The organism is Aeromonas sp. A04 (genome assembly GCF_047780465.1).
GTDB lineage: Bacteria > Pseudomonadota > Gammaproteobacteria > Enterobacterales > Aeromonadaceae > Aeromonas > Aeromonas bestiarum.
Genome location: NZ_JBLNHP010000001.1, coordinates 1,590,184 through 1,645,669, shown reverse-complemented (window position 1 = coordinate 1,645,669; position 55,486 = coordinate 1,590,184). Strand labels below are relative to the sequence as shown.

Below are 55,486 nucleotides of genomic sequence, written 5' to 3'. Positions count from 1 at the left end.
TCCAGCGGGAACGCGATATTGGCGAACACGGTACGGGAGGAGAGCAGGTTGAAGTGCTGAAAAATCATGCCGATCTGGCGGCGGGCCTGGGTCAGCTCCCGCTCCGGCAGGGCGACCAGATCCTGGCCATCGACTATGACCTGGCCCTCTGTCGGGCGCTCCAGCAGGTTGACGCAACGAATGAGGGTACTCTTGCCGGCCCCCGAGGCGCCGATCACCCCGAAAATCTTGCCTTGTGGCACATGCAGGCTCACGTCACGCAGGGCGTGCACGGCATCACTGCCTTTACCGTAGACTTTGTTGAGACCGTTCAACTTAATCATGGATTCTTCCGTGCTAACAGCCTTAAAGCACAGGGCGCTACAGGCGGGTGAATTGGGCAGAGGTTCCACTGGGTTGCTCTGTCATCATGGAGGATGATGCTAAGATGTCTGGATGGCTGTGTCAACGCGTGTTTATACTTCTAGACGTCTAAAAAAGTGCTAAGGATTCCCGTCTGCCGACTAACGCGGACGGTGATCTCGCTCACATCAATATTGTATTTGGCAGTGTAGCCATATCTCCGAATATCACATGGTAAATGTGGTCTTATCTCCTTCTTTATTAGTCGCGAGTCGGGTTTGCCTGGTCATGCTGCTATCGCACCCGGATTGGCACAAATCATTCCACTTTGTTCTGATCGCTGCTTTCTTGGCCTGCGTCTTGATGCAGCGCAACAAGCGCCACGCTTGGACTTGGATTGCAATTGCCTGTTTTTTATACTGAAAGGACATGGTATGCGGGAGGGCAGGGCAATGCGATTTCAACAGATCAAGGACTTGCTGCTGTATCTGGAACTGGTTCATCACCAGCTCGGGCTCTGTTACGGGCGGCTGATGGCCGAGGTGGATGGCGAGCGTAGCCGCATGCTGCTGGCCTATCTGCAAGAACGGGAGGAAACGGCCAGGGCCCATCTGCACGACTACCTGTGCCAGCTGGGGGGCGGGATCAGGGAGACCTGGCTTGAGCGAGGGTTCAGCGAGGATCTGCTGCCTGACATCCAGCGGCTGTCACTGCCTGCCACGGCCCAGACTCAGGACATAGTGCAGCAAGTGTGCCGTCAGGAAGAGAAACTCATCGGCGAGCTGGGCCACCTGGCCCGCGAATGCCCGACGGAAGAGACGGCCGCACTGCTGAGTGCGCTGTCATCGCTGGAGCAGACCCGCCTGACCCGGCTGGTGCACGGGGTGCATAGACTCGACGATATCTAGCACAGGGGGGCAATAAGAGAGGCCCGGCATCTGCCGGGCCTCTCTTATTCTCTGCCAGGCGTCCGGCTCAGCGGGGGGCCTGTTCCCGGCTGAGCTCGGCGGCATGGAGGGCGGCGCCTATGATGCCGGCCTGATTGAGGTTGGCGGCCGCCACCAGGGGGGCCCGGGTCTCAATCTTGTCGATGAACTTGTCGAGCTTGGAGGAGCTGCCGCCCCCCAGAATGAAGAGGTCGGGAGAGAACAGAAACTCGAGGCGAGCCAGGTATTTGTTGAAGCGTTTGCCCCAGCGGCTCCAGGAGAGATCCTCGCGTTTGCGCACCGCATCCGAGCAGTAGTGCTCGGCAACCATGCCTTCCAGCATCAGATGGCCCAGTTCGGTGTTGGGCAGCAGCTGGCCGTTGACGAACACGGCTGTGCCTATGCCGGTGCCGACCGTGATGAGGATGATGACACCCTTGCTGCGATCCTTGCCGGTCCCGAAGCGCATCTCGGCCAGGCCAGCCGCATCGGCATCGTTGATCACGTGGCAGGGCAGGCCGGTCACATCGGCAAACAGGTGGGCGGCATCGGTCTCAATCCAGCTCTTGTCGATGTTGGCCGCGCTCTTGGCGATGCCGTTGTGGATGGTGGCGGGAAAGCCGCAGCCCACCGGGCCCTTCCATTGGAAATGTTCCACCAGTGCCTTGAGTGTATGTGCAACGGCGGCCGGGGTGGCCGGTTGCGGCGTCACCAGACGATGGCGCTCGCCAATCAGCTCGCCCGTTTCGGTATCGACCAGGCATCCCTTGATCCCTGAGCCACCGATATCCACTCCCAACATCTGCATCAGATTGTTCCTTTTATAGTGCCGACGGTTAACCGTCGGCAGAGCATGAAAAAATGACGTGTATCCAGCAAGGGGCAGATCACTTATGCGTGATCCGGCAGACCTTTTTCGATGCAACGGATCAACAAGCGGGTTTTTTTGCTGTCATCCTGCTGGCGCCGGGCCAGGGTCGCCAGCGCCCACGCTATGTGCTCGGCCACCATGGGCTCTGCCTCGTCCTGCGCCAGCTGCAACGCGGCTATGACGTCCGGGGTGGCCGGGCCGTTGCCGAGTGCCACCGCCAGGTTGCGGCGCCAGCGCTGATAGCCGATACGCCGGATCGGGCTCCCCTCAGTGTGCTTGAGAAACTCGCTCTCGCTCCAGCGCCACAATTCGAGCAGCGGCGGGCGGTGCAGGTTGGGGCGCGGGCTGAAGTCGGGCTCGGGGCTCACGTTCGCATAGCGATTCCAGGGGCAGATGAGCTGACAGTCGTCACAACCATAGATGCGATTGCCCATCAGCGGCCTGAACTCTTCCGGAATGGGGCCGTCGTTCTCTATGGTGAGGTAGGAGATGCAGCGGCGCCCATCCACCACATAGGGCGCGACTATGGCGCCGGTCGGGCAGATATTGATGCAGGCCACGCACTTGCCGCACTGCTCTTTTTCCACCGGGGCATCCAGCGGCAGCGGCAGGCTGATCAGCAGCTCTCCCAGAAAGAAGAAGGAACCCGCCGACTCGTTGAGCAGCAGCGAATGCTTGCCGATCCAGCCCAGCCCCGCCTTGGCGGCCAGCGGCCGCTCCAGTATGGGGGCCGAATCGACAAAGGGGCGCCACTCTCCCGTGGCCTGACAGAGTTCCCGGCAGCGTTGTTCTATGCGATCGCCCAACTGCTTGAGGCGGTTGCGCAGCACCTTGTGGTAGTCGCGGCCGAGGGCATAGCGGCTGATGTAGCCGAGGGTCGGGTCGCGCAGGGTGGCGGCGAAACCGGCTTCGAAGGGGAGGTAGTTCATCCGCACCGACAGCACCCGCAGGGTGCCGGGTAACAGCTCATGGGGACGTGCGCGCATCATGCCGTGGCGGGCCATGTAGTCCATGCTGCCGTGATGACCGGCATCCAGCCAGGCCTGCAACCTGGGCTCTTCGAGGCTGAGATCCGTGTCCGTGATGCCGATCTGGTCAAATCCTAGCTCGCTCGCCCATAGCTTGATATCGTGGGCCAACTGCTGCAAATCAGGCGTGCTCATGCTGCATCCGGCCCCAAAGGCTGGATGTCCTGGGTCAACCTGCGGTGAAACTCAGGCGTGCTCATGCTGCATCCGGTCCCAAAGGCGGGATGTCCTGGGTCAACCGGCAGTGAAAATCAGCTGTGGTCATGTCGCATCGGGTGCCCGGCGCGTGTCAGCCAGGGCCAATGGATGAAAGTCAGGAGCCATCATGGTACAGGTCATCGGGGATGCTATCAGCGGGAAAGAGGTGCGCAGTTTACCACAATCACTGTGGCGGACTGAACAGATCCGCGCGCTGGAGCAGCGCTGGGCCGAGCGCGAAGGGCAGGAGCTCTACGCCCTGATGGAGCGGGCCGGTGCGGCGCTGCGCACCTATGCCACCCACCATTGGCCGCAGAGCCGCAACTGGTGGATCTTCGTCGGTCCCGGCAACAACGGCGGTGACGGCTATGTGCTGGCCCGCCTCGCCAGGCAGATCGGTCTCGAGCCCCAGGTGATCGCCGCGAGGGAGCCCGCCGGGCTGAAGGGGGATGCCAGACGGGCCGCCGATGAGTGGCTGGCGCAGGGCGGGACTGTGCTGATGGCCGGCGCGAGCGAGCTTGATTCACTGCCGCCGCCGGATCTGGTGATAGATGCACTGCTCGGCACAGGTGTCCATACCCCCCTCTCGCCGCTTCTGACAAAGATCGTCGCAACAATCAATAGCTTGGGAGCACCGGTGTTGGCGGTGGATCTGCCCTCCGGCCTCGATGCCGACACGGGCCGTGCCATGGGGGCCCTGGTCCGAGCCAGCCGCACCCTCACCTTCATCGGCATCAAGCAGGGCATGCTCACCGGCGAGGGGGTGGATGGTGTCGGCCGGCTCGATTGCGATCCCCTCGGCGTCACGCCGGAGGCTGGCCTGCAAGCGGCTGCCGAACGGATCGATTACCCCGGCATCAAGCAGTGGCTGACACCGCGCCAGCGCTCGGCCCACAAGGGTTCCCACGGCAAGGTGCTGCTGGTGGGGGGCAATGTGGGCATGCAGGGCGCCATAGTGCTGGCGGGTCTTGCCTGCCTGCGGGCAGGAGCCGGTCTGGTGCGGGTATGTCAGCACCCGAGTCATGGTTCCGTCAGCCTTTATCAAGCCGAGTTGATGAATACGCAGGCCGATGCGGATGAGTGCTGGGCCTCGGTGCGGCTGGTGGGGCCGGGACTCGGTCAGGACGAATGGGGTCGCCGCCATTTTGAGTCCTTGGTCAATGAGGGGACACGGCTGGTATTGGACGCCGATGGATTGAATTGGCTGGCGCTATGTCCCCGTCATCAGGATAATTGGGTGCTTACGCCTCACCCGGGTGAGGCGGCCCGCCTGCTGGGCTGCTCCATTGCCGAGATTGCAGCAGATCGTTTTGCCGCCGTGCGGCGCTTGCAGCAAGTTTTTGGCGGTGTCGTGCTGCTCAAGGGGGCGGGAACGCTCATCTGTGACGGCAAGGGAATTGCGCTCTGTGACGAGGGCAATCCCGGCATGGCCAGTGGCGGCATGGGCGATCTGTTATCTGGTATAATCGCCGCCCTTTTGGCCCAGGGCTGGTCTGCCGTCGAGGCAACCCGGCTGGGCGCAGTGATCCACGGGGAAGCGGCCGATCTGGCCGCCGCAGACGGAGAGCGGGGCATGCTGGCATCGGACCTGCTGCCTTTTATCCGTCGACTGGTTAATCCCGACACCATAACAAGTTAAAGAAGAACATGGCAAAACAGTTGATGATGACACTGCCGGACGAGGCAGCAACAGTGGCACTGGGTGGCCGTTTGGCACACGCCTGCCAGCAGGCGACCACGGTGTTCTTGCACGGCTCCCTCGGGGCCGGAAAAACCACCCTGACCCGTGGCTGGGTGCAGGGGCTGGGCCATCAGGGCAAGGTCAAGAGCCCGACCTACACTCTGGTCGAGCCCTATGAACTGGCCGAGTGGCAGGTTTACCACTTCGATCTCTACCGCCTGGCCGATCCGGAAGAGCTGGAGTTCATGGGCATTCGGGACTACTTTGCCGCCAATACCCTCTGCCTGGTGGAGTGGCCAGAAAAGGGTGAAGGCTGGCTGCCGGCGCCCGATCTGGACATCACCCTGACTTATGTAAACGAGCAGCGTGAGGCTCTGATAGAGGCTCGCACTGCGATTGGCGAAGCCATTCTGGAACGGTTGTCATCTACGTGCGCTTGATCCTTGTTATTGCCCTCTCTCTGATGGCCTTACCCTCCTGGGCGAATCAGCTCAAGAGTGTGCGGGTGTGGCCATCGCCGGATAACACCCGGGTGGTGCTCGACATGAGCAGCGCCCCCAATTACAACTACTTCACCCTGACAGGCCCGGATCGGCTGGTGATCGACCTGAAAGGGGCGAACAACGTCACCAATCTGGCTCGCATCGAGAACAACAGCGAGCTGGTGCGCAAGATCCGCGAGAGTTCTCCGCTGGAGAAGGGCGGCCTGCGATTGGTGCTGGACTTGAGCTCCACCATCAAGCCGGTGGTGTTCCCGCTGGCGCCGGCTGGCCCCTATGGTCACCGGCTGGTGATCGACCTGCCCTATGAAGAGAAAGCCTCCGCCGCCGTGCAGGCCGCGCCTGTTGGCGGCAAGGGCCGGGGGGTGGTGATCGCCATAGACCCGGGCCATGGCGGGGAAGATCCGGGCTCCATAGGTCCGCGCCGTACCTATGAGAAGCGGGTCACCCTGGCTGTCTCCCAGAAGCTGGCGGCACTCATCGACAGGGAACCCGGCATGCGCGCCGTGCTGACCCGTCGTGGCGACTACTTCGTCGATCTGAACAAGCGCTCCGAGATAGCCCGCAAGGCCAAGGCCGACCTGCTGGTGTCGGTGCACGCGGACAGTTTCCACAATTCCACCCCGCGCGGTGCCTCTGTCTGGGTGTTGTCGACCAACCGTGCCAATCGCGAGATGGGCAGCTGGCTGGAGAAGCAGGAGAAACAGGGCGAACTGCTGGGCGGGGTGGGCAAGGTATTGGCCGAATCCGATCCCAACCCCTATCTGGCGCAGACCTTCCTCGATCTCTCCATGGACAAGTCCCGCGCCGAGGGCTACGACGTCAGCCGCCAGATCCTGCGCTCCATGGGCAAGGTGGCCAGGTTGCACAAGAAGGCGCCGGAGCACGCCAGTCTGGCGGTGCTGAAAGCGCCTGACATCCCCTCTGTGCTGGTGGAGACGGGCTTCATCTCCAACCACGCCGAAGAGAAGCTGCTGGCGACCCCTGCCTATCAGGATCAGCTGGCTCGCGCCATCTTCGAAGGCATCCGCAACTACTACCGTGCCCACCCGACCAAGGGCGCCATGTTGACCGGCAAGGGGCAGGCCAGCAAGCCTGCGGCGGTCAGCAGACCCGTGGCGGCGAGCAAGCCTGCCGCCGTGAGCAAACTGGCGCAGGTGCAGTCGCAGCCCGTGGTGACCAACCGGATGCCGGCCACCGAGCCAAACCGCAGCAGCGATGGCGGCGCTCCGGTCAGCAGCGTCAGCAGCTCGTCCGGCGCCGGTGTGATCAAGCCCTATGTGGTGGCCGCCAAGGAGCCGAGCGTGCCTGTCAGCAGCGTGCAGAGCAACGACAAGGCCAGGATGATCCGCCACGTGGTCACCCGCGGCCAGAGTCTCTCTCGCCTCGCCGAGAAGTTCGGGGTGAGCCAGGCGCGCCTGGTGGAGATCAACAAACTCAAATCACGGGATATCCAGATAGGGCAGGTGCTCTATATCCCCCAAGAATAGAGACAGTGGGCAGCCATGCCGCTTCCTGTTTTATCGCCTTTCCTGGCCAACCAGATTGTCGCAGGAGAGGGGGGGGGCGGCCCTACTCAGTGGTGACTGGGTCTGGATCCCGCAAGACTAAAGGTCAGGAGCAAGCCATGCCGATCCGTATTTTACCGCCCATTCTGGCCAACCAGATTGCCGCAGGCGAGGTGGTGGAGCGGCCCTCTTCGGTCGTCAAGGAGCTGGTGGAAAACAGCCTGGACGCGGGGGCCGACCGGGTCGAGATCGACATCGACAAGGGCGGCGCCAAACTGATCCGCATCCGTGACAACGGCTGCGGCGTCGCCAAAGACGAGCTGGTGCTGGCGTTGTCGCGCCATGCCACCTCCAAGGTGGCGACTCTGGATGATCTGGAAGGGATCTGCAGCCTGGGCTTTCGCGGCGAGGCGCTCGCCTCCATCAGCTCTGTCTCCCGTCTCACCTTCACCTCCCGCACCCAGGATCAGTCCGAGGCCTGGCAAGCCCAGGCGGAAGGGCGCGAGATGCAGGTCACCGTCAAGCCGGCGGCCCATCCGGTGGGCACTACGGTGGAGGTGGTGGATCTCTTCTTCAATACCCCCGCGCGGCGCAAGTTCATGCGCAGCGAAAAGACCGAGTTTGCCCATATCGACGAGCTGGTGCGCCGCATCGCGCTCTCCCGTTTCGATGTCACCCTGATCCTGCGCCACAACGGCAAGGTGATGCGCCAGTACAAGGCCGCCAATACGGTGCCCGAACAGGAGCGCCGCCTGGCCGCCGTCTGTGGTACCCCCTTCATGCACCACGCGCTGGCGGTGGAAAGCGAGCACAGCGACGTGCGCCTGTGGGGCTGGCTGGCGACCCCGCAGGGGGCCAGACCGCAGAACGATCTGCAATACACCTATGTGAACGGCCGCATGATGCGCGACAAGCTCATCAATCACGCCATCCGCCAGGCCTATGACGAGCTGCTGCCCGCCGACCGCTTTGCCGCCTATGTGCTCTATATCGAGCTGGATCCCCATCAGGTGGATGTGAACGTCCATCCGGCCAAGCACGAGGTGCGCTTCCATCAGGCGCGCCTCATCCACGACTTCATCTTCCAGGCGCTGTTCACCGCCCTGCACCGGGAGGCGGCCGCCAGAGCCGAACAGGGCGAGCCGCTGGCCGAGACTCTGGTCGAGCTGCCGGTCAGCGGGCAGATTGAATACCCGGGCCAGGCGCCCCGTCCCGAGTGGTACGGCGCCGAGCACAACTATCGGGCGCCGGCCCAGGAAGTGCGGGAAGGGGGTGGTGCAGGGCGGGCCGGCAATTATCAGCCGCCCGAGCCCCCCAGCCGGGAGGCGATGCGTGGCATGGGCGCGCTGCTCACCACCTTGCCCGGTGCGGGTCCCGCGTCTGTTGTACCCGCTACCTCGGCGGTGGCGGTCAACGCAGCCGTTCAGGCCGCGCCAGGCGTCTGGCGGGCGCTAACCCTGGTGGAGCAGGCCTATCTGCTGCTGGCGCGAGACGGCCAGCTGGCACTGCTCTCGCTGGTGCGGGCCGAGCGCCTGCTGCTGCGCAACTGGCTGCTGGAGGCCTGGGGACAGGGACTGGCGGCGCAACCGCTGCTGCTGCCGGTTTCCTTCAAGTTGCCAAAGAACCTGATAGCGCTGGTTGAAGAGCAGGAACGTTTGCTCAAACGCATGGGACTGGAGTTGAAAAACGGGGGGCGCGACACCATGATCCTGACTCGGGTGCCAGCCTTGCTGCGCCAGACAGATCTGGTGCGGTTATTACCCGAATTGTTGCAAATTATCGAGAGCGGATCTGACAGTGATGCGAGCCAGCTGGCTGAAGTATTATGCCAATGGCTGGTGGAGCAGGGGATAAGCCGCGAAAAAGTATATGATTTTTCAACTGCCAGTCGTTTGCTGACGGAACTTGTGACCGATTACGGTGACCAACTGGCAGACACGCGCATGGTGCGCCCCGTGTCGTTGGCGAGCGTGCTGGCCGAGTTTGCCGATGGCAACTGAGGGGCGGGATGGCCGCCTCTTCGACCAATAGATAAGTTTTTGCAGGTGCGCCCGCTCCGGTGGCGACCATGCAAGGGGAGTTTTTCACGTGGCTGACTTGCCGACTGCAATTTTTCTGATGGGGCCGACGGCCTCCGGCAAGACGGATCTCGCCATCAATCTGTGTCAGGCTCTGCCCTGCGACATCATCAGCGTGGATTCTGCGCTCATCTATCGCGGCATGGATATCGGCACCGCCAAGCCGACGGCCGACGAGCTGGCCCTGGCACCCCACAAGCTGATCGACATGCTCGATCCTGCCTTGAGCTATTCGGCGGCGGATTTTTGCCGCGATGCCTTGCGGGAGATGGACGACATAGTCGCCCGTGGCCGCATTCCGCTGCTAGTGGGGGGCACAATGCTCTATTTCAAGGCGCTGCTGGAGGGACTCTCGCCGCTGCCATCCGCCGACCCTGTCGTTCGTGCCGGGATTGAGGAAGAGGCGGCTCGCCTCGGCTGGCAGGCGTTGCACGAGGAGCTGGTGCGCATAGACCCGGTTGCCGGGGCGCGCATCCATCCCAATGACCCGCAGCGTCTGAGTCGGGCACTCGAGGTCTATCGCATCAGTGGCAAGACGCTCACCGAGCTGACCCAGGTACAGGGGGAAGGATTACCCTATCGCGTGCATCAATTTGCCATCGCCCCGAGCGATCGCGCCCTGTTGCACCAGCGCATCGAACAGCGCTTTGACAAGATGTTGCAAAGCGGGTTCGAACAAGAGGTCAGGGCGCTCTATGAGCGGGGCGATCTCACCCCCGACCTGCCCGCTATTCGCTGCGTTGGCTACCGCCAAATGTGGGACTACCTGGCAGGGGAAGTGGAGTATGATGAGATGCGCTATCGCGGAATTGTTGCCACCCGCCAGTTGGCCAAGCGTCAAATGACCTGGTTGCGCGGTTGGCCTGAAGTCACCTGGTTGGAATCTGGTGAGTCTGGCAATCTGGCAAGGGTCGTTGCCCGTGCCGGAGTGGCTTGACACTCCTGTATAATCAGGTTGTTATATTGATATCCGGTGTTTAAAAACAACAAACTATAAGGAAAAGAAGATGGCTAAGGGGCAATCTCTCCAAGACCCGTTTTTGAATGCGCTGCGCCGTGAGCGGATTCCTGTTTCTATCTATTTGGTGAACGGCATCAAACTGCAGGGTCAGATCGAATCGTTTGACCAGTTTGTCATTTTGCTGAAGAACACCGTGAGCCAGATGGTCTACAAGCACGCCATTTCCACCGTGGTGCCGGCCCGTGCCGTCAACCATCACCAGCACGTCCCTGGCGCAGCTGGCGAAGAACAGGGTGAAGCCGAGGCGTGATATCCCGAGGCGAGACGACTCGCCAACCCAGATTCATCATGATTCCTGTCAAGGAGCAAGCGCTTGTTTGACCGTTATGAAGCCGGCGAACAGGCCGTTCTGGTACATGTCAACTTCAGCGATGAGGGTGAGCGGGAGGATCTGGAAGAGCTCAAGATGTTGGTGAGCTCGGCCGGGGTCAATGCGTTGGGGGTGGTCACCACCAACCGCAGTGCACCCAGCGCCAAATTTTTTGTCGGCAGCGGCAAGGCTGAAGAGATCGCGTCCCAGGTGCAGATGCTGGGCGCAGACGTGGTGATCTTCAACCATGCCCTAACTCCTGCCCAGGAGCGCAACCTGGAACGCCTGTTCCAGTGTCGGGTTGTGGACAGAACCGGCCTGATCCTGGATATCTTCGCCCAGCGCGCCCGTACCCACGAAGGCAAGTTGCAGGTCGAACTGGCCCAGTTACGCCATCTTTCTACTCGCCTGGTGCGAGGCTGGACCCACCTTGAGCGTCAGAAGGGCGGGATCGGTCTGCGCGGTCCGGGCGAAACCCAGCTGGAAACCGACCGCCGCCTGTTGCGTGAACGCATCAAGGCGATTTTGCGTCGGCTCGACAAAGTGGCCAAACAGCGGGAACAGGGCCGTCGTGCCCGCAACCGCAATGAGGTGCCGACCGTTTCACTGGTGGGTTACACCAACGCCGGAAAGTCCACTTTGTTCAACCAACTTACAGCTGCCAGCGTGTATGCTGCCGACCAATTGTTCGCAACACTGGATCCCACCCTGCGTAAATTGGTGATCCGGGATGTGGGTGATGTGATCTTGGCGGATACAGTTGGATTTATTCGACACTTGCCCCATGATCTGGTCGCGGCCTTCAAGGCGACGCTGCAAGAGACCCGTGAAGCGGACTTGCTGCTGCACCTGGTGGACTGTGCCGATGAGCAGATGCAGGAAAATATCGATTCGGTGCAGCAGGTATTGGCCGAGATTGAGGCCGACGACCGACCCCAGCTGATGATCTGCAACAAGATCGACAAGCTGGGCGATCGTCCGGCGGGTCTGGAGCGGGATGATGAGGGACGCCCGGTGCGGCTCTGGTTGTCTGCCCAGACGGGTGAAGGCTGTGAATACCTGTTTACGGCCCTGACCGAGTTGCTGGCCGGCTCCATGGTGCATCACACCCTGCAGTTGCCCCCTTCGGCCGCCAGATTGCGCAGTGCGCTCTATCGTCTGAAGGGCATTGAACAGGAAGGTTTCAGCGAGGAGGGGGATTTTGTCCTGGAGGTACGCTTGCAGCTTGCCGACTGGAACCGCCTCGTGAAACAGGAAGGCGAGAATTTACAACGCTTTATCAGGCATTGATTCGTCGATGAAGATGAATGCTTACAGGCTTCATCAACGATTGATGGCCAGATAGAGTTGATATCCATCCGCTTGTATTAATGGAGATGCTGATGGCTTGGAATGAGCCTGGAAACAACGGCAAAGACCGTGACCCTTGGGGGAACAACGGCAAGAATCAGGGACCCCCTGATCTGGACGAGATGTTGCGCAAGGTAAGCCGCCGTTTTGGTGGTTTGCTGGGTGGTGGCAAGTCAGGTGGCGAGATGGGCCGTTTTGGTCTCTCTATCGCACTGGTCGTGGCCGTGGTGGTGTGGGTCGTCAGCGGCTTCTACACCATTCGCGAAGCCGAGCGGGGCGTGGTGCTGCGTTTTGGGGAGTATTCCCATAACGTGGATCCGGGCCTGCGCTGGAAACCGACCTTCATCGACCGGGTGATCCCGGTGGACGTCGAGTCTGTACGCTCCCTGCCGGCCTCCGGCTTCATGTTGACCCAGGACGAGAACGTGGTGCGGGTCGAGATGGACGTGCAGTATCGCGTGGTCGATCCCGAGCAGTACCTGTTCAGCGTCACCAATGCTGACGAGAGTCTGGGTCAGGCCACCGACAGCGCCCTGCGCTATGTGGTGGGTCACACCCGGATGGACGATGTGCTGACCACGGGTCGGGAAAAGGTCCGTCAGGAAACCTGGCAGGTGATCGACAGTATCGTGGAGCCATATCACATGGGTCTGCAGATCGTCGACGTCAACTTCCTGCCGGCGCGTCCGCCGGAAGAGGTGAAAGACGCCTTCGATGACGCCATCTCCGCCCAGGAAGATGAGCAGCGCTTCATTCGTGAAGCGGAAGCCTATGCCCGTGAAGTGGAGCCAAAGGCTCGCGGTTCGGTCAAGCGTCTGGAACAGGAAGCCGAAGGTTACAAGTCCCAGATAGTGCTGAAGGCCAAGGGTGAAGTGGCTCGCTTCAACGAGTTGCTGCCCCAGTATCAGGCCGCGCCCGAGTTGACTCGCGAGCGTATCTACCTGGAAACCATGGAAGAGCTTTATCAACAGGCCAACAAGGTGCTGGTGGACATGCCGGCGGGTAACAACAGCATGATCTATCTGCCGCTCGACAAATTGTCTGGCAAGGCGAATGCGGTACAACCGGCTCGTCCGGCTGGCACGCCGGTAGTTGAATCGACCACGCCGTCCAACGAAGGGGCCAATTCCACACCGACCCCGCTGCGCAGCGGTGACCGTTTCAGCTCAGGGAGAAACTAATAGATGAAAAAAATAGCTATTGGTGTCATCGCTGTGGCCGCCATGGTCTGCTTCTCTTCCATCTTCATCATTGATGAAGGCCAGAAGGGCATAGTGGTGCAGTTTGGCAAGGTGAAGCGGGTTGAATCCGGCGAGCCGCGGCTCTATGAGCCTGGTTTGCACTTCAAGGTGCCGCTCATCGATCAGGTTCGCAAGATGGATGCCCGCATCCAGACCCTGGAAGGCCAGGCGGATCGCTTCGTCACCTCGGAGAAGAAAGACCTCATCATCGACTCCTACGTGAAGTGGAAGATCGAGGACTTCTCCAAGTACTACCTGGCAACCGGTGGTGGCAACAAGATCCAGGCCGAAGACCTGCTCAAGCGCAAGATCAACAACGGTCTGCGTTCCGAGATCGGTAACCGCACCATCAAGGACATAGTCTCTGGTGAGCGCAGTACCGTGATGGAAGATGCCCTGATGAAGATGGCGCGCTCCTCCGAGCTCGGCATCAAGGTGGTCGATGTGCGGATCAAGCAGATCAACCTGCCGGTGGAAGTCTCCAGCTCCATCTATCAGCGGATGCGTGCCGAGCGGACTGCAGTAGCCCGTGAGCATCGCTCCCAGGGCCGCGAGCAGGCCGAAATCCTGCGCGCCGACATCGACCGCAAGGTCACCGTCATGATCGCCGACGCCGAGAGTAATGCGCGTCAGTTGCGTGGTGAAGGGGATGCCGAAGCCGCCAAGATCTATGCCGACAGCTACAAGAAAGACCCCGAGTTTTTCAGCTTCGTGCGTAGCATGGAGGCCTATCGCAAGAGTTTTGCCGGTGGCAACGACCTGATGGTGCTCAAACCAGACAGCGAGTTCTTCCGCTACCTCAAGTCTCCTCACGGCACCAAGCAGTAAGGGACAAGCAATAAGACCAAAGGGCCTGATGATTCAGGCCCTTTTGCTTTATGGCGCCAGACCCCGCCGATACGGGCGGTTTTTTTGTGCAAGGAGCGGGAATGCTGACATCCATCATGATGGGATTGGGGCTGCTATTGCTGTTTGAAGGGCTTGGCCCCCTGTTGATGCCGAAGGCCTGGCAGCAGATGCTGCGGCTGCTCAGTGATCAGCCACCCGAGCAGCTGCGCCGCATCGGTGGCTCGCTGGTGGTGGCGGGCGCCGTGATCCTCTGGATGCTGAGTCATTGAGCCATCTGGCTGGCTCAGGCTACCAGCAAAGTGCAGACAATAAAAAAGAGGCCCCAAGGCCTCTTTTTTCATCCAGCAGGAGTCGTTGACTCAGGCGCTGCGCTGTACCGCCATCTGGGCCAGGGTTTCCAGCGCCTGCTTGTGCTGGGAGTCCGGCAGGACGGCGAGCGCTGCGATGGCCTTGTCAGCCTCTTGCCGGGCACGCATGCGGGAGTACTCCAGCGCCCCTGTGCGATCCAGAATGGCCAGGATCCGGTCGAGATGCTCCATGCCGTTGCGGTGCTCTATGGCATCGCGCACCAGCTGACGCTCCTCGGGCGAGCCCACTTCCATGGCTCGCAGCAGCGGCAGGGTTGGCTTGCCTTCGGCCAGATCGTCGCCGACGTTCTTGCCCATCTCGTCGCTCTGGGAGCAGTAGTCCATCACGTCGTCGATGATCTGGAAGGCGGTACCCAGATACTTGCCGTAGTCGGTCATGGCCTGCTCGACGGGCTCGGGCTGATGGGTCAGCACGGCAGCGAGGCGGGTGGCGGCCTCGAACAGCTTGGCGGTCTTGCAGTAGATGACCGTCATGTAGCTCTGTTCCGTGGTATCCGGATCGTTGCAGTTCATCAGCTGCAACACTTCGCCCTCGGCTATGGTGTTGGTGGCATCCGACAGTATCTCCATCACCTTGAGGTTGGAGAGTTCGCTCATCATCTGGAAGGAGCGGCTGTAGAGATAGTCACCCACCAGCACGCTGGCAGCATTGCCAAACAGGGCGTTGGCGGTCTCCCGGCCGCGGCGCAGGTCGGATTCGTCGACCACGTCGTCGTGCAGCAGGGTAGAGGTGTGAATGAATTCTATGATGGCGGCGAGCTTGAGATGATCCTGCCCTTCGTATCCCAGTGCGCGGGCGGCCATCACTGTCAGCATGGGGCGCATCCGTTTCCCGCCTGCACTGACAATATAGAAACCCAGCTGGTTGATCAGGCTGACATCGGACTGGAGTCTCGCCAGGATCAGTTCATTCACCGCCGTCATGTCGGCGGCACAGAGCGCACGGATAGTCTGTTGGTCCATAAGTCTCGTAACGTGACGGCAGCAATAACTGCGGTTTTAGTAATGGCGGGGATTCTACACGATTTCACAATGGGTTACAGTTAAGCGTTTATTCACGGCGGCAGATATGCGCACAAAATAAACTTTTTGCTAAATTGGCCTTGCCTGAGCAAATCGATTTGCGTAGAATGCCGGCCCATTGTTATAGGTTTTTGCGCGTGTCTGGCCTTGAGCAAAAGACACGCCTTTACGGAGTTAATCAAATGTACGCGGTATTCCAAAGCGGCGGAAAACAACACCGTGTGGCCGAAGGTCAAATCGTTCGTCTGGAAAAGCTGAACGTTGAGACTGGCGCTACCATCGACTTCAACGAAGTTCTGATGGTTGCTGCAGGCGACACTTTTAAAGTAGGTGCTCCTTTCGTTGAAGGTGGCAAGGTTGTAGCTGAAGTTGTGGCTCACGGCCGTGGCGAGAAAGTGACTATCGTCAAGTTCCGTCGTCGTAAGCACCATCGTAAGCAAGCGGGCCACCGTCAGTGGTTCACTGAAGTCAAAATCACTGGCATCAGCGCTTAATTAGAGGAGTCCGATAGATGGCACACAAAAAAGCTGGCGGTTCATCCCGCAACGGTCGCGATTCTGAAGCTAAACGCCTTGGCGTTAAGCGTTTCGGCGGCGAAACAGTTCTGGCAGGCAGCATCATCGTTCGTCAACGTGGTACCAAGTTCCACGCTGGCACCAACGTTGGTCTGGGCACCGATCACACCCTGTACGCGAAAGCGACTGGCAAGATCCTGTTCGAAGTTAAAGGTCCGCTGAATCGTAAGTACGTTAGCATAGTTGCTGAGTAATTACGGACCGCAAGGATCCGAAGCCCCGCCAACAGGCGGGGCTTTTGTTTTTCTGACGCAGTTTACGAAAAAACGGAACGCAGATGTGCCTGGTGTTGCACGAGGCATTCATCGCTAAGATGCGTATCGCCCGCAGGGGCCTGTACCACTATAATTGCGTATCGGTTTTTCGAATTAAGGTGACGGTTACCTATGAAGTTTGTTGATGAAGTCCAGATTCGAGTCGATGCCGGTGACGGTGGTAACGGTTGTGTCAGTTTTCGCCGGGAGTTGTATATTCCCAACGGTGGTCCGGATGGCGGAGACGGTGGCGATGGCGGCGATGTCTATCTGATTGCCGATGAAAACCTGAACACCCTGATCGATTACCGTTTCGAACGCTTCCATGCGGCCGAGCGCGGTGAGAACGGCCGCAGTGCCAACTGTACCGGTCATCGTGGCAAAGACAAGGTGCTGCGCGTTCCTGTCGGAACCCGCGCCAGTGATGAAGATACCGGTGAGCGACTGGGCGACCTGACCACTCATGGTCAGAAGTTGATGGTTGCCAAGGGTGGTTTCCACGGTCTGGGCAACACCCGCTTCAAGAGCTCCGTCAACCGGGCGCCGCGCCAGAAGAGCAGCGGTACGCCGGGTGAAGTACGTACCCTGAAGCTGGAACTGTTGCTGCTGGCCGACGTCGGTATGCTGGGTCTGCCCAACGCGGGCAAGTCCACTTTTATCCGCGCCGTCTCTGCGGCCCGTCCGAAAGTGGCTGACTACCCCTTCACCACCCTGGTACCTAACCTGGGCGTGGTGCGTGGCGAGAACTCCCGCTCCTTCGTGATTGCTGACATTCCGGGTCTGATCGAGGGTGCCGCCGAAGGCGCAGGTCTGGGGATCCGCTTCCTCAAGCACCTGGAGCGTTGCCGCGTGCTGCTTCACCTGGTGGATATCTGCCCGGTAGATGGCTCCGATCCGGCCGTGAATGCCGTGACTATCGTCAAGGAGCTGGAAAAATACAGCCCCGAGCTGGCGGGCAAGCCGCGCTGGCTGGTGTTCAACAAGATGGATCTGATCCTGGAAGAGGAAGCGGTCGAGGTGATGGAGCGCGTCAAGGCTGCGCTGGCATACGAAGGCCCTGTCTACCAGATCACGGCCATCAGCAAGGAAGGCACCAAGAAGGTGTGCTACGACATCCTGGATCTGCTGGATACCATGCCGCGCACGCTGGTCGAAGATGCCAAGGACGCCATCGAGAAGGTGGAGTTCAAGTGGGACGATTACCACAAGAACCAGCTGGCCCAGGCCGAAGCTGAGGCCGCAGCGGCTTCCCTGGCCTTCGATGCGACCCTCGACGATGACGACGACTGGGATGATGACGAAGATGATGGCGTTGAAGTCATCTATGTTCGTGACTGATCACCTTGTCCTGCCTGATCGGTGTGGCATCCTGGTCCATCGATGAGAAAAACCGGAGTCTGGCAACAGACTCCGGTTTTTTTATGGGGCCCATCCGGCTGGCCCCATCATCATATAGATATATTTCTTATGTCACTTATTGCCTGCCAACCGCAACTGATTATACTGCGCACCTGAATGTAACCTTGCTGAAACAATATGCTAACCAATTGCAATGAATTGATATGCATATCTGTTTGAGGTCATTCTTATGGAAGGTTTGCCTGTGAAAATATTTATGCTTGGAATGATCCGTTAAAAGCTTGTTTGTGCATTTTATTGGGGTATTCTTGCGCCCGTTTTGCTGGGTGAGAGCATGAATATGCAGGTTTGCCTGGCTAAGGAAAAGTAACATTAAGGCTGTAGACCATGCTGGAAAAGACTCTGCAAGCACCTGCGCTCAATACCCGCCGCAATGTGCTGATGTTCCTGGTCCCGTCACTCATCGGGATCCTGCTGTTCATGACCCCCGTCATCTATGACGGAAACGTCACCATACCCGTCGCCGTGCTGGCGAAGCTGGTACAGACGGTGTTCGCCGATTATCTGGTGGCCATGGTCAGTGCCATCATCACCACCACCATGTTGATGACGCTGGTTGCCTGGCTGTTCAAGCCGGCGATCCTGGTCAGGCGCCCCTTCCTCAACAGCCTGTTCAACGTCTCCCCCTTCTGGGCCTGCGTGCGGGTGCTGGGCGGCGTGTTCGTGCTGCTGACCTTCTTCGAGACCGGGCCCGAGGCGCTGCGCTCCGGTGCCACCGGTGGCCTGGTGCTGCACGATCTGCTGCCTGTGCTGTTCTCGGTGTTCATTTTCGCCGGTCTGCTGTTGCCCTTGCTGCTGGACTTCGGTCTGCTGGAGTTCGTCGGCACCATGATGACCCGCATCATGCGCCCCGTGTTCCGCCTGCCGGGCCGTTCCGCCGTGGATTGCTTCGCTTCCTGGCTGGGGGATGGCAGCGTCGGCATTCTGCTGACCAGCAAGCAGTACGAAGGCAAGTTCTACACCCAGCGTGAGGCTGCCGTCATAGGTACCACCTTCTCGGCGGTTTCCATTACTTTCTGTCTGGTGGTGATCTCCCAGGTCCGGCTGGAACACATGTTCGTGCCCTTCTACCTGACCGTCTGCCTGGCCGGCGTGGTGGCTGCCATAGTCGTGCCGCGCCTGCCGCCGCTCTCCTGGAAGAAGGACGTCTATGCCGATGGCACCCCCCTGTGCCGTCAGCAGGAGTCAGTACCTCATGAGCACAGCGTGCTGAGCTACGGCTATGAGCGGGCGCTGACCAAGGCCGAAAGCATGACGGACATGGGCGCGGTGGTGCGAGAAGGTGTAAAGAATGCACTCGACATGGTGTTCGGCGTGTTGCCTGTGGTGATGGCCATAGGGACATGTGCCCTGATGTTGGCCGAGCACACCTCCATCTTCAACTGGTTGGGGGCGCCCTTTGTGCCCTTGCTGGAGCTGCTGCAACTGCCGGATGCGGAAGCCGCCTCCAAGACCATCATGGTGGGCTTCGCTGACATGTTCATTCCGGCCGTGCTGGCATCGACCATAGAGAGCGACATCACCCGTTTCGTAATCGCCGCCATGTCGGTCACCCAGCTCATCTACATGTCGGAAGTGGGTGCCCTGCTGCTGGGCAGCAAGATCCCGGTCAAGCTGTGGGAGCTGTTTGTCATCTTCCTGCTGCGCACCCTGGTCACGCTGCCGGTCATCGCCGGTGTGGCGCATCTGTTGTTCTAGGGCACTTGTTCTGGATGCAAAACGGTCAACCTGGGTTGGCCGTTTTTTGTGGTAGGCATTAGACCAAAGTGAGTCTTTTTAATAGTGGGGTTTTACATTAATGTAACAAGCTGAGAAAAGCGTGCCAGCCGAGCAGTAGGCAATTCAAATTGAACGTGGCCAGGAGTCACCCCATGACCTCACTGCTCAGCTACAGGGCCGGTCCCTGCGATCAGCCCCTGCTTCATCAGACCATAGGCGAATACCTGCAAGAGATAGCCGACCGCTTTCCCGAACGGCCCGCCGTTGTGGTGCGCCACCAGCAGATCCGCTGGAACTACCGCGAATACCTGACCCAGATAGACAGGCTGGCGCTGGGCTTGCTGGCGCTCGGCATCCAGCCGGGGGACAGGGTCGGCATCTGGTCACCAAACAACATAGAGTGGTGTCTGGTGCAGTTCGCCACCGCCCGCATCGGCGCCATCATGGTCTGCATCAATCCCGCCTACCGCAGCTACGAGCTGGAGTTTGCCATCAACAACGTGGGCTGCCGTGCCCTCATCTGTGCCAGTGCCTTCAAGGGCAGCGACTACCTCGCCATGCTCAATGAGCTGGCCCCGGAGCTGGCCAGTTCGCCGCCCGGGCAGCTGGTCAGCGCCCGCTTGCCGAGCCTGGCAATGGTGATCCGGCTCGGGGAGGAGGCCAGCGCCGGCATGCTCAACTTCGGTGCCGTGCTGGCGCTGGGGGACGAGCAGGATCCGGCCCGGCTTGCCCGGGTGGCGGCCGGCCTCAAGCCGGACGATGCCATCAACATCCAGTTCACCTCGGGCACCACGGGCAACCCCAAGGGCGCGACCTTGAGCCACGGCAACATACTCAACAACGGCCGTCAGGTGGCGCGGGGCATGGCGTTCAGCGAGCAGGACAGGCTCTGCATACCTGTGCCGCTCTATCACTGTTTCGGCATGGTGCTCGGCAACCTGGTCTGCATTAGCGTGGGGGCCTGCGCCCTGTTTCCATCGGAGGCGTTCGACCCTGTAGCGGCCCTGCAGATGGTGAGCGAGGAGCGTTGCACCGCCCTGCACGGTGTGCCGACCATGTTTATCGCCGAGCTGGAGCTGCCCGGCTTTGCTGAGTTTGATCTCTCCTCCCTGCGCACCGGCATCATGGCCGGGGCCATCTGCCCCGAGCCCTTGATGCGCAAGGTGCAGACCCTGATGCACATGACCGAGGTGACCATAGCCTACGGCCAGACAGAGTGCAGTCCCATCAACCACATGACCGCCATCGATGCGCCGCTGGACAAGCGGGTCACCACGGTCGGCCGTGCCCTCGATCACACCGAGATCAAGCTGGTTGACCCGAGCGGCGAGACGGTGGCCATCGGCGAGCGGGGGGAGATCTGCTGTCGCAGCAAGGGGGTGATGCAGGGTTACTGGCAGGATCCTGCCAAGACGGCGGAGACCATAGACGAGGAGGGTTGGCTGCACTCGGGGGACATAGGCATCATGGACGAAGAGGGCTATGTGCAGATCGTTGGGCGCAGCAAGGAGCTGATCATCCGTGGTGGCGAGAACATCTATCCGCGCGAGATAGAGGAGCGGCTCTACGACCATCCGGCGGTGCAGGATGCCGCCGTGTTCGGGGTCGACAGCGAGCGCTATGGCGAGGAGGTGTGCGCCTGGGTCAAGCTCAGGCCCGGGCAGGAGGTCAGCGAGGAGGAGCTCAAGCACTTCCTGTCGGCCCGCATCGCCTACTTCAAGGTACCCAGGCATATCCGCTTCGTGGAGGAGTACCCCATGACGGTGACCGGCAAGCTGCAGAAGTTCAAGATGCGGGAGGCAATGAGCGATGAGCTGGCCCGCCAGCATGCCGAGGCGACGCGCTGAGGCTGTTCTGGTGCGATAAAAAAAGGGCCCGCGGGCCCTTTTTCGTTGCCGGCTGCTTGCTAGCGCGGCGTGATGCTCAAGTCCGTGGGGCACTGAATGGTCAGCGAATGGACTGTACTGGCCACGCGATAAGGCTTGCCCGCTTTGTAGAGCTTCTTCTCCTCGTCATAGCTGCCCGTCGTGTACTGGGTGGAGTAGAGCGTCTGCTGACGGCGATCCGTCTCCTTGTAACCCTGGGGGCAAGTCTGGTTGGCCTGATTGAAACAGGCCGCCATGCTGCTGCACTCGATATAGAAGCCATGCTGGCTGGCATCGGCCAGGTGCACCGGGGTGACTGTGGGCGGGGGAGGCGACAACAGGGAGCAGCCGGACAGCGCCAGTGCGCCCAGCATGATGAGATGTTTTGACATGGATAACCTGAACAGTGTGGTGTGACAAAGAGTGAGGGGGAGTCTTTTGCTCCCCCTTCGCTATAGGGACACAGTTATAACCAAGCCGGTGCGCTCAGACCAGCGCACAAATGTAAGAAAATATGATCCCGTCCTACGTCAGCGCGGCCAGCAGGGCATCGCTATCCACCTGGTCCAGCTGCTCCGGCGCCAGAAAACGTTCGGCATAGTCGCGCCAGATGCCGCTGCCGACGAACAGGGCAAACAGCGCCGGGTCTATGTGCTGCTCGCGTACCATGCTCTGCATGATGGCCAGCGACTGGGCCACCGTCTTGCCCGACTTGTAGGGGCGATCGCTGGCGGTCAGCGCCTCGAAGATGTCGGCGATGGCCATGATGCGGGCCGGAATGCTCATCTGCTGCCCCAGCAACTGACGGGGATAACCCTTGCCGTCCATACGCTCATGGTGACCGCCGGCGATCTCGGGCACGCTGCGCAGGTGGCGCGGGAAGGGGAGCCGCTCCAGCATGCGGATGGTCTGGATGATGTGTTCGTTGATCTTGTAGCGCTCCTCCTCGGTGAGGGTGCCGCGGCCTATGGCCAGGTTATAGCGCTCCCCCCGGTTGTAGAGATGGCTGGGCACCTTGACCTTGAAACCCCAGGGGTTGTGCTCATCCAGGCGGTCGTGGACGGGGCGGGGAATGAGGTGGGCCGCCTTGTCGGCCAGCAGCGGCTCGACGCAGGGCAGCGGCGCGGCGGGCTCGCTCTGGCGCAGCTTGAGTTCCTCCCGGCTGATGCCGAGTCTGTCATCCAGGGTGCGCAGCCAGGTGCGGCTGGCGATGGCATCCAGCCGTGTCAGCTTCTCCGGCGCCATCCACTCCCCCCCCAGGTTGCACTCGGCGACGAAGGCAAACTCCTCGTCCAGGGTGCTCCAGAGCGGCGCCACCTCCGCTCTGGCCGCTTCCCGTTCTGACGCCGGCAGGCGGGCCGCCAGCGCCTCTATGTAACCGTCGCGCTTGAGTACCTCGAAGCGGGTGCGGATCTCGTGGATCCGGTCGTAGAGGGTCTCCAGCTTGGTGGCCTTGTCGACCACGAACTCCGGCGTGGTGACCTTGCCGCAGTCGTGCAGCCAGCTCGCGATATGGATGGCCTCCCACTCCTCCTCATTGAGCCGAAAGTCGGCGAACGGGCCCTGTTGCTGGGCACAGGCCGCCTCGGTCAGCATCCGGGTCAGCTCGGGCACGCGCTGGCAGTGACCCCCTGTGTAGGGGCTCTTGGCATCGATCGCGCCGGCCATCAGCTCGATGAAGGACTCCAGCAGCTGTTTCTGCTCCTCCAGCAGGCGCTGGTTCTCGATGGCGGAGGCCGAGGTGCCCGCCAGCGCCTCGATCAGGCTGATGCGCGAGGCCAGCTCGCGGGCGGAGCAGTCGGGCAGGATCAGCAGCAGGCAGCCGATCAGCTCCTGTCTATGGTTGCGCAGGGGCTCGGCCACCAGCTGGCAGGGGCCGGGGAAGGGACCCCAGCTCGCCAGATGCTGCTGCCAGCCGCGCTCGTCGACGGCCAGGGTGAGCCGCTCTGTCTGGGCCAGCTTGCCGAGCAGCGCCTCCTGCCAGGGGACTTGCCCGGCGGGCAGGGCTTGCTGTCGCCAACTCGCCTGGACCGCCACCATGCTCTGCTCCTGGGCCAGGTAGAGGCAGCCCCCTTGGGCCTGCACCGCGGCTATGGTCTCCTGCAGTATGCGGCTGAGCAGGGAGTCGAAGCGGTGTTCGGCCGCCAGCGCCCGGCCCATGTTCATGAAGTTGCCCAGGGTCAGCCGCATGCCGGACATGGTACGGGCCAGATCGTCGATCTCGCGGATCGCCGACTCAGGCACCCGGCTCTCGCCGAAGTCGAAGTGCTGGATCCGCTCCGCCTCCTGGGTCAGGGCCAGCAGCGGGGTGGCGGTACGGCGGGAGACCAGCCAGATCACCGGCAGCAGCAACAGCAAGCCCGCCAGCGCCCAGCCGAGATTGACCAGTGCCTCGTCGCGGGCCTGCTGATAGAGCAGATCGGCCGACACCAGCAGGGCGATATGGAAGGGGGAACCCTCGCCGAGGGGGGATAGGTTGACCAGCCAGTCGCTGTCATCGGCGGCGGTCAGGTTCAGCTCCACCGGACTGCTCAGCAGGGCGGGTTGGCGGCTGATCTGCTGTTGCAGCCGGGTCAGCACGGGATGGGACAGCGCCGACAGCGTGGGCAGCTGGCTCAGCTGCTCGAAGCTGGGCAGATGCCTGGGATCGGCGGCCAGCAGGGTGGCGTATTCGTCGAACAGGATCACCTGGCTCTGCGCTGGCAAGCGCAGCTTGCCGATCAGGGCCGACAGCCCCTCTACGCTGGTATCCAGCCCGATCACCGCCCGTCTGTCATCGCTCTCCACCGCCAGCGTCATGCCTGGCTCCTTGGTGGTAAAGAAGAGATAGGGGCTGGTCGTGGCGATCCCCGTGCGCCAGCGAGCCTGCTTGTACCAGTCGCGGCTGCGGGGATCAAACTGGTACAGGGGCATGGCCCGGCGCTCGAGCAGGGTCAGCCGCTGATCGAAGTAGAGAAACTCCCCCTTGCCCTGATGCAAGCTCTGCACCAGCAGGGTGCTGGCGGCGGGCACCTTGTCCAGCTGGGCTCTGGCCCGTCCGGTCAGCTTGCGCACCAGGAAGAAGTCACCATCCTCATAGCCGGCGTAGACGGCCCCATAGCTGGGGCTGTTGGCCAGCACCTCCGCCAGTTGCGGCAGGTAGCCCAGGCGAGCATCCAGGCTGGTCATGGCCGCCAGCTGACCGCTGCGCAAGAGGCTCAGCGACATGCGGGCCGGTCGCTCGTTCAGCTGGAGCGCAAGGGACAACTGTTCCCGGTATTGCAGAAAGTTCTGTCGCTCATGCTCCAGCCCCTGGCGTGCCCCTTGCTGGAACTGCAACGCTATGAGGGCGCTGCCCAGCAGGGTAAACAGCAGGATGAAGAGGGTGGCGATATGCACATAGAAGGGTTTACGACCTGGCCTGGCACTTGTCATGGACGCATCCTTGTCACACGGGCGATTGCAGAGACGATCAACTACCAGTGTGCCAACAGGATGACAGAAAACACAATAAATGATTGAGCGGTATCAGGATATGGCGTCGGATGTGACGGCCCCTGGCGGGGCCGTCTAGGGGATCACGCCAGTACGGCGGCGGGGACCAGGTTGACGGGGGCGTCTTTCACCTCGTGCCACACCTGGTGGCTGTCCTGGTACTTGTAGTTGGCCGTGCCTGACTTCCAGTCTTCGCTGAGCACCATGCGCAGCTCGAAGTTGGGCTGGATCACGGGGCCGATCCCGCCACCCTGCGGCCACTTGATGATGGGATAACCCTGGGCGGTTACCAGGATATGGCACAGCTTGGGCATGACACACATATAGGTGTACTGGCCCTTCAGTTCGGAGGCCATGTCCAGCGGTGGATTGGTTGCCTGGGTCAGGTGAGCGACGCCGTTCACCGTCTCCCCCGGGGTATAGACGGCCAGGTTCAGGTGCAGCAGTTGTGCCCCCTGCATGGCTTTGCCAATCTCGAAAGAGGCGAGGAAGAGGCCGGTCTTGGTGTCTGTGATTGCATTCATGCCTGTATTCTCCTGCAAGAAGAGGGGGGGTGTAGCTCACAACCAGACGACGAGCCACAGCATGCTAGCGCCTGCGGCCGGAGAGGGTAACTGTGCAACTTGTCAGTTGACGCCCCGTCAGGGCTGGCATAGCGCCACCCCACCTGATGCCAGGGCAGGATAAATCAGGCGTGCGGCCAGTGTGACGCTTTCGGTTGTCGGCCTGCCAGAGATTGAGCGGGGGCAATTCGCCGGCCCGATGCGTGATTCATTCAGGTATCTCGTGCTACATTGCCCTCCTTGTTACTGGTCTGTGAATCAATGGAGTGACCCATGTCTGCCATCCCCTATTCCGTGCTCGATCTGGTGCCCGTCCCCGAAGGATCCCAGCCGGCCGAGTCGTTCCGTCGTTCGCGCGAGTTGGCGCAACATGCCGAGCGCTGGGGCTACCTGCGTTATTGGCTGGCCGAACACCACAACATGCCGGGCATCGCCAGCGCCGCCACCTCTGTGCTGATCGGCCACCTGGCGGGTGCCACCAACACACTGCGGATCGGTGCTGGCGGCATCATGCTGCCGAACCATTCGCCGCTGGTGATCGCCGAGCAGTTCGGCACCCTGGCCTCGCTCTACCCTGATCGCATCGATCTGGGGCTGGGCCGGGCGCCCGGCACAGATCAGCGCACCATGCAGGCGCTGCGGCGCCAGCGCAGCGGCGAGGTGGACGAGTTCCCGGCGGATGTGCGCGAGCTGATGAGCTACTTTGGGGACGAGGCGGGAGCGGTACAGGCGGTGCCGGGTCAGGGGTTGCACCTGCCCATCTGGCTGCTGGGTTCCAGCCTCTACAGCGCCCAGCTGGCGGCGGCCATGGGGCTGCCGTTCGGCTTTGCCTCCCACTTCGCCCCCGCCCTGCTGTTGCAGGCGCTGGAGATCTACCGTACCCAGTACCGCCCTTCGGTGCGCTGGCCCAAGCCTTATGCCGTGGTCTGCATCAACATGATCGCCGCTGACAGCGAGCGGGAGGCCCGCTTCCAGTTCACCACTGTGCAGCAGCAGTTCCTGCGCCTCTACCGCGGTGACGCGGGCAAGCTGCCCGCGCCCGTGGTCGAGCTGGGGGAAGAGTGGTCACCCCGCGAACTGATGGCGATGGAGCAGACCCTGGCCCGCTCCCTGGTCGGCGATCCGGAGCGGGTGCGTCACGGCCTCAAGGCGCTGCTGGCCGAGACCCGGGCCGATGAGCTGATGTTCAACGGCCCCATCGTCGATCATCAGGCCCGTCTGCGCTCGTTCGAGATTGCGGCCGAGCTGATGAATAGCCTGTAAGCTGGCAGGCAGGGCTTGTCACTGTGGCGGGTCGAGCCAGGTGCTTGGCCCGCCGATTGACAACAGTGCTCATAAAATGTTTTTAACGTATTGATTTTAAAGGATAGTCAGGTTGATGTCGGGCATCTGTCGTGTCACCGCCCTCCACTCAGGCCCTATGCTGGCCCTGTCAATCACCACAAGGAGCTCATGATGATCGTCAGGAAGTTGAGATTGCAGCGGGGTTGGTCCCAGGATCAATTGGCGACCCTGACTGGCCTGAGCGTTCGCACCATACAGCGGATCGAACAGGGTCAGCAGCCCGGACTGGAGTCTCTCAAGGCCCTGGCCTCCGTCTTTGAACTTGATGTGGCTCAGTTAGACGGGACGCAACAACAGGAGCGCGAGATGAGAGGGAATGAAACCATGGGGCAGGATGTGGTACAGGTGTCGGCAGAGGAGCGGGCGGCCATGCGTTATGTGGAGGGGCTCAAGGGCTTCTACTACCACATCGCCAGCTATGTGCTGGTAATTTGCGGGCTGTTTGTCATCAACTACCTCAGCAATCCGGATTATATCTGGGCCTGGTGGCCGGCGCTGGGTTGGGGATTGGGATTGATCTCCCATGCCATCAATCTGTTCCAGCCCTTCAAGTTGTTCGGGCCCGAGTGGGAACGGCGTCAGATAGAAAAACGGCTGGGACGCAAGCTGTAATATCTTCCACTGCGAGTTCAACGTGGTTTTAAATTTATTTTATGGATAGTTAATTAAATGGTTTATGACAAGTACAGTTAGATTTCTCCATTGATTAAAAAGGAGGGGACATGTTTTTTGTAAATATCATTGTTGGCACTCCGATATGGGTCTGGATCTTATTTGCCGTCTTGATAGTAAATGGGATCAGTGCATTAAATGATAGAGAGATGGAGATTCAACATTTGTTCGTTATGCCATTGTTTTTTCTCTTATGGGGAGGAATCAGTGTGAGCTATGACCTGGCCTTCTCGTTCTGGGGGTTAGTAGCCATGGTGGTGGGGTTAGTGCTCGGTTGTGGATGTGGTTGGTGTATCTTGAGTCGTGGTCCACAGTTAAAAAGTAAAGAGGGAAGTGATCTGATTATCTGGCCTGGTACTTCATGGGTTATTATATTTGTGATGATTGCTTTTATTACAAAGTACACGTTGAATGCTTTTCTTAATGTAGATCCAGAATTGAGGGGGTCATTATCTTTCAATCTTTCATTTGGCTTTTTAAGTGGGCTGATTAGTGGTGTACTCTGGGGCAGAACGTTGAATTTATATTTCATTTTTAAACAAGAAAAACAATGTTGTTAATTGTGTGATTTTCAACAGACATACGTCATATATTAATTTATATATCGTGACTTATATGTTTTAAATACGTTTAAATTGGTGGTGGATGAATAGCTCTTTATATCTGAAGTAGAAAGCCCGACATCGCGTCGGGCTTATTACTACAAGTATTCACTGAGCAAGCTTATTTAGCGTGAGTGGGGCAGGGTGTCGCTATCAGGGCATCGTCTTCATAACGCCACAGGGTGAGACTGTTGCCCCAGACGCAGCCGGTATCCAGCGCCTTGATATCCTGCTTGCCGGTGTTGCCCATCAGGGCCGCCCAGTGGCCGAACACCAGTATGGGGTCATCCACGTGGTGTTCACGCTGCTCGAACCAGGGGCGCAGGCCGGGTGTGGACTCCGTGGGGCCCTTCTTGCACTTGAACTCGAGCCGGCCGTCGAAATAGCAGAAGCGCATGCGGGTGAAGGTGTTGATGATGTAGCGGTAACGCTCGATACCGGCCAGATCCTCACTCCAGCCATCGGGCAGATCGCCATACATGTTGTGCAGCAGCCAGCTGTACTGATCGCCGCGCAGCAGACTCTCCACTTCGCGGGCGCAGTTGCGCGCCGTGCGTGCGTCCCATGCGGGTGAGATGCCGGCATGCACCATCATGATGGGCAGGTCAGGGTGCTCCGCCAGCAGGGGGCGATGACGCAGCCACTCCAGCAGTTCGTCCCGATCCGGGGCCTCCATCAGGGCTTGCAGCTTGTCTTTCTTCTTGAGCGGCGCGACACCATCGGCCACCGCCAGCAGGTGCAGGTCGTGGTTGCCGAGCACTGTGACGGCGCGGCTTCCCAGTGACTTGACGAAGCGCAGTGTGTTGAGGGAGTCCGGGCCGCGGGCGACCAGGTCACCACAGAGCCAGAGCACATCGTTGCCGGGATCGAACTCGGCCAGATCCAGCAGACGGCGCAAGTCGTCATAACAGCCCTGGATATCGCCAACAAAACAGTTCGCCATGAAACCTCAGTTAATAATGTGGGGGACGGCCAGCGTAAAAGGCGCTATGGGCGCCTCGAACTGCTGTCCCGACGCATCTTGCAGGGTGTAGCTCCCTTCCATCACCCCCAGCGGGGTGGCGAGTGGCACGCCGCTCTGATAGCGAAAGGTCTCCCCTTCCGCAATCAGGGGCTGCTCCCCGACGACGCCGGGGCCCTCGACTTCCAGCATCTTGCCATTGGCATCCGTGATGAGCCAGCGCCGGTGCAGCAGCTGCGCCGGGCCGGGCCCCAGATTCTCAATCTCGATCAGATAGTGGAACTGGTAAGGGTCTTGGGTATCCGCCACATAACTGGGGTATGGGCGGATCACTATGTGCGGGTGTGCCACGGGATCAGGCCTGTTGCTGATCCGCCAGCCAGTTGGCGATCATGACGAACTGCTCCAGGGAGAGATTCTCCGGGCGCAGGTTGCCATCGATGCCAAGCTCGGTCAGCTGGGCGTCCGTGATGAAGTTGGCGAAGCTGTTGCGGATGGTCTTGCGGCGCTGGCCAAAGCCTTCGGTACAGACGCGGCTCAGGCAGCGGATGTCTTTGGCGACGATTGTCGGGTTCTTGTGCGGCACCAGACGGACCACGGCAGAATCCACTTTCGGTGCCGGTTTGAAGGCGCCGGGGCCCACTTCCAGTACCGGGATCACCTGGCAGTAGTACTGCACCATGACGCTCAGGCGGCCATAGGCCTTGCTGCCCGGACCGGCGGACATCCGCAGGACCACTTCCTTTTGCAGCATGAAGTGCATGTCTTCTACCCGGTCGGCGAAATCGCACAGGTGGAAGATGAGCGGGGTGGAGATGTTGTAGGGCAGGTTGCCGAAGATGCGCAGCGGCCCCTTGCCTTCCCCCATCAGGGTGCCGAAGTCGAAGCGCATGGCGTCGGCCTCGATCACGGTCAGCTTGTCCTTGAGGGTCGGATGCTCACGCAGGCGCGCGGCCAGATCCCGGTCAAGCTCGACCACCGTCATCTTGTCCATCTGGGAGGCGACCGGTTCGGTCAGCGCGGCCAGACCCGGACCTATCTCCACCAGGTTCTGACCCGGCTGCGGATTGATGGCGGCCACTATCTGATCGATCACATAGCGGTCGTGCAAGAAGTTCTGACCGAAACGCTTACGGGCCGTGTGGCCCATGTGCACCTTGTTGCTCTGCACCTTACTGCTCATATCTTTTTTTCTCTACCATCTTGATGGCGTGGTTAATCGCGGTGATCAGACTGCCCGGATCCGCCAGGCCCTTGCCTGCCAGATCCAGCGCAGTGCCGTGATCCACCGAAGTGCGGATGAAAGGAAGTCCAAGGGTGATATTGACCGAACTGCCGAAGCCCTTGTATTTGAGCACGGGCAGTCCCTGGTCGTGGTACATGGCGAGTACCGCATCCGCATCCTTGAGGTATTTGTCCTGGAACAGGGTATCGGCCGGCAGCGGGCCGACCAGATCGATCCCCTCCTGGCGCAAGCCGGCCAAGGCGGGTTCGATCACGTCAATCTCTTCACGGCCGAGATGGCCCCCTTCCCCGGCATGGGGATTGAGGCCGCAGACGTAAATTCGGGGTTTGGCGATGCCAAACTTGGTTTTGAGATCCGCATCCAGGATGCGGATCACCTTGCCGAGGCGATCCTCTGTGATCGCCATCGCCACGTAGGCCAGCGGGATGTGAGTGGTCGCCAGCGCCACCCGCAAGCCTTCCGTCGCCAGCAGCATCACCACATCGGCGGTGCCTGACTGCTGGGCGAAGAACTCGGTATGACCGCTGAACGAGACACCCGCCTGGTTGATGATCCCCTTGTGCACCGGGCCGGTCACCACGGCGGCGAACTCGCCGCTGAGGTTGCCGTCGCAGGCGCGCTGCAGGGTCGCCAGCACATAGGCGCCATTGCCTTCATCGAGTTCACCCGGCACCACGGGGGCGCCCAGGGTGACCGGACAGAGGGTCAGGGTACCCGCCCGCTGCGGCTGGGCAGGGGCCTTGGCATCATAGGGTTCCAGCTCGATGGGCAGCCCCAGCAGGGCGGCCCGTTCGAGCATCAGGGCGGGATCGGCGATCACCACCAGCTGGTGGGGCCAATCCTGCTGGGCTATCTGCAGCACCAGATCCGGGCCTATCCCGGCCGGTTCACCCGGCGTGACGGCGAGACGACGACAGCTCATCAGCTGCCGGCGCCTTCGATCTGGATGTAGGCCTCGTCACGCAGCTCGTCCAGCCAGGCCTGGGACTCTTCGGTGAAGCGACGGTTGAAGATCAGCTGATAGGCGCGCTGTTCCTGGGCCTTGTTGGTGGCATCCTGGCTGCGACGCTCTTCCAGCTGGACAATGTGCCAGCCGTGGGTCGTGCGGAAGGGGGCGCTCAGCTCACCCGGCTTGAGGCGGTTGACCATGTCGCGGAATTCCGGCACGTAGACGTTGGGATCAGACCAGCCCAGCTCGCCGCCCTGCACCGCAGAGCCCGGATCTTCGGAGTATTTCTCCGCCAGACTGGCGAAGCTGGCCTTGCCGCTCTTGATGTCGTGCAGTATGCCGTCCAGCATGCCCTTGGCCTTCTCTTCACTCAGGATGATGGAGGGCTTGATCAGGATGTGGCGGGCGCGCACTTCGGTCTGCACGACCTGCTGCTGGCCCTTGGCATCGAACACCTTGATGATGTGCAGACCGGCACCCGAGCGCAGCGGACCCACTATGTCGCCTTTCTTGGCACCCTGTACCGCTTCGGCCATCAGGGTCGGCATCTCTTGCGGGCTCATCCAGCCCCAGTCGCCCCCTTCCAGCGCCTTGGGGCCATTGCTCTCGGCAATGGCCAGCTTGCGGAAGTCGGCCCCCTGCTTGAGGGCGGCCAGGATGCGCTCAATCTTGCTCTTGGCGGTGTTGAGCTGCTCGGCGTTCGGGTTGTCCGGCAGGGCAATCTGGATATGACCGACATGGTACTGCTGTTGCTGCTGGCCCTGCTTGGCGAGTATGTCTACCACCTGCTTGACCTCCTGCTCCGAGATGTTGATGCGGCGGCGCACCTGGTTGCGGCGCACTTCGTTCATCAGTATCTCGCGGCGCACCTCTTCCCGGTACTGGGCATAGGTCAGCCCTTCGCGGGCCAGTTGGGCACGCAGTTGCTCCACCGTCATCTTGTTGTCGGCGGCTATGCTCTGGATGGCCTGCTCCAGCTGGGTATCGCTGATCTTGAGGCCCTGACGATCCGCCAGTTGCAGCTGCAGGCTCTCCTGGATCAGGCGATCCAGTGCCTGTTTGCGCAGGGTGGCATCGTCAGGCAGGGACTGACCGCTCTCCTGGGCCGAGCTTTTGACTTTCTGTACCAGGGCTTCCTGCTGGCTGGCCAGCACCACGTCCTTGTTGACCACGGCAAGCACCTTGTCCATCAGCTCGGGGGCGGCGAAGGCACCCTGGCTCATGGCTCCGAACAGGCCTGCAGTCAGCAGGGAAATCAACGTCTTCTTCATATCCATCTCTCAAGGCGTTTGCCAGACCGGTTACTGGTCTCGCAGGTTAAACGGACGAATGTAAGGCAGTGCTTCGGTATCCAGGGAGGTGCCCTTGGAGCCGGTACCCACGCTACCCAATCCTTTCATTTCAAACTGAATGCCCAGGCTGCGCTCCGAGGTCGGACGCATGGTCACGTTATCCGGGGTATTGACCCACTCCAGGTTGAAGTTGATGCTCCAGCAACAGGAGTCATATTTCAGACCCACCTTGCGATCCACCTTCACCCCCTGATCGAGGTCATGATAGTAGCCACCGTAGAGGTGCCACTGGTCATTGAGCGGCGTGGTCAACAGCATGCCGACCTGGTTGAGGTCAGCGACCTGGTTGGTGTTGGACAGGTCGTAGTTGGCATCGCGCACGAAGCGGTAGTTCAGCTGGCTGATCAGCTTCTCGCGGCGATACTCGACGGCGCTGTTGGCCGAGCTGATCTCGCTCTGATCCATATCATATTGTGCACCGGCATGGGCAAACCACTGTTCATTGATCTTGGCGTCCCCCTCAAACGACAGCGGTGAGCGGGTGTTGGTGGCCAAGGATTCGCTGGGGTAGAGCTTGACCCTGGGCGCAACAAAATCGAAAGCTTGGGCAACGGCCAGCCGAATTCGTTCATCGCCAGCCGCATCATAGACCCGGGTGGTGACACCGAGCGAGACGCGATTTGAGTCGCTGATGCGGTCCAGACCGGCATAACGGCGATCGCTGAACAGGCTGTAGTAGTCCTGGCGCATGTTGGTGGAGTCATAGACGCCTATGTTGTCCTGATCCTTGTAGGGCACATAGAGGTACTGGAACTCGGGCTCCAGGGTCTGGTTGGCATCGTCACCAAACCAGTTCTGGTTGCGCTCGAAAGTCATGCCGCCCTTGAGGCGGAAGGAAGGCAGGGTCCGGGTGATGATGCCTTCATCCAGGGTGACGCCGTTCGCACCCGCTGGGGTGAAGCGATTGACGAAGGTGGAACTCATGTTGTCCGGCACTTCCTGATCGTAACGGGTGTACATCAGCTTGTACTGGCTGTCGAGGTAGTAGCCCGCCTCGTCGATCAGCGGCATGGTCAGGGTCGGGGCCGTATAGACCCGGGTACCCGTGTAGGCACTGCCCTTGTTCTGCTCGATGGCCTGGGCATTGTTGTAACCGAACTTGGTGATCTCGGTGTTCCAGGCCAGATCGTACCAGCTGCCCTGCTGGTAGTAGTTGTGGTCGATGCGCGGCATCAGCTCGTGGGGCTGCTGGGCACTGGCCAGCAGGATCTGGTAGGTCCGCACCTCGGTATTGATGTTCCAGTTGGGCTGGAAGTAGCCGGCCATCAGGGACTGCTGCAACTGGTTCTCGACCTGGGTGCCCACCTTGGGGGAGAAGTCGTTGTAGTAGTTGTAATCCCTGTCCCGCACCTTGGTGTAGTCGACCGAGACCCGCATGGCGTTGTCGGCGAACAGCGAGGTGTGGCGGGCGTTGAGCAGGTAGCGATGACCGTCATCCAGACCGGTGAAGCTGGGATCGGTCGGGTCATACTGCTTGTCGTTGGCCAGGTTCTCGAAATAGAGGCTGCCGACATGGGCCGGATCCGGCATGTAGCGGAACTCGACCTGCTCCATCAGGCCCCGTCTGTCCATGAAGCGGGAGGTGATGGTGGCGTCGTAGTTGGGGGCTATGTTCCAGTAGAACGGCTGGGTGATGTCCATGCCGTTGCGGGAACTCTGGGTATAACCCGGATAGAGCAGACCCGTCTTGCGCTCATCCTTGATGGGGAAGTTGATATAGGGGAAGTAAAAGACCGGATAGTCATATAGCCAGAGGCTGGCGTTCCAGGCTTCCCCGAATACTTCTGTCTGGTCTATGTCTATGCTGCCCGCTTTGAGAGTCCACACTTCCTGGCCTGGTGGGCAGGTGGTGTACTGGGCCCCTTCCAGAGTGATGTTCTGGTTGTTGTTGGTCATTGTGACCCGGTCGGCGGAGCCGCGCACCGGCGAACCGTGCACCTGATACTTGCCCTCTTCCAGCTCGGAGTTCTTGGTATCCAGATTGGATTTCAGGGTCTTGTCACTGGTGACAGTGATCTGGCCATCGTTGTAATAGATGTTGCCGATGGCGATGACATCCCGGCTCTTCTGGTCGAGCTCGGCATAATCTGAGTCAAATTTGCGCACACCCTGGCGCAGCTTGACATCGCCCTGATAGACGGCGGTGCCGCCTTGTTTGGCCTCGAGCCGATCCGCATCCACTTCGACGGGTTGGGCGTTGGCATCCTTGTCCGGGGCCAGCCGCTCTATCTTGGGAACATAGTCATAGCAGAGCCCGTCCAGGATCCCGGTGGCGGGCGGCGGCGTCAGCGGTGCCGCCTGCACTATGGCCGGGGTCAGGGCTGGAACAAGGCTGATGGTCAGGGCGATGGGATAAGCGTACCCCAGTGTCCATTTTGTCATGTGAAAGACTCGCGCAATCCGTGGTAGCTACGGCTGATTCAAGACATGCATTTTACGACAGGATTCATCGAGTTGACATTGCATGTCATTGCTTTATGTTAGCCGGCAATGATAAAGCATTATTGCGGCCAGGGCTAACAGCCAAGTGCTGCTTTCCAATTTGGTCCCTGACTTATGTACGATCGCGATTCCCTGCTATTGCAATGGGCGCGCCGGATTTCCGGTGATGCCAACCTTCAGTTGACCTTGATTTCCGGTGACGCCAGTTTTCGCCGCTACCACCGTGGTGGGGGGTTGGTGTGGGTGGATGCCAATCCGAAAACTGAAAAAAATCATGAGTTTGTCCGTAATGCTGCCGCCCTGCATGCCACGGGGTTGCTGGCGCCCGAGGTCAGGGCTGTGGATTATGAGCAGGGCCTGCTGGCGGTGACAGATCTGGGGGATACCCAGCTTATCGGCTGTCTGGACGCGCACAACGTGCAGGCCTGGTATGGCAAGGCCATAGCGCTGCTGCCCCCGCTGGGGGCAGTGGATCTGGTGCTGGAGCCCTTCGACGCAGCCTTCATGGCCCGTGAAAACAGCATATTCCCCGAGTGGTTGCTGGGTCATCACCTGCAATTGCAGCTCAGTGAAGCCGAGCAACGGCTGCTGGATGACACCTTCGCCTGCCTCACCGCCAACAATCTGGCTCAGCCGCAGGGGGTGATGCACCGGGATTTTCACAGCCGCAACCTGATGGTGTCTGGTGGTGACACGCCTGATGGCAGCCGGCTTGCCATCATCGACTTCCAAGACATGGTCATCGGGCCGCTTAGCTATGACCTGGTCTCCCTGCTCAAGGATTGTTACGTGCGCTGGCCGGATGAGGTGATCGAGCAGGGCATGCGGCAGGGCTTCGATACCCTGCAGCAGGCGGGGCTGCTTGGCGGGCTCGACTATGCCAGTTTCCGTCGTCATGCCGACCTGACCGGCATGCAGCGCCACCTGAAGGCGGCAGGCATCTTCACTCGCCTCTACCATCGCGACGGCAAATCCGGTTACCTCAAGGACATTCCTCGCACCCTGGGCTATGTGGTGGACACGTGCCACCAGCATGGCGCCACCTATCCCGTGCTGGCCCGTTTCGGCCTGTGGCTGGAGCAGGTGGTGCTGCCCGGTATGAACCGCACCGCGCAGGTGACACCATGAAGGCGATGATCCTGGCCGCCGGCCGTGGCGAGCGCATGCGCCCGCTCACCGACAGCCTGCCCAAGCCGCTGCTGGCGGTGGGGGGCAAGCCGCTCATAGTGCACCATATCGAAAAGCTCGCGGCGGCCGGTGTGACCACACTTGTCATCAACCACGCCTGGCTTGGCCACAAACTGGTGGAAGCGCTCGGTGACGGCAGTGCGTTCGGGGTCCAGATTCACTGGTCGGCAGAGGCGAGTGCGCTGGAAACCGCCGGTGGCATAGTGCAGGCGCTGCCCCTGCTCGGTCCGGCGCCTTTTCTGGTGATCAACGGCGATACCTGGCTCGACCTGGACTATCGCACCCTGGTGACCCAGCCACTGGGGGAGGATCTGGCCCATCTCTGGCTGGTGCCCAATCCACCCCAGCATCCAGGCGGAGATTTCTCTCTTAACGCGGGTCGGGTACAGGATGCGCCGGCCTTCACCTTCAGTGGTGTCGGGCTCTATGACCCCGCCGCTTTTGCCGACTTGTCGCCGGGTGCGCGCAAGCTGGCTCCCCTGCTGCGCGACTGGATGGCGCAAGGCCGGGTCGGTGGCACCATGCTGGCCGGCGAATGGCGGGACATAGGCACTGTCTCGCGGCTGCGCGAGCTGGATGACCAGCTGCTGGGGCACTCTCATTAACATCACGAGGTCTTGAACCATGCGTATTTGGGGTAAGGTGCTTGGCGCCTTCTTCGGTTTTCTGCTCGGCAACATCTTTGGTGCCCTGCTTGGCCTCTGGATCGGCCATCGTTTCGATCGGGGCATGGGTATTCGGGGGGCGTTCCAGCGTGGCCCCAGTCAGCAACAGCAGGCGGTTTTCTTCCACGCCACCTTCGCCGTCATGGGCCATATCGCCAAGGCGAGCGGCCAGGTCACTGAGCAGGAGATCCGGGTCGCGTCCAACCTGATGGATCGGATGCGGCTGGTGGGCGATCAGCGGGCCCGCGCCCAGGAGTCGTTCCGGCTGGGCAAGGAGGCCGGGTTCCCGCTGCAGGAAACCCTGGCCGAATTCCGCCGTGCCAGCCTGGGGCAGCGCGACATTTTGCGCTTCTTCCTGGAGGTGCAGCTGCAGGCCGCCTTTGCCGATGGCAAGGTCGAGGCCAACGAGCGCGCCATATTGCACACCATCGCCGATGAGCTGGGTTTCAGCCGCATCGAGCTGGCCCGCATCCTGGCCATGGCCGAGGCGCAGATGAACTTCTTCAACCGGGCTCACGGCGGCCAGTATCAGGACGGTGGGCACGGCGGGCAACAGTACCGGCAGGAGGCGCCCTCCAAGGATCGCCTCAAGGATGCCTACCAGCTGCTTGGAGTGAGCGAGAGCGACAGCGATCAGGACATCAAGCGCGCCTACCGCAAGGAGATGAGCAAGCATCACCCGGACAAGCTGGCCGCCAAGGGGCTGCCGCCCGAGATGATGGAGATGGCGAAGGAGAAGACCCAGGAGATACAGCAGGCCTGGGAGTGGATCCGCGAGGCGCGCGGTATTCGCTGAGTGCCGTTATCTGTCAGCCATAAAAAATGCCCGTCGATGACGGGCATTTTTGTGTGCGAAAGTCAGGCTTAGTGGCTGTCGACCCAGACGAACTTGAGCACGAACAGCAGGGCCACCACCAGCACGCAGGGGTTGATCTCGCGCCAGCGGCCTGTGCCCGCCTTCATCACGCAGTAGGAGATGAAGCCCACGGCGATCCCCTCTGTGATGGAGAAGCTGAACGGCATCATGACGGCTGTCATAAAGGCCGGTACCGCTTCGGTCAGGTCTTCCCACTTCACCCGGGTCAGCTCGGAGCACATCAGCACGCCCACATAGATGAGGGCGCCGGCGGCAGCATAGGCAGGCACCATGGCGGCAACCGGGGAGAAGAAGATCGCCAGCAGGAACAGCACGCCGACCACTATGGCGGTGAGGCCGGTGCGACCGCCGACGGCGACGCCTGAGCTGCTCTCGATAAAGGCGGTGACCGAGGAGGTGCCCATGAAGGCGCCGCCCACCGAGCTCACGCTGTCCACCAGCAGTGCCTGCTTCATGCGCGGGAAGTGGCCCTTGTCATCGGCCAGCTTGGCGCGGTTGGTGACGCCGATCAGGGTGCCTGACGAGTCAAACAGGTTGACCAGCATGAAGGAGAAGATGATCCCCGCCAGGCTGATGTCCAGCGACCCCATCAGATCCAGCTGGCCGAATACCGGCGTTATGCTCGGCGGCATGGAGACGAAGCCCTTGAAGGTGACGTCGCCAAACAGCCAGCCCAGGGTAGTGGTGACGACGATGGCGATCAGCACGGCGGAGTGGACGCCGCGGGCGGAGAAGATGCAGATCAGGAAGAAACCGAGCAGACCCAGCAGGCAGGGCAGGGAGGTGAGGTTGCCCACCGTCACCATAGTAGCGGGGCTGGCCACTACTATGCCGGCGTTGTGCAGGCCGAGCAGGGCGATCAACAGGCCAATACCGGCCGTGATGCCGACCCGCAGGGTAAGCGGTATGTTGGCGATCAGCCAGTAGCGCACCCGCAGCAGGGTCAGGATCAGCAGACCCAGGGCGCCCCAGAAGATGGTGCCCATGCCGACCTGCCAGGAGTACCCCATGCCCGCCACCACCACGAAGGCGAAGAAGGCGTTCAGCCCCATGGCGGGGGCCAGGGCGATGGGCAGATTGGCCAGCAGGCCCATCAGTATGCTGCCTATACCGGCGATCAGGCAGGTGGTGACGAACACCGCCTGGGTGTCCATGCCCGCATTGGAGAGGATCTGCGGGTTGACGAACACTATGTAGACCATGGTCAGGAAGGTGGTGATGCCGGCGATGACCTCGGTGCGGGCCGTGGTGCCATGGCCTTGCAGGGCAAACAGACGCTCAAGCAATCCTTGCCCGGCGGCCTGTGTGGGGGCCTGGTGTGGTTGATTCATGTTGGATTCCAATAGGTGACGTGAAATAAGCAGCAGGGAAAAGGGCCATCCCATCCATGCGGGAGTGGTTGCCCTGTTTCTGGTGGTTAAGTGACCAGACTCGTCCTGATACCGTGACAGCGCGCACATTTTCACACAGGCGGCGCCGTTTACAAACCCCGGATCTGCGAAGCGGATCAATGAATAGAGCAAAAATTCAAACGTTTGCTATTTGAGCATGAAAAAAGGTTCTCGCTGGAGAACCTTTTTCGGGAAGAGGGGACTTAAAGTGTCTTGAAGTAACGCTCCACCAGCTGGGCCAGCACAGAGTCGAGTCTATCCTGCACCTCTCCCAGCTCCCGGCCGACACGGCGCAGAAACAGGCTGGCCTGCTCCTCGGTCAGCTTGCGTCCCTCGATGAAGAACTCCTGCTCCGGCAACTGCTTGTCGTAGCGCGGGATCAGCACCCAGCTCACCAGGTCAGGATCGATGACAGAGAAAATCTTGGCGGCGGCGACACAGAAGGTCTCGATATGCTCCTTGCCATCCGGCCCGAGGCAGCCGGGCTCGACCCGGATCTGGATGGTGAGTTTCTTCTCTGTGGGGGTCTGGGTCGTCATCTTGCTACATCCATGCAAAGGCATCCGTCTTGGATTGTATGCCAAAAGGCAATAGAAAGGGGAGCCTGGGCTCCCCTTGTGACGCCGTCACCCTTATTTGGTGATGCGCTTGTACTTGGCGCGGTGAGGCTGGACTGCCTCGGCGCCGTAGGTCTTCTTCTTCCACTCTTCGTATTCGGTGAAGTTGCCTTCGAAGAAGGCAATATTGCCCTCGTCCTGATAATCCAGGATGTGAGTGGCGATGCGGTCGAGGAACCAGCGATCGTGGGAGATGACCATGGCACAACCCGGGAACTCCAGCAGGGCGTTCTCGAGGGCGCGCAGGGTTTCGATGTCCAGATCGTTGGTCGGTTCATCCAGCAGCAGCACGTTGCCGCCGGTCTGCAGCAGCTTGGCCAGGTGCAGACGGCCGCGTTCACCACCGGACAGCTCGCCGACGCGTTTTTGCTGATCGGCGCCCTTGAAGTTGAAGCGGCCGATATAGGCGCGGCTCGGGAACTCGTAGGTGCCGATGCGCAGTATGTCCTGGCCGTCGGCGACCTCTTCGAACACCGTCTTCTTGTCGTTCATGCTGTCGCGGAACTGATCCACCGAGGCCAGCACCACGGTATCGCCCAGGGTGATGGTACCGGAATCCGGCTGCTCCTGACCCGACATCATGCGGAACAGGGTGGATTTACCGGCCCCGTTAGGCCCTATGATGCCGACGATGGCCCCCTTCGGAATGGCGAAGGAGAGATCGTCGATCAGCACGCGATCACCGTAGGATTTGCGCAGGTTGGCCACTTCCAGCACCTTGTCGCCGAGGCGGGGTCCGGGCGGAATGAACAGCTCGTTGGTCTCGTTGCGCTTCTGGTAGTCGTTGGTGTTGAGCTCTTCGAAGCGAGCCATACGGGCCTTGGACTTGGCCTGACGGCCTTTCGGGTTCTGACGAACCCACTCCAGCTCTTTCTCGATGGACTTGCGACGAGCGGCTTCGGAGCTGGCTTCCTGGGCCAGACGGGCATCTTTCTGCTCCAGCCAGGAGGAGTAGTTGCCTTCCCACGGGATACCTTCGCCGCGGTCCAGCTCCAGGATCCAGCCAGCCACGTTGTCGAGGAAGTAGCGGTCGTGGGTGATGGCGACCACAGTACCTTCGTAGTCGTGCAGGAAGCGCTCCAGCCAGGCCACGGATTCCGCATCCAGGTGGTTGGTCGGTTCATCCAGCAGCAGCATGTCCGGCTTTTCCAGCAGCAGACGGCAGAGGGCTACGCGACGGCGTTCACCACCCGAGAGGTGCTGGATCTTGGCGTCCCAGGCCGGCAGACGCAGGGCATCGGCCGCGCGCTCCAGCTGGTTTTCCATGTTGTGGCCACCCTGGGCCTGGATGATGGCTTCCAGCTCGCCTTGTTCGCGGGCCAGCTTGTCAAAATCCGCATCCGGATCGGCGTAGGCCGCATAGACCTCGTCGAGACGGGCCATGGCGCGTTTGACGTCGCCGACCGCCTCTTCCACCGCTTCGCGGACTGTCTGCTCCGGATCCAGCTTCGGCTCCTGGGGCAGGTAGCCGATCTTGATGCCGGGCTGCGGACGGGCTTCCCCTTCGATCTCTGTATCTATGCCGGCCATGATGCGCAGCAGGGTGGACTTACCGGCACCGTTCAGACCCAGTACGCCTATCTTGGCGCCCGGGAAGAAGCTCAAGGAGATGTTCTTGAGGATATGACGCTTGGGCGGCACTACCTTGCCGACCCGGTTCATGGTGTAAATAAATTGAGCCATTGGCTAATTCTCTTCCTTTTCAGCAGGTTAATGTCTTGGCACTAACGGACTGATGTCGTGGTGGGGCCAGGTCGGCACGCCGCCAACCCGGTTCCAAAAAACCCGTCGATTGTAAACCAATGGACAGGGGGGGGCAAAGGTGGCGCCCGGTTGGCGCCCCCCTTTGCCGAGGCGGTCACGTCTTGCTGCATCAGCCGCGCAATCTTGGCATCATGTGGGCTTCTTTTTGTCCCGGAGCCGTCATGACCGCATCCCCCCAGACACCCTCACTGTCGGCCTTTCTCACCGCAATGGGATTGGACGCGGCTGTGAGTGACGCCCTTTGCCAGCGCTTGCCACGACTGACCCTGAGCGCCGGTCACGTTTTGCTGGCGCAAGGGGCACGGCAAGAGGCGGCGTTTTATGTCGAACAGGGCATAGCCCGCGCCTGTCACTACACCCGGGACGGGCAGGAGCGTTGCAAGGAGTTCTATTTCGAAGAGGAACTCTGCCTGCTCTATGACAGCTGGCTGAGTGGTACACCTGCCCGCTACCAGCTGGAGGCACTCACGGCGCTGCAGGTGGTGCGAGTGCCGCTCGCCCTCTTGGATGAGCCGGCGTTTCAGCCCCTCTGCCTGGCCCTGCTGCGCCAGCAGCTGGGCTACAAGGAGCGCAAGGAGGCCTTTTTGCTGCTGCACTCCCCCGAGGAGCGCTACCAGGAGCTCTGCCACACCTTCCCCCACTGGCCGGCGCGGCTCACTCAGGTGCAGCTCGCCAACTACATCGGCATCAGCCCGGTCACCCTGTCGCGGATCCGCCGGCGCATTAACAGGAGTTAATGCCGCCCCCTTGTCATCCCCTCATGCTGCGCCATTCGAAGGTGGTTGGAGGGATGGATGATGTCGCTGTTTTTGTGGTCGCAACTGGTGGTGAGCCTGGCCTTGCTGCTGGATCTATTGTCGTTTCAGCTGCGGGATCGCAGGGGGATCCTGGCCTGTCTGGCCCTCTCCTGCGCCCTCAATGCCGGCCATTTCGCGCTGCTGGGGCAAGCGTCGGCCGCCAGCCTCTTGCTGCTGGCCAGCGTGCGTTTTCTGGTCAGCATGCTGGCAACGAGCCGCGTCCTGATGTGGTTATTTATGGGGTTGGCCTGCGCCGCCGTGCTGGCGACCTATCAGGGGCCGCTGGCGCTGCTTGGCCTGCTGGGCAGTCTGCTGCAAACCCGGGCCGCCTTCTGCCAGGATGATCGCCTGCTGCGGCGCTGGATGCTGCTCGGCACCCTCTGCTGGCTGACCAACAACCTGCTGGTGGGCTCACCGGTGGCGGCACTGATGGAGGGGCTCTTCATGGTCAGCAATCTGGTGGGTTACTACCGCCACCATGGGCGCAAGGCGTGTGTTAGCTAGTCATATGCGGGTCCGTGTTGCCGTGTTGCAGGCTGGCCCGGTCAGGACCTTGATGGAAGTGCGGGATATTGCGGCTGGTTTGGGTTTGGCGGTGGATCTGGGTAGGCAAGGCAAAGAGGCCGCCATTGTGGCGGCCTCTTTGGCGTATCAGGCTTTGTTGAAGCCGTTGATGAGCGCCTTTGCGTAGTCGATGACGAACTGCTGGCAGTGGATGGCGGTCTGCGGATCGAACTCCTCGTCATGGAGATCCGTGTTGGAGAGCACCCGGATGTCCACGACAAATGCCGCCTTGTTGGCCCGGCTGCCACTGTGGCGTATCAGACTTTTTTGAAGCCGTTGATGAGCGCCTTTGCGTAATCGATGACGAACTGCTGGCAGTGGATGGCGGTCTGCGGATCGAACTCCTCACCGTGGAGATCCGTGTTGGAGAGCACCCGGATCCCGACAAAGGGCACCTTGTAGGCCTCGGCCACCAGGGCGGCGGAGGAGGTCTCCATCTCTTCTGCTGCGGTGTTGTAGGTCTGGTGCAGCCAGTTGATGCGGGCCACCTGCCGGTTCCACTCGTCGGCAGTGCCTATGACGCCAGGGACCACGCGGCCATGGCGATAGCGATCGGCCATGCCGAGGGCTCGCCCGACCAGCTCGGGGTCACCGGCAAACGAGGTGTGCTCCACCAGCTTGCCTTTGTCCCGCAGGCGCATGGTCACATCGAAGTTGTGCCATTTGCTCGGGTCGACCCCCTGCTCGGCCGGGGCAAGGTCGCTGCGATAGGCGCCCATGTTGAAGCTCCTGGTGCCTATGACGATATCTCCCCGGTGCAGCGCCGGATCATGGCCGCCCGCCGTGCCCTGGTTGATGATGAGGCGCGGCTGAAAACGCTCCATGGCGAGGGTGGTGGCGGCAGCGGCATTGGCCAGCCCCACCTCGGTGCGGGAGATGACCACAGGATAGCCAGAGATAGTGCCCTGCCAGTATGTCCAGGCCCCCGCGGTCAGCTCCTTCTTGTCTTTCAGGGCGGCCACCAGGGTCTCCACTTCGACATCCATGGCCCCCTGGATCAGGATGGGGGCGGGGGCCGGGCTGGCCGCCGTGACGGCAGAGGAGAAGAGGGCAAACAGTGTGAGCAGACGCGAGCAGCGTTTGATGAAGTTCATGGGTTACCTGTTGGTCTTGCGAGGAAGCGCAGGATCCTACCGAAAGGCAAACGGTTGCGCAAACGCGGATGTGAATGTTGTCAATAAATGCCGCCGCTGGCGGCATCTCTCAGGGTTGCTTGTGACCCGCGAAGTAGAGGACCCGCCGCACATATTGCTGGGTCTCCTGATAAGGGGGTATGCCCCCGTATTGCTCCACCGATTTCTCGCCGGCGTTGTAGGCCGCCGACATCAGGGTCCAGTTGCCGTCGAAGTGGGTGTGCAGCCACTTGAGGTAGGCCACCCCACCCTTGATGTTCTGCTCGGGGTCGAAGGGGCGGGTGACGCCGAAGCGCTGCTGGGTCTCGGGTATGAGCTGCATCAGCCCCTGGGCGTTCTTGGGGGAGACGGCGCTGCTGTTGAGATTGGATTCGGCGATGGCGATGGCCAGCACCAGTCGCTCATCGATGCGGTGGCGCTTGGCGGCACTGCGCAGCATGATGACCAGCTTCTGCTTGGCCGGGGACTGGCGGGCCAGATAGGCATCCAGGTTGAAGGGGGTACTGGGGATCTCGGCGAAGTAGCCGCCACCCCCGCCGACCCCGGCGCCACACTGATCCCCCATGACGGCATTGCCGATGCGGGCGTTGTAGTAGCGAGTGGCCTGCTGGTTGCCAAGACGCATCGCCATGGCAAGGTAGGCGTTGGCCATCCTGGGGTTGCGCACCGAGCCCGGGCCTGTGGCGAGCAGACGGCCGATGCGGAAGTAACCTTCCGGATTGCCCGTCGTGGCGGCGGCGCAGTAGAAGTGGATGGCCTGGGTCAGGTTGCCCTGACTCTGTGCCACCTGGCCTTTTTTCAGTGCGCTGAGCGCCTTGGGTGCCTGTCTGAAATCCCTGCTTTGCGCCGCTGCCTGCACGGTACCGGCCAGCAACAGCGATAAAAAAAGCAGCAAAAACAGCCTGTTTTCGCTGAGGCTCGACATGGATTCTCTCCTGTTGGGGTACAGAAGATATAGGGGAACATGGCCCGTTCCGCCATTAATCCAGTGGATCCTGTTGTTATGGATCCACTCTTCCAGAGATCAAAACGGTATGGAACCAGTGTGAAATGCAGGCGCGGCAGGAGCTGTGACCGTGCCATCCAAGCGTTATGGGTAGAAAAAGAGTGTTGCAGACACGCCTCTAGTGGCTACCATCGGCCCCATCGGCCCCATCGGCCCCATCGGCCCCATCGGCCCCATCGGCCCCATCGGCCCCATCGGCCCCATCGGCCCTATCGGCCCCATCGGCCCCATTAGCCCCATCGGTTCCGTTGGCGCCGTCAGTTCCATTGGTCCCGTAACTCCCGTTCTCACCCTCCATATTGCTGTCATTGGCAGCGGCATGGGTTGCGCAGTCCGTGCCTGCCGGGCAGGGGGATTGGGCCAGGGCTGGGACGACATGCAGGCCTGTGAGCAGTATCAGGAGGGATAACAGGGGGCGGATCTGGGTCATGGCTATTCCGGGCGGCACTGGCCGAGCAAAGGGTTGGGAGCAGAGGTTGTCAGTGGCGTTGCAGCTAGACGTCGAGATGATGTGTCTGCTCATCTTCTCTGGCGGCGGGCAACTGGCGGTACATCAGACCGATTTCACTCGCCACCCAGACCGAGAGCAGGGCCAGCAGGCTGAGCAGGGGCAGCAGGGTATGGCTCTGTTGCAATGCACAGGCGGCGAGGGCGGCGCCCAGCAACAGCAGGGTTCGGATCATGAGGTGACTCCTTCTCATCATGGTGATCTGGCATGGCCCGGAAGCTGTTCCCGTATGACGCCACGCCCGGCAGTATACCGCGCCGTGCCTGCGCGTGTCTGTGTCCATATGTGGTGGTCACCGCGCGCATCCTGATGCGTCGGGCGAGACTCGGCGATCTGATCCATTCATCACTCATCGGGCGCCAGGTTCATCTGCTCGCTCATGGTATCGATGAAGTGGCGGATCACGGGCGATGCGCTCTGCTCGGCACTGTGCGGGGCATAGAGCACGCAGAGATCGGCCGGGATCTGCTGCTCCAGCCGGATGAAACGCACATGGGGCCATTTCTGGCGGCCGTAGCTGGCCGGGGCGAGCGCAACCTGCTGGCTGGTGGCCACCACCGCCATCAGGGTATTGGGCTCGACCACCTCCTGACTGAGGTGGGGGTAGAAGCCCTCTACCAGGCAGGAGTTGATGATGAGGTCGGTGGAGGCCGAGTTGGCCCGGCTCATCAGCACGAAGCGCTCGCCCGCCAGCTCGGTGAGGGAGACCCGCTTGCGATCCCGCAGCGGGTGCTCATCCGATACTGCCAGCACCATGGGTTCGCGATAGATGCTCTCGGCCCGCAGCGGATGGATGTTGAAGGTGTCGGCGAAGCGAGCGAGACCGAGATCTATCTCCTTGCTGGCCAGCGCCTGCTTCTGCTTCTCCGGCGACAGCTCGGTGAAGGAGATCTCGAACTCGGGATGGATCCTGTGACACTGGCGGATCACCTCGCCAAAGCCCGCCCAGAAGATGGAGCTGACCAGCCCGATGCGGATCTGGTTGCGCTCCATGCGCCCCGCCTGCACCACCTTGTTGAGGCCGCTCTCCAGCACGTCGAACAGCAGGGCACACTCATCCAGCAACAGACGGCCTGTGGCGGTGAGGCTCACCTGGCGAGTGTGGCGTTCGAACAGGGCCAGCCCCAGCACACTCTCCAGCTCCTTGATTTGGGCACTGAGTGGAGACTTTGAAACATTGAGCTGCTCGGCGGCCCGGCTGAAGTGGCCGTGGCAGGCTACTGCATGGAAGTAGCGCAGCATCTTGAGGGTGACGCGATCGCGCCAGTGACTGTCGAGGGACAAGCTGACCTCCTGTCAGTATGGGGAGCCGGGTGCGATCCCCGTCAAAGATTGCGCATCGGGTTGTGTTGGCAGCGGGGCCCGTGCACGGCGCCTGGTCGATCCGGTTCACACTCTCGCCACCGCTTTTCTGCGGCAAGCGCGCCGACTGGTTGACAATAAGGTCCAATCAGCACCATTTCTGCGCGTTTGGGTACCCTATGCCTGCTATCGCTCGTCTTATTGTGCCGAAAAACAGGATAGTAAGGCCGATTTTAGCGATTTTTATCGCCGAATACCTCCCCTAGAGTGAGCCCATCTTCTCATTTACAGCCTCAAGAGGTGCAGCTCATGCAACAAGATCCGGTACTCAACGCCGTCGCCACCATTCTCGCCCGCAAGCCGGGTTTTGCCCCCCGCGCCGCCATGATCCTGGGCTCAGGCCTCGGCGTGCTGGCCGATGCACTGGAAGATAAAGTCACCATCCCCTACGAGGAGCTGGACGGCTTCCCGGTCAGTACCGTGGCCGGTCACAGCGGCGAGCTGGTGCTCGGCAAGCTGCGCGGAGTGGACGTGGTCTGCATGAAGGGGCGCGGCCACTACTACGAACACGAAACCATGAAGGTGATGACCACGCCGGTACGCACCTTCCAGCGCCTGGGCTGCGAGCTGCTGCTGGTGACCAACGCCGCAGGATCTCTGCGTCCGGAGCGGATCGGGGTCGGCTCCCTGGTCATCTTCAACGATCACATCAACACCATGCCGGGCACCCCCATGACGGGCGCCAACGACGAGGCCTACGGCCCGCGCTTCTTCAGCCTGGCCAATGCCTATGACAAGGAGCTGAGGGGCGAGGCGCTGGCGCTGGCCGGGCGCGAGGGGATCGCCGTCAATCAGGGGGTGTTCGTCTCCTACAGCGGCCCCTGTTTCGAGACAGCCGCCGAGATCCGCATGATGCAGATCATCGGCGGCGACGTGGTGGGCATGTCGGTGGTGCCCGAGGTGGTCAGCGCTGCCCACTGTGGTCTGCCGGTGCTGGCCATCTGCGCCATCACCAACATGGCGGAGGGGCTCGGCGACGTGCAGCTCTCCCATGATCAGACCCTCAAGTGCGCCAAGCTTGCGGAAGCGGACTTCATCCGCCTCATCAACGCCTTCATCCAGCACCACTTCCAGTAAGCAGGAACGACCAGGAGGTCACCTATGTTTGCAGCAGGATTTCTCGGCATGGCGGCGCTGATCCTCATCGCCATTCTCGCCTCGACCAACCGCAGGGCCATTCGCCTGCGCACAGTGGGGCTGGCGCTGGCCTTGCAGGTGGCCATAGGTGCCCTGGTGCTCTATGTGCCGCTGGGGCGACGGGCGCTGGAGGGCATGGCCCACGGGGTCGACGCCGTGCTGGCGAGCGGCAAGGCGGGCATCCACTTCCTGTTCGGCAACCTGGTCAACTTCTCGGTGGATGGCATAGGCTTCGTGTTCGCCCTCAACGTGTTGCCGCTGGTGGTCTTCTTCTCGGCGCTGATCGCCGTGCTCTACTACCTCGGCATCATGCAGCTGGTGATCCGCTTCATCGGCGGCGCCATGGCCCGCCTGCTCGGCACCTCCCAGACCGAATCCATGTCGGCGGTGGCCAACGTCTTCGTCGGCCAGAGCGAGGCGCCGCTGGTGGTCAAGCCCTACATGCCCAAGATGAGCGACTCCGAGTTTTTCGCCGTCATGTGTGGCGGCATGGCCTCGGTCTCCGGCACTGTGCTGGCTGGCTACGCCATGATGGGAGTGGACATGCAGTACCTGCTGGCGGCCTCCTTCATGGCGGCGCCCGGCGGGATCCTGTTTGCCAAGCTGATCATCCCCGAAACCAGCCAGCCGGACTATGCCTTCGACCACAGCATCCAGTTTGATGGCAAGAAGCCGGAAAACGTGCTGGCGGCAGCCGGCGAGGGGGCCAGCAGCGGCCTCAAGCTGGCTGCTGCCATCGGCGCCATGCTGATCGCCATGATAGGGCTGGTGACCCTGGTCAACACCTTGCTCGGCGGGGTAGGGGACATGATGGGCATGCAGCTCTCCCTCGAGATCATCCTGGGCTGGATCTTCTCGCCGCTCGCTTTCCTGCTCGGGGTGCCGGTGGCGGACATCGGCATCGCCGGCGCCATGATCGGCAAGAAGCTGGTGGTGAACGAGTTCGTGGCCTACAGCGATCTCTCCCCCTACCTGAAGGACGCCAGCACTGTGACCGCCGCCGGTCTGCAGGTGCTGGAGGAGAAGTCCAAGGTGATCATCAGCTTCGCCCTGTGCGGCTTTGCCAACCTGGCCTCCATGGGGATCCTGATCGGGGGCCTCGGCACCCTCTGTCCGTCCCGTACCGATTTCATCGCCCGCCACGGCCTGCGCACCGTGCTGGCGGCCACCTGTTCCAACCTGATGAGCGCCGCCATCGCCGGGGTCTTCTTCTCCCTGGTCTGAGTGAGCCTCAGGTTCTCTATGGGGCGCTGAGGCGCCCCTTTTCATCACCCATTATCGCAATTCGGAGCCTTCTCATGACCTCTTACACCCTCCTGGACCTGACCCAAGCCGCCGTTCGAGCCATCGGACTGATGGATCTCACCAGCCTCAACCCGGATGACAACGAGGCGCGTATCCTTGCGCTCTGCCGGCAGGCGCAGACCCCCTTTGGCAACACGGCTGCCGTTTGCATCTATCCCCGTTTCGTGGCGCTGGCCAAGCACACCCTGGCGGCCCAGGGCACCCCGCAAATCAAGGTGGCGACCGTGGTCAACTTCCCCCATGGTGACGATGAGCTCGAGGCCGTGCTGGCCGACACCCGTACTGCCCTCCTCGATGGCGCCGACGAGATTGATCTGGTGATCCCCTGGCGTGCGCTGCAGGCGGGAGACGAGACACGCGCTCGGGCACTGGTGCGCGGTGGCAAGGCGCTGTGCGGGGCGCGACTGCTCAAGGTGATCATCGAATCAGGCGAGTTGAAAGACCCAGCCCTGATCCGCATTGCTTCCCGGCTCGCCATCGAGGAGGGGGCCGACTTCATCAAGACCTCTACCGGCAAGGTGCCGGTCAATGCCACGCCTGAAGCCAGTCGCATCATGCTGGCGACCATCGCCGAGCTGGGGGGTACGGGAGCATGTGGGGTTCAAGGCGGCGGGCGGGGTGAGAAGTGCCCGGGAAGCGGCAGACTATCTGGCCATGGCGGCCGAATGCTGTGGCGAAGCCTGGCTCGATGCTGACCACTTTCGCTTCGGCGCCTCCAGTCTGCTCGGCCAGTTGCTGGCGACCCTGGACGGCAAGACCCCGGCCGTTGTCGGTCGTGGTTACTGAACGACAACCCCCCAGCCAGACCGGCGCCCTGCAGGGCGCCCGTCATTACAGGTGCATTGCATGTCCCATCCCCGTTTTCATTTCGTTCAGGCCCACGGCAAGGTGCTGCTGTTCACCCTGCTCATCAGCCTGTCGTTTCCCATCGGCAGTGCGCTCACCGCCGTGCTGGATCCCCTGGTGGTCACCTGGGTGCGCTACCTGCTGGCGGCGCTCACTTTCGTGACTCTGCTGGCTTGCCAGCGGCGACTGCAACTGCCATCACTGCGGGATCTGGGGCGCTATACCCTCATCTCGCTGCCGGCGCTCTGTTACTTCGTCGCCATGTTCGTAGCGCTGCAGGAGACCAGCGCCCTCGATGCCAGCGCCCTCTACACCACGGTTCCCCTCATCAGCGCCCTGGCCAGCATGCTGATCTTCCAGCGTCGCATTGGCTGGTCGATGGCGTTTGCTTTGCTGGGAGGCATGGTGGCCGCCGCCCTCATCATCTTTCGAGGGGAACTGGGACAGGTGGCGAGCCTGAGCCTCACCCCCAGCAATCGCATCTATTTGCTCGGTTGTGTGGCCATGGCTCTCAATCCCATCCTGATCAAGTGCTACTACCGGGGGGAGTCGTTCGTTCATCTCACCTGCTGGACCCTGATCTGCGCCACCCTGCTGCTCACCCTGGTGACGGCGCCCCGGTTGCTGGCGACCGACTGGGGCCAAGTGTCGCTGCCGCTCTGGTTCGGGATGGGCTATCTGGCGCTGTTTGCCACCGCGCTCAGCTTCTTTCTGTTCCAGCAGGGCAGCGTGGTACTGCAGCCGGAGCAGGTCTCGGCCTACACCTATCTGATCCCCGTGCTGGTGCTGCTTTTCAGCAGCCTGACGGGGGAGCTGGTGGTCTGGCATCAGGTGGGCTGGGGCGTGCTCGGGGTGATGCTGACCATGGTGGTGATGGTGCTGGGATCGGTCAGGGTGCGATCCGGCAGGCCCTGAGCGGGATCAATCGGCGATTTGGTGGTAGGCCAGATACCAGCGTACGAACTCGGCGACGCCCTGCCTGAGCGGGGTGGCGGGGCGGGTGCCCGTGAGGCTGTGCAGGGGCTCGCTGTCGGCCCAGGTGGCGTGCATGTCGCCGGCCTGCATGGGCAGCATCCGTTTGATGGCGGGCCTGTCCAGCGCCTGCTCCAGCGCCTCGATGAAGTCGAGCAGCCGCACCGGCTGGCCGTTGCCTATGTTGAGGAGGCGGTAGGGGGCGGCACTTTCGGCCTGGCTGCCCTGGCTGGCGTGCCAGTGCGGATTGGCGCGCGGCGGCAGCTCGGCGACGGCGAGTATGCCGTCCACTATGTCGTCTATGTAGGTAAAGTCGCGGCTGAGCAGGCCCTGGTTGTACACATCTATGGGCTCGCCGGCCAGGATGGCGCGGGTGAACTTGGCGATGGCCATGTCGGGGCGACCCCAGGGGCCGTAGACGGTGAAGAAGCGCAGACCTGTGGTGGGCAGACCGTAGAGCGCCGAGTAGGCGTGGGCCATCAGCTCGCCGCTCTTCTTGGTGGCGGCATAGAGGGATACAGGGTGATCCGCCGGCTGTTCGGTGGAGAAGGGCATCTGATCGCTCAGGCCATAGACGGAGCTGGAGGAGGCGTAGATCAGATGGTTTATGCCGTGCTGGCGGCAGCCTTCCAGCACTGTCAGCATGCCGGTGAGGTTGCTGTCGGCATAGGCAAACGGGTTCTCCAGTGAATGGCGCACCCCCGCCTGGGCCCCCAGGTGGATCACCCGCTCGAACCCGCTCTCGGCAAACAGGGTCGCCATGCCGTCCCGATCCGCCAGCTCCCGCTGTTCGAAGCGAAAATGGGGGAAGGAGACCAGCCGTGACAGTCTGGCCCGCTTCAGGCTCACCTCGTAGTAGTCGTTGAGGTTGTCCAGCCCCACCACCTGATGGCCCGCCTCGCACAGCCGTCTGGCGACGTGAAAGCCGATAAAGCCGGCGGCGCCTGTCACCAGATATTTCATACGTGTTGTCCTGTGCTGATCATGGGGGCCTGTGGTCCTGAGTGGGGGCTGAAAAAGGGCTGGGCGCTTTGTACCAGAGCGCGGGTCCCGGCGCCACACGGAGGCGGCGCCAGGGTGGACGAGGGCTGGCTCGTCAGGCGCGGCATGCTGCATCTTGGTGCACTGGCTGTCAATGGAGAATGACAGGCACCAAAACGGGGCGTTCCCCGTGGCTATTGTGATCCTGGTCGCAAAAAATAGACTGGAACCCATAACGAAGCCCTGCGGACAGGGCTCGCGTCCGCCACGACGGACACAAAACACTCTTTTCACTTCGCTATTGGATACAGGTTATGGACAACACCCCAGGCTCTGCGCGCTCAGCCCGTTCTGCGCATCCCCTCTATGAAGATGTACTCGCCCTGCTGACCGCCGCCGGTTTCGTTTCCCTCGGCATCTTCCTGTTTCATCAGGTCGGCCTGCTCACCGGCGGCACCGCCGGGCTGGCGCTGCTGCTGCAACAGGTGACGGGGCTGAGCTTTGGCCTCTTGTTCTTCGGCATGAACCTGCCGTTTTACGCCCTGGCCTGGCTCAGGATGGGGCCGCGCTTCACCCTCAACACCTTCGTCTCCGTGGCCGCCGTCTCCTTCATGACGGATCACCTCAACGCCGTGCTGCAGATAGGCAAGATAGAACCCGTCTATGCGGCCCTGATCGGCGGCACCCTGATCGGCATGGGGCTGCTCATCATGTTCCGCCACAAATCCAGTCTGGGTGGCTTCAACATACTGGCGCTGTTTATCCAGGACCGCTTCGGCATCCGCGCCGGCAAGCTGCAAATGGGGCTTGATTGCACCATAGTCATCGCCTCCTGCTTCGTGGTGCAGCCCTGGATCCTGGCGCTCTCCGTGGTGGCGGCCATCATCTGTAACCTGGTGTTGACACTCAATCACAAGCCGGGCCGCTATCAGATAGCCTGAGTCGAGATGCTTCATGCAAACAAAACAGAGCGCCTGATGGCGCTCTTTTGCTATCCGGGATCCTGAACCCTCTCATACCACCATGGGCAGACCGGTTTCTGGATGGTGGATCACTTGGGCCGGGTAGTCATACAGGCGATCGATCAGGGCCGGAGTCAGCACCTCGGCCGGGGTGCCGTCGGCCATCAGCCTGCCCTGCTCCAGCATCACCAGCCGGTCGGCGTAACGGGCCGCCAGGTTGAGATCGTGCAGCACCACCAGCACGGCTGTGTTGCGGGCGGCCAGGGCGCGGGCCATGGTGAGCAGCTGGTGCTGGTACTTGAGGTCGAGCGCCGAGGTGGGCTCGTCCAGCAGCAGCAGGCGCGGCTGCTGGGGATCGTCCGGTGCCTGCCAGATCTGGGCCAGTACCCGGGCGAACTGCACCCGCTGCCGCTCCCCGCCGGAGAGGCCGGGATAGAGGCGGCCAGCCAGGTGCTCGACTCCGGCATGGGTCATGGCGGCCCGCACTATCTGGTCGCGCCGGCTGGCGGGCTCGCTGTGGGGCAGGCGCCCCATGGCGACCACCTCTTCGCACAGAAACGGAAAGTTGAGGGACGAACTCTGCGGCAGCACGCCGACGCTGTGGGCCAGTTCTATGGCGGGCCAGGCTTGCCACTTCCGGCCAAACAGGCTTATCTCCCCCTCGTGTTCCAGCTCGCCGGTCAGGCATTTGAGCAACGAGCTCTTGCCTGCGCCGTTGGGGCCGAGCAGGGCGGTGAGCGTGCCGGCCTGCAGGCTGATGTCGAGCCTGTCCAGGATGGGGCGGCCAGCTCGGGTGAGGCTGAGCTGGTGACAGCGCAGCAGGGGGGTTGATGCAGGCAAGATAGACCTCCGGTTAAAGCGTCCGGCGGCCCTTGACCAGCAGCCAGATGAAGAAGGGGGCGCCCAGCAGGGCCGTGATGATGCCGACCGGCAGCTCGGCCGGCGCCAGCAGGGTGCGGGCCAGCATGTCGGCGCCCAGCAGCAGGGCGGCGCCCAGCAGGGCAGAGAGCGGCAGCAGCCTGACGTGGTTGGGGCCGGCCAGCAGCCGTACCAGATGGGGCACCACCAGACCGACGAAGCCGATCATGCCCGCCACGGCGACGGCCACGCCGACTCCGGCGGCGGTGAGCAGGATCAGGCGCCGCTTGAGGGATTGCACATTGACCCCCAGATGACGGGCCTCCCCTTCCCCCAGCAAGAGGGCGTTGAGGGGATTGGCATCGCGCATGAACAGCAGCAGCAGGACGATCAGGGTGGCCAGTGCCAACGCCACGTCCACCGGCTTGCCCGCCGCCAGGGTGCCCATCTGCCACAGGCTCAGGTTGCGCAGCATCTGGTCGTCGGCCAGGTAGGTGAGCAGCCCTATCACGGCGCCGGACAGGGCCGTGATGGCCACCCCCGCCAGCAGCATGACGGTGACGGAGGTGCCCCCCTCCCGGGTGCCGAGCAAATAGACAAGCGTGGTGGTGAGCGCGCCGCCGAGGAAGGCGAGCAGGGGCAGCAGGCCTATGCCGAGCAGGCTCTGCCACTGCTGGCCGAGGGGGGCCAGCAGCACTATGGCCAGCGCCGCGCCGAGCGCAGCTCCGCCGGAGACCCCTATGATGCCGGGGTCGGCCAGCGGATTGCGAAACAGCCCCTGCATGACGGCACCACAGAGGCCGAGTATGCCCCCCACTGCGATGCAGAGCAGGGTACGTGGCAGGCGGATCTCCTGCACGATCAAGAGTTTGTGGGCCGCAATCCCGCTCTCCTGCCCGGCGAACAGGGCACGCAGGCTCTCGCCGAAAGAGAGGGCCATGGGGCCGGTCGCCAGCGACCCGACCAGCAGCAGCGCCAGCGCGCCGCCGGTGATCGCGAAAAGCCAGGGCAGAGGCAGGCGCATCATGAACCCAGCTTGATCCACTTGGCGATCTGGTTCGCCTGCTGCAACGAGGTGAGGCTGAGGCCCCCTTGCAGGGCGTGGCCGTTGATGGCGTGGATGGCCCGGTTTTTACCCGCCGGGGTGGCGGTGAGCGCGGGTACCTGGCTCAGCACGGCTTCCGGATCCTGATACTGCTGCCAGTCGCGGCCGCTCACCAGCACCAGATCCGGTTGTAGCTCGATCAGGGATTCGGTGGAGACGGGCTTGTAGTCGCTTAACTGGTCTACCGGATTGACGCCGCCTGCCAGGGTGAGCAGGGCGCTGGCGGTGGTATTGCCGCCGGCTATGCTGGTGGGTTGCCCCTTGTGCAGCAGCAGGAAGACCACCTTGAGCGGCTTGTTCTGCTTCGCCTGCTCCGCCAGTTGCGCTGTCTGGGCCTGGATCTCGGCTTTCAATCGCGTGCCGGCGGCCGGGTCATTGAGCAGGCCGGCCAGGGTATCGATGCGCTGGTTGAGGTTGGCGAGGGTCGGTGCGGTCGGCAGCACGTCCACCTCGACTCCGGCACGGCGCAACTGCTCCAGCGCCGGCGGCGGCCCCATCTCGTCGCTGCCGATCAGCCGGGTCGGCGCCAGACTGAGGATCCCCTCGGCGGCGAGGGCGCGGTGATAGCCGACCCTGGGCAGATTTTTCGGTTCAGTGCTGCTGATGTCGGTGGCGATCAGGCTCTGTTCACCGCCCAGTGCCAGAATGAGCTCTGTGGTGGCTGGGCCTATGCTGACGATACGTTCCTGCGCGGCAGCAGACAGGGAAAGGGCTGAG

The 55,486-nt window shown here is 61.6% G+C and carries 53 protein-coding genes and 2 pseudogenes (2 of these 55 running past the window's edge); 30 read left to right on the top strand and 25 right to left on the bottom strand.

The window, feature by feature from the left end:
- Positions 1-323 carry the start of a methionine ABC transporter ATP-binding protein MetN gene (gene metN / locus ACM3N8_RS07545; protein WP_043141816.1) on the bottom strand. The gene continues 721 nt to the left of window position 1, outside the view, so only the first 323 of its 1,044 coding nucleotides appear in the window; its start codon is at positions 321-323; its stop codon lies off the left edge, out of view.
- A 471-nt stretch (positions 324-794) separates the two neighbouring features.
- Between metN and ACM3N8_RS07540 the strand changes: the two genes are divergently transcribed.
- Positions 795-1,250: a hypothetical protein gene (locus ACM3N8_RS07540; protein WP_290019607.1), complete on the top strand. Its 456-nt coding sequence runs from the start codon at positions 795-797 to the stop codon at positions 1,248-1,250.
- A gap of 67 nt (positions 1,251-1,317) precedes the next feature.
- Here ACM3N8_RS07540 and ppgK read toward each other — a convergent pair whose 3' ends face one another.
- A complete protein-coding gene (ppgK, locus tag ACM3N8_RS07535) occupies positions 1,318-2,076 on the bottom strand; it encodes a polyphosphate--glucose phosphotransferase (protein WP_043141820.1) in 759 nt (252 codons plus the stop codon).
- Between the two features lie 83 nt (positions 2,077-2,159).
- Positions 2,160-3,302, bottom strand: coding sequence for a tRNA epoxyqueuosine(34) reductase QueG (queG, locus tag ACM3N8_RS07530; RefSeq protein ID WP_290019608.1), 1,143 nt, complete (start codon positions 3,300-3,302; stop codon positions 2,160-2,162).
- Between the two features lie 190 nt (positions 3,303-3,492).
- On the opposite strand from queG, the gene ACM3N8_RS07525 reads away from it, so the two are divergent.
- The 10 genes from ACM3N8_RS07525 (at position 3,493) to ACM3N8_RS07480 (ending at position 14,172) form a co-directional block, all read left to right on the top strand.
- Positions 3,493-5,004, top strand: coding sequence for an NAD(P)H-hydrate dehydratase (locus ACM3N8_RS07525; RefSeq protein WP_290019609.1), 1,512 nt, complete (start codon positions 3,493-3,495; stop codon positions 5,002-5,004).
- 8 nt (positions 5,005-5,012) lie between these two features.
- Entirely contained in the window at positions 5,013-5,486 is a 474-nt protein-coding gene (tsaE, locus tag ACM3N8_RS07520; RefSeq protein WP_042865703.1) for a tRNA (adenosine(37)-N6)-threonylcarbamoyltransferase complex ATPase subunit type 1 TsaE, read from the top strand.
- Positions 5,477-7,036 carry an N-acetylmuramoyl-L-alanine amidase gene (locus ACM3N8_RS07515; protein WP_416015841.1) on the top strand — a complete coding sequence of 520 codons (1,560 nt, stop codon included), beginning with the start codon at positions 5,477-5,479 and terminating at the stop codon, positions 7,034-7,036. Before tsaE ends, ACM3N8_RS07515 begins: the two co-directional genes overlap by 10 nt.
- Before the next feature lie 137 nt (positions 7,037-7,173).
- Entirely contained in the window at positions 7,174-9,054 is a 1,881-nt protein-coding gene (gene mutL, locus ACM3N8_RS07510; RefSeq protein ID WP_290019611.1) for a DNA mismatch repair endonuclease MutL, read from the top strand.
- A gap of 97 nt (positions 9,055-9,151) precedes the next feature.
- Positions 9,152-10,069, top strand: a complete 918-nt coding sequence (gene miaA / locus ACM3N8_RS07505) for a tRNA (adenosine(37)-N6)-dimethylallyltransferase MiaA (protein ID WP_290019625.1) — start codon at positions 9,152-9,154, stop codon at positions 10,067-10,069.
- A 70-nt stretch (positions 10,070-10,139) separates the two neighbouring features.
- Positions 10,140-10,403 carry an RNA chaperone Hfq gene (hfq, locus tag ACM3N8_RS07500; RefSeq protein WP_005311664.1) on the top strand — a complete coding sequence of 88 codons (264 nt, stop codon included), beginning with the start codon at positions 10,140-10,142 and terminating at the stop codon, positions 10,401-10,403.
- 63 nt (positions 10,404-10,466) lie between these two features.
- Positions 10,467-11,753 carry a ribosome rescue GTPase HflX gene (gene hflX, locus ACM3N8_RS07495; RefSeq protein ID WP_290019612.1) on the top strand — a complete coding sequence of 429 codons (1,287 nt, stop codon included), beginning with the start codon at positions 10,467-10,469 and terminating at the stop codon, positions 11,751-11,753.
- Positions 11,754-11,845: 92 nt separating this feature from the next.
- Positions 11,846-12,994 (top strand): FtsH protease activity modulator HflK, encoded by a 1,149-nt coding sequence (gene hflK, locus ACM3N8_RS07490; RefSeq protein WP_043135178.1) that lies wholly within the window; start codon positions 11,846-11,848, stop codon positions 12,992-12,994.
- Between the two features lie 3 nt (positions 12,995-12,997).
- Complete coding sequence (gene hflC / locus ACM3N8_RS07485; RefSeq protein ID WP_005311670.1) at positions 12,998-13,882, top strand: protease modulator HflC; 885 nt, start codon at positions 12,998-13,000, stop codon at positions 13,880-13,882.
- A 101-nt stretch (positions 13,883-13,983) separates the two neighbouring features.
- Entirely contained in the window at positions 13,984-14,172 is a 189-nt protein-coding gene (locus ACM3N8_RS07480; RefSeq protein ID WP_290019613.1) for a DUF2065 domain-containing protein, read from the top strand.
- Between the two features lie 90 nt (positions 14,173-14,262).
- On the opposite strand, the gene ispB is transcribed toward ACM3N8_RS07480, so the two are convergent.
- Positions 14,263-15,234 (bottom strand): octaprenyl diphosphate synthase, encoded by a 972-nt coding sequence (ispB, locus tag ACM3N8_RS07475; protein WP_103471532.1) that lies wholly within the window; start codon positions 15,232-15,234, stop codon positions 14,263-14,265.
- A 242-nt stretch (positions 15,235-15,476) separates the two neighbouring features.
- Between ispB and rplU the strand changes: the two genes are divergently transcribed.
- From rplU to ACM3N8_RS07450, 5 genes are all read left to right on the top strand, one after another.
- Positions 15,477-15,788: a 50S ribosomal protein L21 gene (rplU, locus tag ACM3N8_RS07470; protein ID WP_005304210.1), complete on the top strand. Its 312-nt coding sequence runs from the start codon at positions 15,477-15,479 to the stop codon at positions 15,786-15,788.
- Positions 15,789-15,805: 17 nt separating this feature from the next.
- On the top strand, positions 15,806-16,063 hold the full coding sequence (rpmA, locus tag ACM3N8_RS07465; protein ID WP_005311678.1) for a 50S ribosomal protein L27: 258 nt from the start codon (positions 15,806-15,808) through the stop codon (positions 16,061-16,063).
- A gap of 192 nt (positions 16,064-16,255) precedes the next feature.
- Complete coding sequence (gene cgtA / locus ACM3N8_RS07460; RefSeq protein WP_098980649.1) at positions 16,256-17,461, top strand: Obg family GTPase CgtA; 1,206 nt, start codon at positions 16,256-16,258, stop codon at positions 17,459-17,461.
- A 408-nt stretch (positions 17,462-17,869) separates the two neighbouring features.
- Positions 17,870-19,240, top strand: coding sequence for a YjiH family protein (locus ACM3N8_RS07455; protein ID WP_416015835.1), 1,371 nt, complete (start codon positions 17,870-17,872; stop codon positions 19,238-19,240).
- A gap of 173 nt (positions 19,241-19,413) precedes the next feature.
- Positions 19,414-21,108 (top strand): AMP-binding protein, encoded by a 1,695-nt coding sequence (locus ACM3N8_RS07450; protein WP_416015833.1) that lies wholly within the window; start codon positions 19,414-19,416, stop codon positions 21,106-21,108.
- A gap of 59 nt (positions 21,109-21,167) precedes the next feature.
- Here ACM3N8_RS07450 and ACM3N8_RS07445 read toward each other — a convergent pair whose 3' ends face one another.
- From ACM3N8_RS07445 to ACM3N8_RS07435, 3 genes are all read right to left on the bottom strand, one after another.
- Complete coding sequence (locus tag ACM3N8_RS07445) at positions 21,168-21,518, bottom strand: hypothetical protein (RefSeq protein ID WP_043135148.1); 351 nt, start codon at positions 21,516-21,518, stop codon at positions 21,168-21,170.
- Positions 21,519-21,651: 133 nt separating this feature from the next.
- Positions 21,652-24,624, bottom strand: a complete 2,973-nt coding sequence (locus ACM3N8_RS07440; protein WP_416015895.1) for an HD domain-containing phosphohydrolase — start codon at positions 24,622-24,624, stop codon at positions 21,652-21,654.
- Between the two features lie 59 nt (positions 24,625-24,683).
- Entirely contained in the window at positions 24,684-25,124 is a 441-nt protein-coding gene (locus ACM3N8_RS07435; protein ID WP_416015829.1) for a DUF1842 domain-containing protein, read from the bottom strand.
- A 312-nt stretch (positions 25,125-25,436) separates the two neighbouring features.
- Here ACM3N8_RS07435 and ACM3N8_RS07430 point away from each other — a divergent pair, with 312 nt between their 5' ends.
- From ACM3N8_RS07430 to ACM3N8_RS07420, 3 genes are all read left to right on the top strand, one after another.
- Complete coding sequence (locus ACM3N8_RS07430) at positions 25,437-26,426, top strand: luciferase-like monooxygenase (RefSeq protein WP_290019616.1); 990 nt, start codon at positions 25,437-25,439, stop codon at positions 26,424-26,426.
- Positions 26,427-26,618: 192 nt separating this feature from the next.
- Complete coding sequence (locus tag ACM3N8_RS07425) at positions 26,619-27,119, top strand: 2TM domain-containing protein (RefSeq protein WP_416015827.1); 501 nt, start codon at positions 26,619-26,621, stop codon at positions 27,117-27,119.
- 110 nt (positions 27,120-27,229) lie between these two features.
- Positions 27,230-27,739, top strand: coding sequence for a DUF6622 family protein (locus ACM3N8_RS07420; RefSeq protein ID WP_290019617.1), 510 nt, complete (start codon positions 27,230-27,232; stop codon positions 27,737-27,739).
- Positions 27,740-27,902: 163 nt separating this feature from the next.
- Here ACM3N8_RS07420 and ACM3N8_RS07415 read toward each other — a convergent pair whose 3' ends face one another.
- The 6 genes from ACM3N8_RS07415 to lptD are packed head-to-tail and all read right to left on the bottom strand — an operon-like array spanning position 27,903 to position 34,671.
- Positions 27,903-28,724 carry a symmetrical bis(5'-nucleosyl)-tetraphosphatase gene (locus ACM3N8_RS07415; protein WP_043135143.1) on the bottom strand — a complete coding sequence of 274 codons (822 nt, stop codon included), beginning with the start codon at positions 28,722-28,724 and terminating at the stop codon, positions 27,903-27,905.
- Between the two features lie 6 nt (positions 28,725-28,730).
- A complete protein-coding gene (apaG, locus tag ACM3N8_RS07410) occupies positions 28,731-29,093 on the bottom strand; it encodes a Co2+/Mg2+ efflux protein ApaG (RefSeq protein WP_043135142.1) in 363 nt (120 codons plus the stop codon).
- A gap of 4 nt (positions 29,094-29,097) precedes the next feature.
- Positions 29,098-29,925, bottom strand: coding sequence for a 16S rRNA (adenine(1518)-N(6)/adenine(1519)-N(6))-dimethyltransferase RsmA (gene rsmA, locus ACM3N8_RS07405; protein WP_011899041.1), 828 nt, complete (start codon positions 29,923-29,925; stop codon positions 29,098-29,100).
- Positions 29,915-30,910 carry a 4-hydroxythreonine-4-phosphate dehydrogenase PdxA gene (gene pdxA / locus ACM3N8_RS07400; RefSeq protein WP_043135141.1) on the bottom strand — a complete coding sequence of 332 codons (996 nt, stop codon included), beginning with the start codon at positions 30,908-30,910 and terminating at the stop codon, positions 29,915-29,917. Before pdxA ends, rsmA begins: the two co-directional genes overlap by 11 nt.
- The gene (gene surA / locus ACM3N8_RS07395; RefSeq protein WP_042870012.1) at positions 30,910-32,208 is read right to left on the bottom strand and encodes a peptidylprolyl isomerase SurA; all 1,299 of its coding nucleotides are present in this window, start codon (positions 32,206-32,208) and stop codon (positions 30,910-30,912) included. Before surA ends, pdxA begins: the two co-directional genes overlap by 1 nt.
- Positions 32,209-32,238: 30 nt before the next feature.
- Complete coding sequence (lptD, locus tag ACM3N8_RS07390) at positions 32,239-34,671, bottom strand: LPS assembly protein LptD (protein WP_264304829.1); 2,433 nt, start codon at positions 34,669-34,671, stop codon at positions 32,239-32,241.
- 174 nt (positions 34,672-34,845) lie between these two features.
- On the opposite strand from lptD, the gene ACM3N8_RS07385 reads away from it, so the two are divergent.
- From ACM3N8_RS07385 to djlA, 3 genes are read left to right on the top strand one after another with little or no spacing between them, the layout of a single operon-like run.
- A complete protein-coding gene (locus tag ACM3N8_RS07385; protein ID WP_264304830.1) occupies positions 34,846-35,859 on the top strand; it encodes an aminoglycoside phosphotransferase family protein in 1,014 nt (337 codons plus the stop codon).
- Positions 35,856-36,524: an N-acetylmuramate alpha-1-phosphate uridylyltransferase MurU gene (gene murU / locus ACM3N8_RS07380; protein ID WP_416015822.1), complete on the top strand. Its 669-nt coding sequence runs from the start codon at positions 35,856-35,858 to the stop codon at positions 36,522-36,524. Before ACM3N8_RS07385 ends, murU begins: the two co-directional genes overlap by 4 nt.
- 19 nt (positions 36,525-36,543) lie before the next feature.
- Positions 36,544-37,380, top strand: coding sequence for a co-chaperone DjlA (gene djlA, locus ACM3N8_RS07375; RefSeq protein WP_043135133.1), 837 nt, complete (start codon positions 36,544-36,546; stop codon positions 37,378-37,380).
- A gap of 68 nt (positions 37,381-37,448) precedes the next feature.
- Here the strand turns inward: djlA and ACM3N8_RS07370 are convergent, their stop codons facing one another.
- The 3 genes from ACM3N8_RS07370 to ettA all read right to left on the bottom strand — a co-directional run bounded on the left by ACM3N8_RS07370 (position 37,449) and on the right by ettA (position 41,152).
- On the bottom strand, positions 37,449-38,792 hold the full coding sequence (locus ACM3N8_RS07370) for an NCS2 family permease (RefSeq protein WP_043135131.1): 1,344 nt from the start codon (positions 38,790-38,792) through the stop codon (positions 37,449-37,451).
- A 263-nt stretch (positions 38,793-39,055) separates the two neighbouring features.
- Entirely contained in the window at positions 39,056-39,391 is a 336-nt protein-coding gene (locus tag ACM3N8_RS07365) for a hypothetical protein (RefSeq protein ID WP_043135129.1), read from the bottom strand.
- A 93-nt stretch (positions 39,392-39,484) separates the two neighbouring features.
- Entirely contained in the window at positions 39,485-41,152 is a 1,668-nt protein-coding gene (ettA, locus tag ACM3N8_RS07360; protein ID WP_098980637.1) for an energy-dependent translational throttle protein EttA, read from the bottom strand.
- Positions 41,153-41,394: 242 nt separating this feature from the next.
- On the opposite strand from ettA, the gene ACM3N8_RS07355 reads away from it, so the two are divergent.
- Positions 41,395-41,970, top strand: a complete 576-nt coding sequence (locus tag ACM3N8_RS07355) for a Crp/Fnr family transcriptional regulator (RefSeq protein ID WP_098980636.1) — start codon at positions 41,395-41,397, stop codon at positions 41,968-41,970.
- A gap of 57 nt (positions 41,971-42,027) precedes the next feature.
- Entirely contained in the window at positions 42,028-42,534 is a 507-nt protein-coding gene (locus ACM3N8_RS07350) for a YgjV family protein (RefSeq protein WP_172955189.1), read from the top strand.
- Positions 42,535-42,681: 147 nt separating this feature from the next.
- Here the strand turns inward: ACM3N8_RS07350 and ACM3N8_RS07345 are convergent.
- The 3 genes and pseudogenes from ACM3N8_RS07345 to ACM3N8_RS07335 form a co-directional block, all read right to left on the bottom strand.
- Positions 42,682-42,804: pseudogene (locus ACM3N8_RS07345) on the bottom strand (5'-methylthioadenosine nucleosidase); the annotation flags it as partial.
- A 47-nt stretch (positions 42,805-42,851) separates the two neighbouring features.
- Complete coding sequence (locus tag ACM3N8_RS07340; RefSeq protein WP_290019622.1) at positions 42,852-43,688, bottom strand: 5'-methylthioadenosine nucleosidase; 837 nt, start codon at positions 43,686-43,688, stop codon at positions 42,852-42,854.
- Positions 43,689-43,797: 109 nt separating this feature from the next.
- The gene (locus tag ACM3N8_RS07335) at positions 43,798-44,652 is read right to left on the bottom strand and encodes a lytic transglycosylase domain-containing protein (protein ID WP_098980633.1); all 855 of its coding nucleotides are present in this window, start codon (positions 44,650-44,652) and stop codon (positions 43,798-43,800) included.
- Between the two features lie 202 nt (positions 44,653-44,854).
- On the opposite strand from ACM3N8_RS07335, the gene ACM3N8_RS07330 reads away from it, so the two are divergent.
- The gene (locus ACM3N8_RS07330) at positions 44,855-45,142 is read left to right on the top strand and encodes a hypothetical protein (protein ID WP_416015818.1); all 288 of its coding nucleotides are present in this window, start codon (positions 44,855-44,857) and stop codon (positions 45,140-45,142) included.
- Between the two features lie 85 nt (positions 45,143-45,227).
- Here the strand turns inward: ACM3N8_RS07330 and ACM3N8_RS07325 are convergent, their stop codons facing one another.
- Both ACM3N8_RS07325 and ACM3N8_RS07320 read right to left on the bottom strand, forming a co-directional pair.
- Positions 45,228-45,416 carry a hypothetical protein gene (locus ACM3N8_RS07325; protein WP_103471517.1) on the bottom strand — a complete coding sequence of 63 codons (189 nt, stop codon included), beginning with the start codon at positions 45,414-45,416 and terminating at the stop codon, positions 45,228-45,230.
- A 170-nt stretch (positions 45,417-45,586) separates the two neighbouring features.
- The gene (locus ACM3N8_RS07320) at positions 45,587-46,525 is read right to left on the bottom strand and encodes a LysR family transcriptional regulator (protein WP_416015816.1); all 939 of its coding nucleotides are present in this window, start codon (positions 46,523-46,525) and stop codon (positions 45,587-45,589) included.
- Positions 46,526-46,852: 327 nt separating this feature from the next.
- Here ACM3N8_RS07320 and xapA point away from each other — a divergent pair, with 327 nt between their 5' ends.
- From xapA to ACM3N8_RS07300, 4 genes and pseudogenes are all read left to right on the top strand, one after another.
- The gene (xapA, locus tag ACM3N8_RS07315; protein WP_416015814.1) at positions 46,853-47,680 is read left to right on the top strand and encodes a xanthosine phosphorylase; all 828 of its coding nucleotides are present in this window, start codon (positions 46,853-46,855) and stop codon (positions 47,678-47,680) included.
- 24 nt (positions 47,681-47,704) lie between these two features.
- Positions 47,705-48,964 carry a NupC/NupG family nucleoside CNT transporter gene (locus tag ACM3N8_RS07310; protein ID WP_241279999.1) on the top strand — a complete coding sequence of 420 codons (1,260 nt, stop codon included), beginning with the start codon at positions 47,705-47,707 and terminating at the stop codon, positions 48,962-48,964.
- Between the two features lie 74 nt (positions 48,965-49,038).
- Positions 49,039-49,831, top strand: a pseudogene (gene deoC / locus ACM3N8_RS07305) (deoxyribose-phosphate aldolase).
- Positions 49,832-49,891: 60 nt separating this feature from the next.
- A complete protein-coding gene (locus tag ACM3N8_RS07300) occupies positions 49,892-50,806 on the top strand; it encodes a DMT family transporter (protein WP_348685587.1) in 915 nt (304 codons plus the stop codon).
- Positions 50,807-50,812: 6 nt separating this feature from the next.
- On the opposite strand, the gene ACM3N8_RS07295 is transcribed toward ACM3N8_RS07300, so the two are convergent.
- Positions 50,813-51,826, bottom strand: coding sequence for an NAD-dependent epimerase (locus ACM3N8_RS07295; RefSeq protein ID WP_290019831.1), 1,014 nt, complete (start codon positions 51,824-51,826; stop codon positions 50,813-50,815).
- Between the two features lie 332 nt (positions 51,827-52,158).
- Here ACM3N8_RS07295 and ACM3N8_RS07290 point away from each other — a divergent pair, with 332 nt between their 5' ends.
- Positions 52,159-52,785 (top strand): YitT family protein, encoded by a 627-nt coding sequence (locus ACM3N8_RS07290; protein WP_005311722.1) that lies wholly within the window; start codon positions 52,159-52,161, stop codon positions 52,783-52,785.
- Between the two features lie 72 nt (positions 52,786-52,857).
- Here the strand turns inward: ACM3N8_RS07290 and ACM3N8_RS07285 are convergent, their stop codons facing one another.
- The 3 genes in view from ACM3N8_RS07285 to ACM3N8_RS07275 are tightly spaced (at most 13 nt apart) and all read right to left on the bottom strand, a layout consistent with a single transcriptional unit that may run on beyond the window.
- Complete coding sequence (locus ACM3N8_RS07285) at positions 52,858-53,646, bottom strand: heme ABC transporter ATP-binding protein (protein ID WP_416015811.1); 789 nt, start codon at positions 53,644-53,646, stop codon at positions 52,858-52,860.
- Positions 53,647-53,659: 13 nt separating this feature from the next.
- The gene (locus ACM3N8_RS07280) at positions 53,660-54,691 is read right to left on the bottom strand and encodes a FecCD family ABC transporter permease (protein ID WP_290019833.1); all 1,032 of its coding nucleotides are present in this window, start codon (positions 54,689-54,691) and stop codon (positions 53,660-53,662) included.
- Positions 54,688-55,486, bottom strand: partial view of a heme/hemin ABC transporter substrate-binding protein gene (locus ACM3N8_RS07275; RefSeq protein ID WP_416015809.1) — the 3' portion only. Its footprint extends 41 nt past the window's final position; only the last 799 of its 840 coding nucleotides appear in the window; its start codon lies beyond the right edge, outside the window; the stop codon is at positions 54,688-54,690. Before ACM3N8_RS07275 ends, ACM3N8_RS07280 begins: the two co-directional genes overlap by 4 nt.

What these genes read in the sequence shown, in the direction of transcription:
- ACM3N8_RS07480 (WP_290019613.1), top strand. Translation starts at nt 13,984, where the DNA reads ATGCTGACATCCATCATGATGGGATTGGGGCTGCTATTGCTGTTTGAA.
- ACM3N8_RS07280 (WP_290019833.1), bottom strand. Translation starts at nt 54,691, where the DNA reads ATGATGCGCCTGCCTCTGCCCTGGCTTTTCGCGATCACCGGCGGCGCG.
- ettA (WP_098980637.1), bottom strand. Translation starts at nt 41,152, where the DNA reads ATGGCTCAATTTATTTACACCATGAACCGGGTCGGCAAGGTAGTGCCG.
- ACM3N8_RS07355 (WP_098980636.1), top strand. Translation starts at nt 41,395, where the DNA reads ATGACCGCATCCCCCCAGACACCCTCACTGTCGGCCTTTCTCACCGCA.
- ACM3N8_RS07340 (WP_290019622.1), bottom strand. Translation starts at nt 43,688, where the DNA reads ATGAACTTCATCAAACGCTGCTCGCGTCTGCTCACACTGTTTGCCCTC.
- ispB (WP_103471532.1), bottom strand. Translation starts at nt 15,234, where the DNA reads ATGGACCAACAGACTATCCGTGCGCTCTGTGCCGCCGACATGACGGCG.
- pdxA (WP_043135141.1), bottom strand. Translation starts at nt 30,910, where the DNA reads ATGAGCTGTCGTCGTCTCGCCGTCACGCCGGGTGAACCGGCCGGGATA.
- ACM3N8_RS07425 (WP_416015827.1), top strand. Translation starts at nt 26,619, where the DNA reads ATGATCGTCAGGAAGTTGAGATTGCAGCGGGGTTGGTCCCAGGATCAA.
- ACM3N8_RS07335 (WP_098980633.1), bottom strand. Translation starts at nt 44,652, where the DNA reads ATGTCGAGCCTCAGCGAAAACAGGCTGTTTTTGCTGCTTTTTTTATCG.
- ppgK (WP_043141820.1), bottom strand. Translation starts at nt 2,076, where the DNA reads ATGCAGATGTTGGGAGTGGATATCGGTGGCTCAGGGATCAAGGGATGC.
- ACM3N8_RS07365 (WP_043135129.1), bottom strand. Translation starts at nt 39,391, where the DNA reads ATGACGACCCAGACCCCCACAGAGAAGAAACTCACCATCCAGATCCGG.
- ACM3N8_RS07540 (WP_290019607.1), top strand. Translation starts at nt 795, where the DNA reads ATGCGATTTCAACAGATCAAGGACTTGCTGCTGTATCTGGAACTGGTT.
- ACM3N8_RS07290 (WP_005311722.1), top strand. Translation starts at nt 52,159, where the DNA reads ATGGACAACACCCCAGGCTCTGCGCGCTCAGCCCGTTCTGCGCATCCC.
- xapA (WP_416015814.1), top strand. Translation starts at nt 46,853, where the DNA reads ATGCAACAAGATCCGGTACTCAACGCCGTCGCCACCATTCTCGCCCGC.
- ACM3N8_RS07525 (WP_290019609.1), top strand. Translation starts at nt 3,493, where the DNA reads ATGGTACAGGTCATCGGGGATGCTATCAGCGGGAAAGAGGTGCGCAGT.
- ACM3N8_RS07300 (WP_348685587.1), top strand. Translation starts at nt 49,892, where the DNA reads ATGTCCCATCCCCGTTTTCATTTCGTTCAGGCCCACGGCAAGGTGCTG.
- lptD (WP_264304829.1), bottom strand. Translation starts at nt 34,671, where the DNA reads ATGACAAAATGGACACTGGGGTACGCTTATCCCATCGCCCTGACCATC.
- ACM3N8_RS07295 (WP_290019831.1), bottom strand. Translation starts at nt 51,826, where the DNA reads ATGAAATATCTGGTGACAGGCGCCGCCGGCTTTATCGGCTTTCACGTC.
- ACM3N8_RS07350 (WP_172955189.1), top strand. Translation starts at nt 42,028, where the DNA reads ATGATGTCGCTGTTTTTGTGGTCGCAACTGGTGGTGAGCCTGGCCTTG.
- ACM3N8_RS07310 (WP_241279999.1), top strand. Translation starts at nt 47,705, where the DNA reads ATGTTTGCAGCAGGATTTCTCGGCATGGCGGCGCTGATCCTCATCGCC.
- murU (WP_416015822.1), top strand. Translation starts at nt 35,856, where the DNA reads ATGAAGGCGATGATCCTGGCCGCCGGCCGTGGCGAGCGCATGCGCCCG.
- rsmA (WP_011899041.1), bottom strand. Translation starts at nt 29,925, where the DNA reads ATGAGCAGTAAGGTGCAGAGCAACAAGGTGCACATGGGCCACACGGCC.
- tsaE (WP_042865703.1), top strand. Translation starts at nt 5,013, where the DNA reads ATGGCAAAACAGTTGATGATGACACTGCCGGACGAGGCAGCAACAGTG.
- cgtA (WP_098980649.1), top strand. Translation starts at nt 16,256, where the DNA reads ATGAAGTTTGTTGATGAAGTCCAGATTCGAGTCGATGCCGGTGACGGT.
- mutL (WP_290019611.1), top strand. Translation starts at nt 7,174, where the DNA reads ATGCCGATCCGTATTTTACCGCCCATTCTGGCCAACCAGATTGCCGCA.
- ACM3N8_RS07325 (WP_103471517.1), bottom strand. Translation starts at nt 45,416, where the DNA reads ATGATCCGAACCCTGCTGTTGCTGGGCGCCGCCCTCGCCGCCTGTGCA.
- ACM3N8_RS07370 (WP_043135131.1), bottom strand. Translation starts at nt 38,792, where the DNA reads ATGAATCAACCACACCAGGCCCCCACACAGGCCGCCGGGCAAGGATTG.
- rpmA (WP_005311678.1), top strand. Translation starts at nt 15,806, where the DNA reads ATGGCACACAAAAAAGCTGGCGGTTCATCCCGCAACGGTCGCGATTCT.
- queG (WP_290019608.1), bottom strand. Translation starts at nt 3,302, where the DNA reads ATGAGCACGCCTGATTTGCAGCAGTTGGCCCACGATATCAAGCTATGG.
- ACM3N8_RS07415 (WP_043135143.1), bottom strand. Translation starts at nt 28,724, where the DNA reads ATGGCGAACTGTTTTGTTGGCGATATCCAGGGCTGTTATGACGACTTG.
- ACM3N8_RS07445 (WP_043135148.1), bottom strand. Translation starts at nt 21,518, where the DNA reads ATGTCAAAACATCTCATCATGCTGGGCGCACTGGCGCTGTCCGGCTGC.
- hflC (WP_005311670.1), top strand. Translation starts at nt 12,998, where the DNA reads ATGAAAAAAATAGCTATTGGTGTCATCGCTGTGGCCGCCATGGTCTGC.
- ACM3N8_RS07455 (WP_416015835.1), top strand. Translation starts at nt 17,870, where the DNA reads ATGCTGGAAAAGACTCTGCAAGCACCTGCGCTCAATACCCGCCGCAAT.
- ACM3N8_RS07430 (WP_290019616.1), top strand. Translation starts at nt 25,437, where the DNA reads ATGTCTGCCATCCCCTATTCCGTGCTCGATCTGGTGCCCGTCCCCGAA.
- surA (WP_042870012.1), bottom strand. Translation starts at nt 32,208, where the DNA reads ATGAAGAAGACGTTGATTTCCCTGCTGACTGCAGGCCTGTTCGGAGCC.
- ACM3N8_RS07450 (WP_416015833.1), top strand. Translation starts at nt 19,414, where the DNA reads ATGACCTCACTGCTCAGCTACAGGGCCGGTCCCTGCGATCAGCCCCTG.
- rplU (WP_005304210.1), top strand. Translation starts at nt 15,477, where the DNA reads ATGTACGCGGTATTCCAAAGCGGCGGAAAACAACACCGTGTGGCCGAA.
- ACM3N8_RS07385 (WP_264304830.1), top strand. Translation starts at nt 34,846, where the DNA reads ATGTACGATCGCGATTCCCTGCTATTGCAATGGGCGCGCCGGATTTCC.
- ACM3N8_RS07420 (WP_290019617.1), top strand. Translation starts at nt 27,230, where the DNA reads ATGTTTTTTGTAAATATCATTGTTGGCACTCCGATATGGGTCTGGATC.
- ACM3N8_RS07435 (WP_416015829.1), bottom strand. Translation starts at nt 25,124, where the DNA reads ATGAATGCAATCACAGACACCAAGACCGGCCTCTTCCTCGCCTCTTTC.
- djlA (WP_043135133.1), top strand. Translation starts at nt 36,544, where the DNA reads ATGCGTATTTGGGGTAAGGTGCTTGGCGCCTTCTTCGGTTTTCTGCTC.
- hfq (WP_005311664.1), top strand. Translation starts at nt 10,140, where the DNA reads ATGGCTAAGGGGCAATCTCTCCAAGACCCGTTTTTGAATGCGCTGCGC.
- hflK (WP_043135178.1), top strand. Translation starts at nt 11,846, where the DNA reads ATGGCTTGGAATGAGCCTGGAAACAACGGCAAAGACCGTGACCCTTGG.